This window comes from Paraclostridium sp. AKS73 (genome assembly GCF_025671395.1).
Lineage (GTDB): Bacteria > Bacillota > Clostridia > Peptostreptococcales > Peptostreptococcaceae > Paraclostridium > Paraclostridium benzoelyticum.
Map to the genome: position 1 here is coordinate 1 of NZ_JAIXHU010000015.1, position 57,671 is coordinate 57,671.

General features: G+C 28.2%; 67 protein-coding genes and 4 pseudogenes (1 of these 71 running past the window's edge). 3 read left to right on the forward strand and 68 right to left on the reverse strand.

Features of this window, described 5'->3' with window-relative positions:
* Nucleotides 1-114: 114 nt before the first annotated feature.
* Nucleotides 115-792, forward strand: a complete 678-nt coding sequence (locus LEQ07_RS09780) for a GntR family transcriptional regulator (RefSeq protein WP_046823616.1) — start codon at nucleotides 115-117, stop codon at nucleotides 790-792.
* 16 nt (nucleotides 793-808) lie between these two features.
* On the opposite strand, the gene LEQ07_RS09785 is transcribed toward LEQ07_RS09780, so the two are convergent.
* The 22 genes from LEQ07_RS09785 to LEQ07_RS09885 form a co-directional block, all read right to left on the reverse strand.
* Nucleotides 809-1,267: a triphosphoribosyl-dephospho-CoA synthase gene (locus LEQ07_RS09785; protein WP_263330472.1), complete on the reverse strand. Its 459-nt coding sequence runs from the start codon at nucleotides 1,265-1,267 to the stop codon at nucleotides 809-811.
* Nucleotides 1,260-2,180, reverse strand: coding sequence for a citrate lyase holo-[acyl-carrier protein] synthase (citX, locus tag LEQ07_RS09790; RefSeq protein ID WP_263330474.1), 921 nt, complete (start codon nucleotides 2,178-2,180; stop codon nucleotides 1,260-1,262). The genes LEQ07_RS09785 and citX overlap by 8 nt, the downstream gene beginning before the upstream one ends.
* A gap of 3 nt (nucleotides 2,181-2,183) precedes the next feature.
* Nucleotides 2,184-3,185: a [citrate (pro-3S)-lyase] ligase gene (citC, locus tag LEQ07_RS09795; RefSeq protein WP_263330476.1), complete on the reverse strand. Its 1,002-nt coding sequence runs from the start codon at nucleotides 3,183-3,185 to the stop codon at nucleotides 2,184-2,186.
* Nucleotides 3,186-3,200: 15 nt separating this feature from the next.
* On the reverse strand, nucleotides 3,201-3,341 hold the full coding sequence (locus tag LEQ07_RS09800) for a hypothetical protein (protein ID WP_263330478.1): 141 nt from the start codon (nucleotides 3,339-3,341) through the stop codon (nucleotides 3,201-3,203).
* A gap of 142 nt (nucleotides 3,342-3,483) precedes the next feature.
* A complete protein-coding gene (locus tag LEQ07_RS09805; protein WP_263330480.1) occupies nucleotides 3,484-3,816 on the reverse strand; it encodes a phosphate-starvation-inducible PsiE family protein in 333 nt (110 codons plus the stop codon).
* Between the two features lie 79 nt (nucleotides 3,817-3,895).
* Complete coding sequence (locus tag LEQ07_RS20115; protein ID WP_317852056.1) at nucleotides 3,896-4,216, reverse strand: 2-hydroxycarboxylate transporter family protein; 321 nt, start codon at nucleotides 4,214-4,216, stop codon at nucleotides 3,896-3,898.
* Nucleotides 4,179-5,258 carry a 2-hydroxycarboxylate transporter family protein gene (locus LEQ07_RS09810; protein WP_317852057.1) on the reverse strand — a complete coding sequence of 360 codons (1,080 nt, stop codon included), beginning with the start codon at nucleotides 5,256-5,258 and terminating at the stop codon, nucleotides 4,179-4,181. Before LEQ07_RS09810 ends, LEQ07_RS20115 begins: the two co-directional genes overlap by 38 nt.
* A gap of 27 nt (nucleotides 5,259-5,285) precedes the next feature.
* Complete coding sequence (gene citF / locus LEQ07_RS09815; RefSeq protein ID WP_263330482.1) at nucleotides 5,286-6,881, reverse strand: citrate lyase subunit alpha; 1,596 nt, start codon at nucleotides 6,879-6,881, stop codon at nucleotides 5,286-5,288.
* The gene (locus LEQ07_RS09820) at nucleotides 6,881-7,780 is read right to left on the reverse strand and encodes an aldolase/citrate lyase family protein (RefSeq protein ID WP_263330484.1); all 900 of its coding nucleotides are present in this window, start codon (nucleotides 7,778-7,780) and stop codon (nucleotides 6,881-6,883) included. The genes citF and LEQ07_RS09820 overlap by 1 nt, the downstream gene beginning before the upstream one ends.
* 11 nt (nucleotides 7,781-7,791) lie before the next feature.
* Complete coding sequence (gene citD, locus LEQ07_RS09825; protein WP_046823609.1) at nucleotides 7,792-8,076, reverse strand: citrate lyase acyl carrier protein; 285 nt, start codon at nucleotides 8,074-8,076, stop codon at nucleotides 7,792-7,794.
* Between the two features lie 242 nt (nucleotides 8,077-8,318).
* A complete protein-coding gene (locus LEQ07_RS09830; RefSeq protein WP_263330486.1) occupies nucleotides 8,319-8,996 on the reverse strand; it encodes a GntR family transcriptional regulator in 678 nt (225 codons plus the stop codon).
* A gap of 87 nt (nucleotides 8,997-9,083) precedes the next feature.
* Nucleotides 9,084-9,617: a signal peptidase I gene (gene lepB, locus LEQ07_RS09835; protein ID WP_263330488.1), complete on the reverse strand. Its 534-nt coding sequence runs from the start codon at nucleotides 9,615-9,617 to the stop codon at nucleotides 9,084-9,086.
* Nucleotides 9,618-9,769: 152 nt separating this feature from the next.
* Nucleotides 9,770-10,609 carry a YjjW family glycine radical enzyme activase gene (locus LEQ07_RS09840; protein ID WP_263330490.1) on the reverse strand — a complete coding sequence of 280 codons (840 nt, stop codon included), beginning with the start codon at nucleotides 10,607-10,609 and terminating at the stop codon, nucleotides 9,770-9,772.
* The gene (locus tag LEQ07_RS09845) at nucleotides 10,609-11,937 is read right to left on the reverse strand and encodes a YjjI family glycine radical enzyme (protein ID WP_263330492.1); all 1,329 of its coding nucleotides are present in this window, start codon (nucleotides 11,935-11,937) and stop codon (nucleotides 10,609-10,611) included. Before LEQ07_RS09845 ends, LEQ07_RS09840 begins: the two co-directional genes overlap by 1 nt.
* Nucleotides 11,934-12,086, reverse strand: a complete 153-nt coding sequence (locus tag LEQ07_RS09850) for a hypothetical protein (protein WP_263330493.1) — start codon at nucleotides 12,084-12,086, stop codon at nucleotides 11,934-11,936. Before LEQ07_RS09850 ends, LEQ07_RS09845 begins: the two co-directional genes overlap by 4 nt.
* Nucleotides 12,087-12,248: 162 nt before the next feature.
* Entirely contained in the window at nucleotides 12,249-12,566 is a 318-nt protein-coding gene (locus LEQ07_RS09855) for a hypothetical protein (protein WP_263330572.1), read from the reverse strand.
* Between the two features lie 127 nt (nucleotides 12,567-12,693).
* Nucleotides 12,694-13,302: a DedA family protein gene (locus LEQ07_RS09860; RefSeq protein ID WP_263330494.1), complete on the reverse strand. Its 609-nt coding sequence runs from the start codon at nucleotides 13,300-13,302 to the stop codon at nucleotides 12,694-12,696.
* Between the two features lie 534 nt (nucleotides 13,303-13,836).
* Nucleotides 13,837-14,415, reverse strand: a complete 579-nt coding sequence (locus LEQ07_RS09865; protein WP_263330496.1) for a hypothetical protein — start codon at nucleotides 14,413-14,415, stop codon at nucleotides 13,837-13,839.
* 29 nt (nucleotides 14,416-14,444) lie between these two features.
* Nucleotides 14,445-15,710, reverse strand: a complete 1,266-nt coding sequence (locus LEQ07_RS09870; RefSeq protein ID WP_263330497.1) for a dynamin family protein — start codon at nucleotides 15,708-15,710, stop codon at nucleotides 14,445-14,447.
* 327 nt (nucleotides 15,711-16,037) lie between these two features.
* On the reverse strand, nucleotides 16,038-17,141 hold the full coding sequence (locus tag LEQ07_RS09875) for a dynamin family protein (protein WP_263330499.1): 1,104 nt from the start codon (nucleotides 17,139-17,141) through the stop codon (nucleotides 16,038-16,040).
* 190 nt (nucleotides 17,142-17,331) lie between these two features.
* Entirely contained in the window at nucleotides 17,332-18,216 is an 885-nt protein-coding gene (locus tag LEQ07_RS09880; RefSeq protein ID WP_046823600.1) for a sigma-70 family RNA polymerase sigma factor, read from the reverse strand.
* A 412-nt stretch (nucleotides 18,217-18,628) separates the two neighbouring features.
* On the reverse strand, nucleotides 18,629-19,174 hold the full coding sequence (locus tag LEQ07_RS09885; protein ID WP_263330501.1) for a type I restriction enzyme HsdR N-terminal domain-containing protein: 546 nt from the start codon (nucleotides 19,172-19,174) through the stop codon (nucleotides 18,629-18,631).
* A 349-nt stretch (nucleotides 19,175-19,523) separates the two neighbouring features.
* On the opposite strand from LEQ07_RS09885, the gene LEQ07_RS09890 reads away from it, so the two are divergent.
* On the forward strand, nucleotides 19,524-20,372 hold the full coding sequence (locus tag LEQ07_RS09890) for a CAP domain-containing protein (RefSeq protein ID WP_263330503.1): 849 nt from the start codon (nucleotides 19,524-19,526) through the stop codon (nucleotides 20,370-20,372).
* Nucleotides 20,373-20,444: 72 nt separating this feature from the next.
* On the opposite strand, the gene LEQ07_RS09895 is transcribed toward LEQ07_RS09890, so the two are convergent.
* The 8 genes from LEQ07_RS09895 to LEQ07_RS09930 form a co-directional block, all read right to left on the reverse strand.
* The gene (locus tag LEQ07_RS09895; protein ID WP_263330505.1) at nucleotides 20,445-21,395 is read right to left on the reverse strand and encodes an ABC transporter permease; all 951 of its coding nucleotides are present in this window, start codon (nucleotides 21,393-21,395) and stop codon (nucleotides 20,445-20,447) included.
* Entirely contained in the window at nucleotides 21,382-22,134 is a 753-nt protein-coding gene (locus tag LEQ07_RS09900; RefSeq protein WP_263330506.1) for an ABC transporter permease, read from the reverse strand. The genes LEQ07_RS09895 and LEQ07_RS09900 overlap by 14 nt, the downstream gene beginning before the upstream one ends.
* 369 nt (nucleotides 22,135-22,503) lie before the next feature.
* Nucleotides 22,504-22,659, reverse strand: coding sequence for a hypothetical protein (locus LEQ07_RS09905; protein ID WP_263330508.1), 156 nt, complete (start codon nucleotides 22,657-22,659; stop codon nucleotides 22,504-22,506).
* Between the two features lie 179 nt (nucleotides 22,660-22,838).
* Nucleotides 22,839-23,048, reverse strand: a complete 210-nt coding sequence (locus LEQ07_RS09910; RefSeq protein WP_263330509.1) for a hypothetical protein — start codon at nucleotides 23,046-23,048, stop codon at nucleotides 22,839-22,841.
* Nucleotides 23,049-23,726 carry an ABC transporter ATP-binding protein gene (locus LEQ07_RS09915; RefSeq protein WP_021433553.1) on the reverse strand — a complete coding sequence of 226 codons (678 nt, stop codon included), beginning with the start codon at nucleotides 23,724-23,726 and terminating at the stop codon, nucleotides 23,049-23,051.
* Between the two features lie 244 nt (nucleotides 23,727-23,970).
* Complete coding sequence (locus LEQ07_RS09920) at nucleotides 23,971-24,711, reverse strand: sensor histidine kinase (protein WP_263330512.1); 741 nt, start codon at nucleotides 24,709-24,711, stop codon at nucleotides 23,971-23,973.
* A gap of 101 nt (nucleotides 24,712-24,812) precedes the next feature.
* Nucleotides 24,813-25,088 (reverse strand): hypothetical protein, encoded by a 276-nt coding sequence (locus LEQ07_RS09925; protein WP_263330513.1) that lies wholly within the window; start codon nucleotides 25,086-25,088, stop codon nucleotides 24,813-24,815.
* A complete protein-coding gene (locus tag LEQ07_RS09930) occupies nucleotides 25,075-25,776 on the reverse strand; it encodes a response regulator transcription factor (RefSeq protein ID WP_046823591.1) in 702 nt (233 codons plus the stop codon). Before LEQ07_RS09930 ends, LEQ07_RS09925 begins: the two co-directional genes overlap by 14 nt.
* Nucleotides 25,777-26,157: 381 nt before the next feature.
* On the opposite strand from LEQ07_RS09930, the gene LEQ07_RS09935 reads away from it, so the two are divergent.
* Nucleotides 26,158-27,396: a DUF1002 domain-containing protein gene (locus LEQ07_RS09935; RefSeq protein ID WP_263330515.1), complete on the forward strand. Its 1,239-nt coding sequence runs from the start codon at nucleotides 26,158-26,160 to the stop codon at nucleotides 27,394-27,396.
* Nucleotides 27,397-27,434: 38 nt separating this feature from the next.
* Here LEQ07_RS09935 and fliN read toward each other — a convergent pair whose 3' ends face one another.
* From fliN to LEQ07_RS10120, 38 genes and pseudogenes are all read right to left on the reverse strand, one after another.
* Entirely contained in the window at nucleotides 27,435-27,698 is a 264-nt protein-coding gene (gene fliN / locus LEQ07_RS09940; protein ID WP_052952065.1) for a flagellar motor switch protein FliN, read from the reverse strand.
* A 4-nt stretch (nucleotides 27,699-27,702) separates the two neighbouring features.
* Complete coding sequence (locus LEQ07_RS09945) at nucleotides 27,703-28,590, reverse strand: flagellar motor switch protein FliM (RefSeq protein ID WP_046823589.1); 888 nt, start codon at nucleotides 28,588-28,590, stop codon at nucleotides 27,703-27,705.
* A gap of 119 nt (nucleotides 28,591-28,709) precedes the next feature.
* Entirely contained in the window at nucleotides 28,710-29,063 is a 354-nt protein-coding gene (locus LEQ07_RS09950; RefSeq protein WP_021429429.1) for a response regulator, read from the reverse strand.
* A gap of 27 nt (nucleotides 29,064-29,090) precedes the next feature.
* Nucleotides 29,091-29,636, reverse strand: a complete 546-nt coding sequence (locus LEQ07_RS09955) for a CheR family methyltransferase (RefSeq protein WP_263330517.1) — start codon at nucleotides 29,634-29,636, stop codon at nucleotides 29,091-29,093.
* Nucleotides 29,636-29,908 carry a hypothetical protein gene (locus LEQ07_RS09960; protein ID WP_261813409.1) on the reverse strand — a complete coding sequence of 91 codons (273 nt, stop codon included), beginning with the start codon at nucleotides 29,906-29,908 and terminating at the stop codon, nucleotides 29,636-29,638. The genes LEQ07_RS09955 and LEQ07_RS09960 overlap by 1 nt, the downstream gene beginning before the upstream one ends.
* A complete protein-coding gene (locus tag LEQ07_RS09965; RefSeq protein WP_263330519.1) occupies nucleotides 29,895-30,374 on the reverse strand; it encodes a chemotaxis protein CheW in 480 nt (159 codons plus the stop codon). The genes LEQ07_RS09960 and LEQ07_RS09965 overlap by 14 nt, the downstream gene beginning before the upstream one ends.
* Nucleotides 30,375-30,392: 18 nt before the next feature.
* Complete coding sequence (locus LEQ07_RS09970) at nucleotides 30,393-30,878, reverse strand: chemotaxis protein CheD (protein WP_046823587.1); 486 nt, start codon at nucleotides 30,876-30,878, stop codon at nucleotides 30,393-30,395.
* Nucleotides 30,879-30,889: 11 nt separating this feature from the next.
* On the reverse strand, nucleotides 30,890-31,504 hold the full coding sequence (locus tag LEQ07_RS09975; RefSeq protein WP_046823586.1) for a chemotaxis protein CheC: 615 nt from the start codon (nucleotides 31,502-31,504) through the stop codon (nucleotides 30,890-30,892).
* Between the two features lie 17 nt (nucleotides 31,505-31,521).
* Nucleotides 31,522-32,142, reverse strand: coding sequence for a CheB methylesterase domain-containing protein (locus tag LEQ07_RS20120; RefSeq protein ID WP_332843088.1), 621 nt, complete (start codon nucleotides 32,140-32,142; stop codon nucleotides 31,522-31,524).
* Nucleotides 32,142-32,582, reverse strand: a complete 441-nt coding sequence (locus LEQ07_RS20125; protein ID WP_317852060.1) for a response regulator — start codon at nucleotides 32,580-32,582, stop codon at nucleotides 32,142-32,144. Before LEQ07_RS20125 ends, LEQ07_RS20120 begins: the two co-directional genes overlap by 1 nt.
* Nucleotides 32,583-32,659: 77 nt before the next feature.
* Nucleotides 32,660-33,640, reverse strand: coding sequence for a chemotaxis protein CheA (locus LEQ07_RS09985; protein WP_317852061.1), 981 nt, complete (start codon nucleotides 33,638-33,640; stop codon nucleotides 32,660-32,662).
* A gap of 3 nt (nucleotides 33,641-33,643) precedes the next feature.
* Nucleotides 33,644-33,802 (reverse strand): annotated as a pseudogene (locus LEQ07_RS09990) (hypothetical protein); the annotation flags it as partial.
* A 53-nt stretch (nucleotides 33,803-33,855) separates the two neighbouring features.
* Entirely contained in the window at nucleotides 33,856-34,815 is a 960-nt protein-coding gene (locus tag LEQ07_RS09995; RefSeq protein ID WP_263330523.1) for an Hpt domain-containing protein, read from the reverse strand.
* A 35-nt stretch (nucleotides 34,816-34,850) separates the two neighbouring features.
* Nucleotides 34,851-35,438, reverse strand: coding sequence for a methyl-accepting chemotaxis protein (locus LEQ07_RS10000; RefSeq protein ID WP_263330525.1), 588 nt, complete (start codon nucleotides 35,436-35,438; stop codon nucleotides 34,851-34,853).
* 80 nt (nucleotides 35,439-35,518) lie between these two features.
* On the reverse strand, nucleotides 35,519-35,950 hold the full coding sequence (locus tag LEQ07_RS10005; protein ID WP_263330526.1) for a HAMP domain-containing protein: 432 nt from the start codon (nucleotides 35,948-35,950) through the stop codon (nucleotides 35,519-35,521).
* Between the two features lie 119 nt (nucleotides 35,951-36,069).
* The gene (locus LEQ07_RS10010; RefSeq protein WP_263330528.1) at nucleotides 36,070-36,588 is read right to left on the reverse strand and encodes a hypothetical protein; all 519 of its coding nucleotides are present in this window, start codon (nucleotides 36,586-36,588) and stop codon (nucleotides 36,070-36,072) included.
* Between the two features lie 514 nt (nucleotides 36,589-37,102).
* Entirely contained in the window at nucleotides 37,103-38,569 is a 1,467-nt protein-coding gene (locus LEQ07_RS10015; protein WP_263330529.1) for a HAMP domain-containing methyl-accepting chemotaxis protein, read from the reverse strand.
* A gap of 236 nt (nucleotides 38,570-38,805) precedes the next feature.
* Nucleotides 38,806-40,158: a methyl-accepting chemotaxis protein gene (locus LEQ07_RS10020; protein WP_263330531.1), complete on the reverse strand. Its 1,353-nt coding sequence runs from the start codon at nucleotides 40,156-40,158 to the stop codon at nucleotides 38,806-38,808.
* A gap of 11 nt (nucleotides 40,159-40,169) precedes the next feature.
* Nucleotides 40,170-40,541, reverse strand: coding sequence for a CHASE3 domain-containing protein (locus LEQ07_RS10025; RefSeq protein WP_263330534.1), 372 nt, complete (start codon nucleotides 40,539-40,541; stop codon nucleotides 40,170-40,172).
* 131 nt (nucleotides 40,542-40,672) lie between these two features.
* Nucleotides 40,673-41,140: a hypothetical protein gene (locus LEQ07_RS10030; protein WP_263330536.1), complete on the reverse strand. Its 468-nt coding sequence runs from the start codon at nucleotides 41,138-41,140 to the stop codon at nucleotides 40,673-40,675.
* Nucleotides 41,141-41,288: 148 nt separating this feature from the next.
* Nucleotides 41,289-41,870, reverse strand: coding sequence for a hypothetical protein (locus LEQ07_RS10035; protein WP_263330541.1), 582 nt, complete (start codon nucleotides 41,868-41,870; stop codon nucleotides 41,289-41,291).
* Between the two features lie 74 nt (nucleotides 41,871-41,944).
* Nucleotides 41,945-43,879, reverse strand: a complete 1,935-nt coding sequence (locus LEQ07_RS10040; protein WP_263330542.1) for a [FeFe] hydrogenase, group A — start codon at nucleotides 43,877-43,879, stop codon at nucleotides 41,945-41,947.
* Nucleotides 43,880-44,009: 130 nt separating this feature from the next.
* Nucleotides 44,010-45,071, reverse strand: coding sequence for a flavodoxin-dependent (E)-4-hydroxy-3-methylbut-2-enyl-diphosphate synthase (ispG, locus tag LEQ07_RS10045; protein ID WP_021433569.1), 1,062 nt, complete (start codon nucleotides 45,069-45,071; stop codon nucleotides 44,010-44,012).
* 31 nt (nucleotides 45,072-45,102) lie between these two features.
* Nucleotides 45,103-46,121, reverse strand: a pseudogene (gene rseP / locus LEQ07_RS10050) (RIP metalloprotease RseP).
* Between the two features lie 12 nt (nucleotides 46,122-46,133).
* Nucleotides 46,134-47,285, reverse strand: a complete 1,152-nt coding sequence (locus tag LEQ07_RS10055; RefSeq protein WP_021429534.1) for a 1-deoxy-D-xylulose-5-phosphate reductoisomerase — start codon at nucleotides 47,283-47,285, stop codon at nucleotides 46,134-46,136.
* Between the two features lie 64 nt (nucleotides 47,286-47,349).
* Nucleotides 47,350-48,125, reverse strand: a pseudogene (locus LEQ07_RS10060) (phosphatidate cytidylyltransferase).
* A gap of 12 nt (nucleotides 48,126-48,137) precedes the next feature.
* On the reverse strand, nucleotides 48,138-48,872 hold the full coding sequence (locus tag LEQ07_RS10065; protein WP_021429498.1) for an isoprenyl transferase: 735 nt from the start codon (nucleotides 48,870-48,872) through the stop codon (nucleotides 48,138-48,140).
* A gap of 235 nt (nucleotides 48,873-49,107) precedes the next feature.
* Nucleotides 49,108-49,629: a ribosome recycling factor gene (frr, locus tag LEQ07_RS10070; RefSeq protein WP_263330546.1), complete on the reverse strand. Its 522-nt coding sequence runs from the start codon at nucleotides 49,627-49,629 to the stop codon at nucleotides 49,108-49,110.
* A gap of 59 nt (nucleotides 49,630-49,688) precedes the next feature.
* Nucleotides 49,689-50,393, reverse strand: a complete 705-nt coding sequence (gene pyrH, locus LEQ07_RS10075) for a UMP kinase (protein ID WP_021429515.1) — start codon at nucleotides 50,391-50,393, stop codon at nucleotides 49,689-49,691.
* A gap of 66 nt (nucleotides 50,394-50,459) precedes the next feature.
* The gene (gene tsf, locus LEQ07_RS10080) at nucleotides 50,460-51,365 is read right to left on the reverse strand and encodes a translation elongation factor Ts (protein WP_046823892.1); all 906 of its coding nucleotides are present in this window, start codon (nucleotides 51,363-51,365) and stop codon (nucleotides 50,460-50,462) included.
* Nucleotides 51,366-51,428: 63 nt separating this feature from the next.
* Nucleotides 51,429-52,151 (reverse strand): 30S ribosomal protein S2, encoded by a 723-nt coding sequence (rpsB, locus tag LEQ07_RS10085; RefSeq protein ID WP_021433574.1) that lies wholly within the window; start codon nucleotides 52,149-52,151, stop codon nucleotides 51,429-51,431.
* A 317-nt stretch (nucleotides 52,152-52,468) separates the two neighbouring features.
* Nucleotides 52,469-52,852 carry a hypothetical protein gene (locus LEQ07_RS10090; RefSeq protein WP_263330550.1) on the reverse strand — a complete coding sequence of 128 codons (384 nt, stop codon included), beginning with the start codon at nucleotides 52,850-52,852 and terminating at the stop codon, nucleotides 52,469-52,471.
* 2 nt (nucleotides 52,853-52,854) lie between these two features.
* Entirely contained in the window at nucleotides 52,855-53,655 is an 801-nt protein-coding gene (locus tag LEQ07_RS10095) for a D-alanyl-D-alanine carboxypeptidase family protein (protein WP_263330552.1), read from the reverse strand.
* A gap of 78 nt (nucleotides 53,656-53,733) precedes the next feature.
* Nucleotides 53,734-54,501, reverse strand: coding sequence for a potassium channel family protein (locus tag LEQ07_RS10100; protein WP_263330554.1), 768 nt, complete (start codon nucleotides 54,499-54,501; stop codon nucleotides 53,734-53,736).
* Nucleotides 54,502-54,801: 300 nt separating this feature from the next.
* Nucleotides 54,802-55,791: a protein kinase domain-containing protein gene (locus LEQ07_RS10105; RefSeq protein WP_046823894.1), complete on the reverse strand. Its 990-nt coding sequence runs from the start codon at nucleotides 55,789-55,791 to the stop codon at nucleotides 54,802-54,804.
* 335 nt (nucleotides 55,792-56,126) lie between these two features.
* Nucleotides 56,127-56,774 carry a VanW family protein gene (locus LEQ07_RS10110; protein ID WP_442952419.1) on the reverse strand — a complete coding sequence of 216 codons (648 nt, stop codon included), beginning with the start codon at nucleotides 56,772-56,774 and terminating at the stop codon, nucleotides 56,127-56,129.
* A gap of 72 nt (nucleotides 56,775-56,846) precedes the next feature.
* Nucleotides 56,847-57,405, reverse strand: a pseudogene (locus LEQ07_RS10115) (peptidoglycan binding domain-containing protein); the annotation flags it as partial.
* Nucleotides 57,406-57,514: 109 nt separating this feature from the next.
* A protein-coding gene (locus tag LEQ07_RS10120; RefSeq protein WP_263330558.1) for an endonuclease/exonuclease/phosphatase family protein crosses the window boundary here: on the reverse strand, nucleotides 57,515-57,671 show its 3' end. 479 nt of this gene lie beyond the right edge of the window; the window shows 157 of its 636 coding nt (coding positions 480-636); its start codon lies off the right edge, out of view; its stop codon occupies nucleotides 57,515-57,517.

A 57,671-nucleotide genomic window follows, 5' to 3' on the forward strand; every position in this document is an offset into this window, starting at 1 on the left:
TTTTTTCATGTTTTTTGTCTTTTTTATTTTTTAAGTATTGGTATTTTGTTTTTTTAAGTTAAAATTTAAAATATAAAAAAACATTTTCACATTTTAATTTGAAAGGTAGAAATCATGAATAATTGGATTGATGAAATCGTAAAAAATACAAATTTTTCTCAGAATAAACCTTTACGAGACGTTGTCTACGAAAGTTTAAGGACAACAATAATAACTGGTAAAATACCAGTTGGTGAACGTATAATTGAAAAAGAATATGCTGATAAACTAAAAATTAGTAGAACTCCAATACGTGAAGCTTTAAAGAAACTACAGTCAGAAGAACTTGTTGAATATATTCCAAAGTATGGAGTAGTTGTAAAAACCGTTACTAAAGATGATGCTTTAGAGGTCTATAAAATAAGAGAGGCATTAGAAATTTTAATTATTGATAACACTATAGATAATATTACTGAAAATGAAATATGTCAAATAAAAAATTTACTAGATTTAACAGAATTAAAAAATTCTGAAGGAAAATTAGATGAAGTTCAAAATTTATTTAAAGAGTTTAATGATTCCATATATAAATCTAGTAAAATGAATAGACTCCCTTTAATGATATCTCAGCTAAATGATTACTTACATCATTTTAGAAATATTTCAATACTCGATGAAAATAGAAGAAAAAATGCAATTTTTGAACACAGAAAAATTTTAGAAGCTATTGTAAATAAAGATAGAGATTTAGCTGAAAAATTCATAAAAAAACACTTGAAAGATTCATTATCTATAGTTTTAAAAGAAATATAGGGGCTTATATAAGCCCCTATATTTTATAGAATGTATCGTAAACCTCATCTAAAAAAATTACTATTGATAACAAATCTGCACTACCTCCAGGACTTATATGCCTATCTATGTATTCTAGTTCCAATTCAAGTGCTAATTTTTTTCCCTCGTCAGTAATCATTCCTCCTAAGTTCAATAAATTTTTACAATCTTTGTGTACTTTTTTCAATGTTTCTATATCGTGCCTATATACAATAGTGCTATCTTCAACTTCACTCATTAATATTAATAATGTATGTGAGTAAAGATCATTTCCTTTTAATTCTAATTTTAACTCTTTATATTCAGTTAATATTTTATTAAATATAAAATCCAATCCATCACTGACTTGACCCCTTATCCCTGTAAATTTATATTTTTTGTATAACTTTTCTCCATGACTTAATGTTTCTTTTTTATCCAATTTTTTAAAGTCATCTAATATATCTTTAACCATGCTTTTTATAATTTTTGTATATTTCCAAAAGACTTTTTATCATATATATTTTTGATACCCCAGCTATTACTATTCCCATTAGAAATATCATACCCTTATGAGTATTTATTCCTTTTGTGGCCTTAAACATCTCTTCTTCTGATTTTCGCCCTACTTCTCTTATTTTTCTGAATATATTTTCTTCACTGTCATAGGAATATCCATTCTCAGCCATTTTTTTCAAATATGGTACAATTGCGAATGCACTATCTAAAAAAGTATAATAATCCATATCATTATGTGCACCACTACTTATAGGAGATACTAATCCAAACGATGGATATGTTGATACCTCTGAAATTATAGACTTTAAAGCTAGATTAGATAACTTCGATGAAATAATCTCTCTTTTCTTTAAATAATTTATGTACTCATTGTATTTATTTTCAAAATACAATTTTATTTCATTTATACTATGACTTTGTTTTCTAGCGCAAATATTCGCATCTAATTTACATAAAAAACAGGACCTATTTCCTTTTCCTAAATCCCTGCGGGAGATAGTAAATATTTTACCTTCATTTAACTTATAAACATCTATATCAACACATCTACCTAAAATATGATTTTCTTCAATGTTAATCATTAATTTTTTAGTACTTAAACAATCTAAATCAATTAAAAAATGAGTTATATATCCCTCTAAACTTTTATATTTTTCCTTTGAAACTATAACTTCATTACATATTTCATTTATTTCATCGCTTATTACAGTTTGTATTTTATCTGTTATAAAATTTGATTTTGCTAATCCAGGATAATTAACCCTAACAGTTACTAATGTACATTTATTATATTCTTTAAGTAATTGCTCTTGAAGTTGAACTCTCCCTTCTCTATCTAGCAAAAATCTATCTATTTCGTTTAATTTCATTTCTTATTTTTCCCCTTCTCTACTAAGTAAAAGATCATATGTAACACTAGGTACAATCTCTTTAATTGATTCTATTTTATCTTGTGATAATAATTTCCTTACATTTGATGCACTTATATCTTGTCCAGCATGTTGTTTCCTATCTACGATTTTAATATCAATGTCATATTTGGGTAAAATTTCATTTAATCTTGAATTATATTCTTTCGTTACTATACATGAATTTTCACTACCTACATATCTAGATTTAATATTTAGTTTAGTAGCAAAATATTTTCCAAATATATTGCAATCAATTTTAGTGTACTCTTTTAAACTTTCATCGTTTTCTTTTAAAAAATATGTTGGAAAAGTTGTACTTGAAATTATATACTCAGTACTTTCTACAACTAATACATTCCTTAAATCTTTAACTCCATTTTTGACTAATTCAAACCTTAAGTTAAAGGGAAATAGAGATTTGTCTTCCTCTACTAAAAAAACTATAACATTTTCATTTTCATTAGATGCTTTTTCTATTAAGTACCTATGACCTAGTGTAAATGGATTGCAATTCATTACCAAAGTAGCATATTCTTTAGTTGTATCTATATCATACTTTTTTATTAACTCGGATAAAACATCTTCTATTTTCCTATTTCCAATCTCTAGCAAACTTACTTTATCTGTCTCTATTATCAAACTGTAACCTAGCCTTTTAAATAAATACGTATTTTCTGGCTTTGTAAATACAAAGTTATGATATACACCCTCTTCAAATAGCTTTTCTGTTATTTTTGATACCAAAATATTTGAAATACCCTCTCCTTGGTAATCCTGATCTATTGCAAAACATTTTAAAATTTTCCCCAACTTAGAACATGTTGCAATTACATTTTTTCTATCTTTTAATACTATTGTATAATCAGCATTTTCATATTTTAAATTGAATTTACTTAAGAAATTTTCAACCATTTTAAATTCAGCATTAGAATTTAAATCTATAACCTCTATATCGTAATACATTTAACACCTCTCAACCTAATTAGTAAAAACTTTATTTATTAGAGTGAAACCTATCATAAATAAAAATAATGTAATAGCTATTATAGCCCCGTCTTTCCCACTAGCTATAGTATATTTTACTTTTTTATTAGCTATATCTTCAGCCTCTTTAAACATCCCTTCGCTTCTAATCTCTTTTAAAAGTTCTTTGTTGTTTTTCTTTTTTCTTAGCCATGTTCATCCTCCTTATTTTCTAATTTGTTTTCTTTGTTAATTAAAAACTTTTTTATAGCAAATAATATGGAAATAGATATAACTCCTATAAATAAATCATCAATAGAATTTTTTTAGGAAGAAGTATCATTTTTCTAGCTATGGCGTATAATAGAACTTCTAATATAGCTTCTGCTTTATGTAAAGTAAGCATTATAACTAATTCTATAGCTATGACTAAAAGTAATATATGAGCTAAAATATTATTTAATTGATCATATTGTACAGGATTCTTAAAATCAACAATATAATATCCCCATATAATTCTCAAACTATCTATTGTTCCTAATATTACAACTCCAATTACAACTAAAGCTAGTACAAATTCAAATATATGAGATATTTTCAACACAGTACTCTTGTTATAAAATTTTTTCATTCTATATCCTCTAAAATTATATATTTTTATATGTGGAAAAAGAGCATTGTTTAAAACAACACTCTTTTATTATTGAAATTTAGAAAAATATTCCAAACATTATACTAGCTATTATAAGCATCATTCCTCCACCTAATCTAGATGAAATTTGTGCAAATGAAATTAAATCCATACGCTTTGCTGCCCCTAATACTGCTAAATCTCCTGAACCTCCTCTGTTTGCCATACACAGTCCTGCTGTTATAGCTGTCTCTATTGGATAAAATCCAACTATCCATCCAATAACTCCAGATCCTATTATAGCTCCTATCACTATAAAAGTTGCTATTACAAGGTTAGATATTGTAAATGCAGCTATTATTTCACCTAAATCTGTTAAAGCTATCCCAACTCCAACCATTATTACCAATAAAAATTGTTTTGAGAAAAATCCTTGTAATTTTTTTTGCTCCTTCTTTTAATTCTAAAGGTATAAAGTTTAATACATTGCATCCCGCAACTAAAAGAACCATCCATGCAAATCTATGAATTTCTATCTTAACATCTATTCCAAATAGAGTAAATTGTGGTATTTTAACCAGTTCTCCTAGTATATTTCCCGCAACATAAAATGTAGCCGATAATACTAGTCCTGCTGCAACCTCTCTTGCTGTTACTTTTACTTCTACTTTTTCATCTAGTTTTGATAAGTCTTCTGCATTTCTTATAAGTTCACCTTTCCCATTAAACTTACTTCCAAACTTTGTTTGTCCAAATTTATTTAGCATTGCGGCAGTTATTATGGCTACTATATTAGCTATAGTTAGTATTGATAATGCAAATGATAAAAACTTTCCTGGATCTCCTCCTGTTACACTTGAATATATTTCGCTCATTGGAATTGCACCAGCTCCTGTTCCTCCTCCCATTATAGGAAGAACATAAGAAGTTGCTATTTTACTAGCCGGTATACCAAATATCATTCCCCCAAATACTCCAAATACAAATGCACAAAAAACTCCACCTAATATTGCAGGTATATAACCTGCAAAAGCCTTTAATAAAAGTTTTCTATTAACAGCTAATATAGACCCTGTTATTAATACAGCTATAAACAAATCTAGAAAATCTGCTGTATCCATAAACATTTTTACAGTTTCAACAGTGCTCTTTGGTATAAACCCTATATAAACTAACCATGCTGATCCTAGAAAAGCTAGTATAGACCCTCCTCCAACATATTCTTTCCATATAGGGATTCTATCTCCTATAGTTCCAAATAATATTCCTATAGTGTAAAGTAATGCAAATGCTCCTAAAGAATTATCAGGTAACTTCCCTTTTAACATTGCAAATATTACTATTCCTGTAATAACAGCAAACATTTGCCATGGTATCCCAAACATTTTAAATGACGATTTTCCAGATAATTCTTTTTTATTTTTTACATCTACTGTTGTCATTAGTTAAACCCCTCCAAATTTTATATATTAATATATTCTAAGGCTATTTATATCCATAAGTATTATTAGTTTATTTTTTATCTTCTTAACAACATCAATTATGCTTCCATCTCTATATTCAATTACTGCAATTACTTCATCTGTAAACTCTATTTCCTTAGGTGTACCTAATAATCTAATCGCTATATTTCTCAACTCATTTAATGTTACTACATTTATACCAGCTTCTATAAATTTCTCTTTTAAATCATCACGATTAGGATTAACGGCTACTCCATAGTCTGTAACAACAACATCTACAGTTGATCCTGGTGTAACTACAGTAGTAACTTGGTCTATTACTGTTGATATTCTGCCTCTTGTTAACGGAGCTACTAATATTGATATTTTAGCAGCTGCAGCCGTATCACTGTGCCCTCCTGATGCAGCTCTTATAACTCCATCAGATCCCGAAATAACGTTTACATTAAAATCCGTATCAATTTCTAATGCACTTAATATAACAAAGTCTAAGTTGTTTACACCTGCTGATTTATTAAATGGATTTGCATAAAAATCAGCACTAACTTCTACATGTCTCTTATTTTTTCCTACAGATTCAGCTGCAAACAAATCAAAACTTTGAACATCGTATAATTGTTTTACTAATCCTTCCTCAAGTAACTCTACCATTGGTTTAGTTATCCCTCCTAAGGCATAACTACATTTAATTCCTTGTTTGATTAGTTCCTCTTTTACAAATCTAGTAACAGCAAGTGAAGCTCCTCCTGACCCTGTCTGCATAGAAAAGCCATCTTTAAATAATCCTGATGCCAACATTACATCTAATACTCGTTTTGCCATTAATAATTCTTTAGGATTAGATGTAAATCTAGTTGCTCCAGACATTATCCCTTTTGAATCTCCTATTTCATCTACCACTACAACATAATCAACTACTGTTTGTGGTATACTTTGAGGAAAGTTAGGGTAGTCAACTAGTGTGTCCGTAACTACTATTACTTTATCTGCATACTGTGCATCTACCATAGCATACCCTAAAGATCCACAAATTGATTTTCCCTTAACTCCATTTGCATTTCCCATACAATCAGATGATGAAGCTGCTAAAAATGCAACATCTATTTTTAAATCACCTTCAACTATAGCTCTAGCCCTTCCTCCATGTGATCTTATGACTGCTGGGTTTTCACCTAGTATTCCTTCTGATATTTCATTTGCTAACCTTCCTCTAAGGCCACTACTTTCAATCCTATTAACAACTCCACTTTTTATATGTTCAACTAAACCTCCATGGCAATTTGCAAGCGAGCTAGATGCTATCCTAATATCTTTTATCCCCATTTCAGATAATAAATCTGTTACCATCATAACTAACTTATCACCCGCTCTAAAATGATGATGAAAAGATATTGTCATTCCATTTTTTACTCCAGCTTTTATTATTGCATCCTTTAACGAATCTATAACTTTAGTTCTTTTAACCTTGTCTTTTATATTTTTACTGCTAGAATCTAAAATTGTCCCTTTCGGTTGGTTTTTAAATGCAGAATCATATGATTTTCTGTGCTCATACCCTTTTATACTTTTTAATAAGCTTTCTTCTATTCTTTTATTATTCATTATTTTTCACCTCCTATGTTTATTCCAGATGCCTTAGCTAATGTTAAAACATGTTGAGCTCTTTCTATTATTGGCTTATCAACCATCTTACCATCTACAGTAAAAACTCCTTTACCTTCAGCTACAGCTTGTTCTGTAGCTTTTATAATTTTATATGACTTATCTATAACTTTTTTACTTGGAGTATATACCTTATGTACTAATTCTACTTGTCTTGGGTGAATTAAAGACTTGCCGTCAAATCCTAATTGTTTAATAAATTTAGCTTCATTTATAAATCCTTCGTCATTATTCACATCTGAATAAACCGTATCATGTACACTTACCCCAGCCGCTCTTGCCGCTAATACTACCATTCCTCGTGCTGCGTGTAGCTCATGTCCTTCTATAGATCTATTAGTTTTCATACATGTAACAAAGTCCTCTCCACTTAAAGCTATTCCTATAAGCCTTTTAGATGATGTCGCTATACTATATGCATTTAATACTGCCATAGGAGATTCTAAAGCAGCCATAAGTTTAGTACTTCCTATTTCTTTTCCTATTTCCTTTTCAATTCTTTCAACTTCATTTTCTACAGTTGAAACATCTTCAGCTTTATCTGTCTTTGGAATTCTTATCACATCAACTCCAGCTCTTACAACAGCCTCCAAGTCTTCTCTCCAAAATTCTGTATCTAATGCATTTATCCTTACTACTGTTTCTATATCTAATTCTTCATAGTAATCACCTAATTCTTTTAACATATTATATACTAGTAACCTAGCTGAATCTTTTTCTGTTATTGCTATTGCATCTTCTAAATCTAGCATAATCGAATCTGGTTTATATATATGAACATCTCTTATTAATCCAGGATTATTTCCAGGAACAAATAACATCGAACGTCTTAATTTCATAAAATACCTCCTTATATGTACTTATAATCTTTATTTTTGGCTGATCTATATACAGCTGTTTGTACCCTACTTTTTATAACTGGATCTATTGCTCCTTTGTCATTTGCAAATATTTTAGCATTTTCTATATTTAAACTTTCTAAGGTTTCTTTTATAACACTTTCTATTTGTTCCCCAAATTGTGCCATTACTGTACTTTTAAGATTCAATTCTATCCCATTGCAGCTTGGCTCTATGATTATTTGAATATCACTCGACTCTAATGTCCCAGCACTAGCAGTTACCTTTAATTCCATATGTTTTACTCCCTTTCTCTTTAATTATTTGTTCTTATACTAAATCAGTAAATTGTATACAATTTACTGATTTAGTATACTTTATTTCAGTGTAGCATACAAATCTCACTCATTCAATAAATCGTTTTCATCAACTGTGTTTTTTTAGTGTATTTATATAACTTAATAGGATATCCAAAATTTTTATTAAGTGTAATTTCATTTAACGTAAAAAATAAGCATTGGATAATATTATCCAATGCTTATTTTTTTATTTCACATGCTTTTATAAATGCTTTTTTTGCATTATATACATGAATCCTAGCAACTTTTTCTGCCAATTCCTCATCTCCAATTTCAATAGCTTTTACTATATCTTTATGCTCTTTTATAGCTTCTTCTCTTCTTTCATTTGTCATTAAACTTATTCTTCTCAAACTTTTCAAATAATCGTATATAGTTTCTAATCTTTCTATTAACCTTTTGTTTTTGCTTGCATTTAACAGTATTTGATTATACTCGTTATGAGCCTTTATATACTCACTATTGTTACTATTTTTTATAGATTCTTCCATTATGCTTATTATTTCATTTAACCTTCTAATTTCTAGTCTTGTTATATGTAAACAGGCCAACCTTGAAACTAATCCCTCTAAAACTTCCCTTATATCATATATTTCAATTGCATCTTCTTTAGATATCCCTTTTACTAAAGTTCCCTTTCTAGGTACATTAACTGCTAACCCTTCTATTTCTAATTGTCTTAAAGCCTCTCTTACAGGAGTTCTACTGACCCCCATTCTTTCAGCAATATGATTTTCAATCAGTCTATCTCCTTGATTTAGTTTACCTTCAAATATTGCATTTCTAATTTCATATAAAACAATCTCTCTAATTGGCCTTATATCATCATTCTCAACTTTATCAAATATTATATTCATATATATCTACATCCTTAAATTCAGCTATTTTTTCCCCTAATAGTATTATAGTTGCTAATACAATAATATACAAATATTTTATAGCTTTCACTTTATCTGTCCTAAATTTTGAAATGGAAACAATCTCATACTTACTTCGCCAACTATTTCATTTTTATTCACAACTCCAACATCAGAATCTCTACTATCTTTACTTACTAATCTATTATCACCCATAGCAAAATAACTATCACTTGGTATTTTTATATCTATATCTCCCACTGTGTAAGTATCTTCTAAATACGGCTCGTCTATTAGCTTATCATTTATATATACTTGGCCACTTTTTATTACTAAATGATCATTTGGAAGTGCTATAATTCTTTTTACTAAACTCTTTTTCTCTCCATCATTATTTTTCAAGTCAGTTTTAAATACTACTATGTCTCCTCTATTCGGATTCCCAGTTTTATATGCTAACTTGTTTATTATCAAGTAATCTTTAGTATTCAAAGTTGGATACATTGATTCTCCACTCACAACTGTAGGTACAATAAAATATGTAACTATAAGCCCCATACATATAGCTAAGGTTATAACCTTTGCCCATTCGATAGTTTTTTCTATAACTTTTTCTTTCATGTTATCCCCCCATACATTTATTCATGTAATTAGTTTTCTATTTTTATAAATGTATGTCCTTTGCTAATTCTAGGCTTTCGTACTCTATTTTATTGCATAAAAAAAACCTAGGTAACAATTTGTTACCTAGGTTTACATATATATTCATTATATTAAATAATAGGGTTTATCATTCTCTCTTTTAATACTTCTTTCGCTTTTTCATGGTATTTCATGTATTTTTCTTTCGGATAATCTCTAAAATTAGAAAGTTCTCCTTTTACTCCATATTGCCTAAATGGTATTAATTTAAATTTAGTATATTCATTTAAATTTTTTATATATTTAACCTCATCTATAAATGTATCCCAATCATCATTTATGTTTTCGATTAATACAGTTCTTATTTCATATAGTTTTTCAGTTTTAGCACATTTATTTATATTATTAAAAACTATATTATTTTCTATTCCTGTAACATTTATATGAGTATCCCCTTTAAACGCCTTTAAGTCAAACATAAATCCATCTACATGTTCTATAAGATTGTCAACATCTTTTTCTTTTACATTTCCATTTGTATCAACAAAAACATTTAGATTTGTTTTTTCATGAATAATATCAGCAAATTCTACTATAAAGTCACTATAAATAGTACATTCTCCCCCAGAAAACGTAATACCATCTATAAGGTTTTTATATTTATTGATATAGTTAAATAGTTCAGTTGTATCGTAATAAGTAATTTTAGGTGAAGCAAATTTCTTACACACACCTATACATTCATCACAATTTATGCATTTGTTTTTATCATATTTTATTTTACCTTCAAATGTAAGTGCTCCTGCCTTGCATACATCTATACACTCTTTGCATGAAAAGCAAATATTTTGGGTTTCTGGATTATGACAATATATACACTCCATATTACAACCTTGCAAAAATATACTTATCCTACATCCAGGCCCATCTATAAAACTCATATTTATAATTTTATTAACAGGAGCTTTCATTAAACAGTTCTTACCTTTCTTTCTTCGATTCCATTTTTCATACTTAATGCACCTAAAACAACTGAGTCTTCTCTTAAGTTTTTGCCTTCATTAAATTTATTTATATCCGTCTTTTTAACTAGGTATCCAGTTATTCTTATAAATTCCGAAGAATCACTGTTTATAGATAATACTCTTATTCCATTTTCAAGAGCTCCTTTTACAACTCTAAGCATTCCATCTATATTATTTTTTGCAGTTTCATCAAATAAATATATATCACTACATCCCGTATCAAAATACTTATGAAGTTTTCCTGATAAATTAATATGATCAAATATATCAGGTTCACATCCATACTTGATTCTAATCGCAGGAGTTGTATCTGTGTCCGATTCTAATCCCCCTTGTGCATGGACTCCATGCTTACCTTTTGTTCCTCCACAATACAGAGCATCTTCATTTCTAACTAATTCAGCAAATCGTTTGCATATTTCTTCTGCTACCTCATTCGCTCTCTCATCATGACCCATTTGTTTTCCTGTAAATATTTCAACACATTCAAAAGTTCCATATATAGCTAGCATAGATGTAAATTTATTTAAATCTATTAACTCCTCTTTTGCTAAGAATGAACTTTCAAAGAACTTAACGTCTTCAACTAAATATTTAATTCTAGCATTTGTAAGTTCTGATAGTGATTTTACTGCTTTTGGAAGTTGTACATTCATAAAATCTTCATAATCTTTACTTTCTTCTGCTAATGCTTTTAAATTTAATCTAGTTAGTGTATGTGCTCCACCACCTATTCTAAGTGAGTTATAACAACTAACTACACCATAATCTTCTCCTAAATCATTAGTCATTAATTTATGGTTTACAAAGTATGGCTTTATATTTTCAAGAGCTGATTCTATACCATACTTTATAAGGTCATCTGGAGTTTCTTCACTACACTTTAAAGTAACATTAGGTATAGCTTTTCTAAGTTCTCTTTCTATTTGTATGACTAGTCTTCCAACTTTGCTATCTTTTGGTCCTATATTCATATGAACAAATGCATCCGGTAAGGTTCTATCTATGTTTATAAGTAGCATTTTTATTAAATTATAAGCTTCTTTTTCACTTACAGTATCCATAAATGGCTCTAATACATCGTCTATTTGACCTACATAAACAGGATACCCAGTTATAGATGGTACATATTTATAAAGTATTAACATTGCATTAACAGCCTCATATAAATCTTTTGGTGGCTGTATATCTAAGTACTCACTACCTTGTTTTATAAACTTTACATAGTCAGGTAGTACGTATCTAGGTCTATATGGTCTAGCGCCTTCATTCATATCACATAATATTTTTTATCTAAATAAGACTTTGTTTCTTCGCTTATTTTTAAAGGCGCTAAAGAATCTTCTGCTAATCTTGCCATATTAGCTCTTTTTTCATGATATTGCATATCCATAGAGTGTAATATTTGTTCTATACTGTTCATTATTTAGTCCCCCATTATTTTATATTTATTACATCAATTCTATCACACTAATAAACATTTGTTAATAGGAATAAACATTTATTTATATTTTTTATAATTTAATTTTATTATGCACTTAAATAAAAGTAGCAGCTTAATCATATTGATAAGCTGCTACTTTTATTAAAATCCTATGTATAATCCAATTGTTAAAAATGCTATACACACTACAATTATTGCTCCTATTAATGGAGCTATATATCTTAACCATTTAGACCATGGTATTTTAGCAAATGCTAGTGCGCCCATTAAAACTCCTGATGTAGGTGTAATTAAATTAATAATACCAGTTCCAAATTGATACGCAGTTATTATTAACTGACTAGATACTCCAACTAAATCTGAAAGTGGATATAATACATGTATTGTAAGTAATGCAAGTCCTGATGATGAAGGTATTAAAAATGCCAGTACAGATTCTAACACAAAAGATAAATTTATAAATAGTCTAAACTTTCACCAATTTCACATTCATTATAAATTTTCACTAATAAAAATTAATACTCAACTAAATATCACATGTATGTATTTTATAATCATAATTACTTTAGTTTTAATCAAAAAGACACTACGTGTCTTTATGAGTTTTTTTTATTCTACTTTTTATTATATAAACTATCGTAAATATAACAGCTATTATACATATTAATAAAGAGTACTGTTTCAATATAGTTGTTATAATATGTATTTTATGTCCTAGCAAGTATCCTGCTGAAATTAAAGCCAAATTCCATATTCCAATACCTATAGTTGAGTACATTATAAAAGTTATTATATTCATTTTTATAACCCCAGCTACTATAGAAATAAATGTTCTAGCTACTGGAACTACTCTTGAGATCATTACAGACATTTTATCGTATTTTTTTATCCATGAATATGATGACATTACAGATTTTTCAGTCTTAGGAAACTTCCCTATTATAATTTCAATTAAAGGCTTACCAAATTTATATCCTAAATAATAATTGACTATACACCCAGTTATTCCTCCTAATATGGATATAGTTACTACTTGTGTAAAATTCATATTATATTTAAATGCAAATATCCCTACTAATGGTAAAACTAATTCACTTGGTAGAGGAAGGTTTGCATATTCTAATGCTACTACAATAAAAACACTAATTAATCCATAGTTTATTATAAACTCTTCAACTAATGACCTAAACTCCAACCTCTCCACCTCTTTTACTAAACTTTTCAACTACTGTGTTTTAAACAGTACTGTATTTACTATAATATCATAGCTAGCCTAAATATATCAATATTATATTTTTATCCCCTATTTTATAATCATAATTATAATTTAGTTATTATAGTTTTGAACTTTAGGGATTTATATAATTTTTTCTCGCATATTGTATTTATTAATTCTTTGAAATTTCAGACTATAGGTTGTACAATTTAATTATAGGAGCATATATTTATAAACTTTGTGGGGGGGTTTCTATATGTCTATATTTTTTTAATTTCTTTTATGATTTTTTTAATATATTTTTTATCTATGGTTTGTATAAGGTATAGTTATATATCTAATTTAGCTATAAAAACAAACTTGATTTTAATTCATTTTACATAAGAAATAATATTTTAGCATATGATACAGGGTTTAATAAAATTACAGATAATATAGCATTTTCATTATATAAAATATATAATAGATGTTAGACTGAAAAAGCGTTAATTAAGTTTAATTAACGCTTTTTTGTTAAAGTTTATCTATATATTCCTTCAAATCAGCTTGAAGTTCTTCTATTTCGTATTCATTCATACATGCATCTTTTGAATTTTCAAATATTCCTTGATCTATTCTTATAATTTCTTTGCTAGCTTTTTCGTATATATCTATTAATATATTTTTTATCTCAAATTTTATATTATCTTTGAAGTTTTCTATATCTTCTATTATATCTTTATTCATCTGATCTTGTTTTAACTTATCATATAATACTTTTCCAATTCCTCCAGTTACCGTACCGGCTAAAAGGAGTGGTGGACAATAAGTAATCATAGCTGCCCCTATTGTTACGCTTGGAGCAGATGCAGATAAAGCAGCTGCATATACAGCTAGTGCACTACCAGATGTAGCTCCAAGTAAAGCCCCTGTTCCAATAGTTGCTAGCATTTCGTTCATATCTATTTCTTCTTCATTTAATTTAACCTTAGGTAAGTCTATATTGTAATCTCTATAGTTTATGTCTTTTATAAACTCTTTTATTTTATTATTAGTAATGCTATTAACTTCTTTTATACATTCATTCCACTCTTTAAAAAATAATTCATCCAATTTTACCTTTTCATTATTTATGACATTATTTATATAGCTATCATTATATATTCTCTAGCTATATCCATATTTTTATTTATTAGATGTATTTCATCTTCTAAAAAGCTTTTATCCAACCACTCATTTATCTCAAACTCCATTTTAGCTTGTATATAATCGAACTTTCCATTTAATAAATTTTTATGATTTGATAATTCTTGTGATAGCATTTCTAATGACTTTAAGTATTCATAATGATATACCTTTTCTTTGTGTTTTAAGGCTTCTATAGATGAGTTTACACTTTGAAGTTTTATTTCATCATTACTAGTTCTAATACTTTTTAAAAATTCTATTAATGATACAAAGTTTCTTTTTAATTCATCTGAGTATTCTGATACCAAATCATGTTCTTTTGCTACAGCATTTTTTATTATATTATTTTGATACTCTAAATGAGATGATATTATAAAAAATTTATCTATATATAGGTCATATTCATCTTCTATATACTCTAAAACTTCTTGATGATTGTCATGTAGCAAATCTCCTTTGTTTAACACTCCAACTATAGGTTTCCCATAAGATGCAATTAATTCTACAGCATCTTTTATATCTTCTTGACCTATATGGGTTGAATCAAAAACATATAATATTACATCGGCATTTTGTATATATTTTATAGATTTATTTTCATTTTCTGATGTAATACTTTTTAATCCAGGCGTATCCACTATGCTAATATCCTTTAATACATCTGAATTTATACCTATATTTATGCAGTTTTGCTCTATTTCATAAGTTTCTTCTTCATTATAAAAAATATTTATAATCGATGATGTAGCTTCTAATACATCTACCTCTGATACCTTGCTTCCTACAATAGCGTTAACTAATGTAGATTTTCCTGACTTAACTTCTCCCATAATCGCTAATTTTAATTGGCTATATGGTTTCTCTAACAAAATATCAAAATTATTCATAACTTCTTCTAGGTTATGTTTAATAATCTTTTTAAAAGGTACATTTTTCTCTTCCATTAAATAATTTCTAACTGGAGATTCTATAAAAGTACATCTAGCTTCTTCAATATAATTATTTAAGTTACCCAACATAATCCCCCCATTTTTTAAAATATTATTAATATCATTAACTTTTCTTAAATGTTCTTTTATTATCATATAATCTGTGTATTTTCTTCTAAATGCTTTGGTGGATTTATTAATTATATCTTTTTCTATACTGTTTAATTGACTATCTAAATAATTTAATAAATTTGACCTTAATTTATTCCTTTCATCTATAATTAAATACATATTTGTTTGGTAATTTTTTACTTTTTTTTAATTTACTTAAAAAAAATCTATTTCTTTTATATTGATTTTTCCTTCTTTATTAAATATTCAATATTTAATATTTCTTTGACTTGCTTATATTTACATCAATATGGTTTAAGTCATCTGTTTCATCACAACATAAAATTTTCTTATTTAAACTTAAATACATATTATTAAGTTCTATTTCTAGTAAGTTTTCTAATTTTTTTAATTGAGTGTAAACACCATTAGCTTTTAAGTTTTCAATATTTGTACATGTGTTTATTTTATTTTCAAAATATGATTTTAACTTCTCAATTTCATAATTTATATCTCTTTTATTTGATCAAATTTATATAAGTATTCATATAAATCTCTTTTGTAAATATTAATTACTTTTCCTAAATGTTCACTACTAATCTTTAAATGCATATACTTTGACTTAATTTGCATTTTTTCTGAATTTATTTTAAAATTTCTATTTATACTTTTTATTAATTCGTCTATATTACTTAAATTAATAAGTTTCTTATTATTACTTATATATCCATCAACTGCTTCTTTGGAAGATATAAAAACTATATCTGCAAAATAGTCTTTATATAAATTTACAACTTTTTCTCTAACTTTTGATAAGTCATTGCATTTATTTCTTATCTCATCGACTTTATTTACTACACAAATTATATTATTATAATCATCGCTTAATACATAATTTTCATTCAATTCAACTATCATATCGTTACTTGATTTTGAAACTATGTTCTTTGCATCTAAAATCCATATTACCCCATCTGCTCTTTTATAATAATTAGCCATTCGTTCTTTAGTATTTTTAAGTAAATTTTGATTTAAACCAGGGGTATCAACTATAATAAAATCATTTAAAATTCCACTTTTGTTTATATAATGCTTTACCTCCACAATATCGTATTTATATAAATACTGTTCTTCTAAAGACTTTTTGTAATCCTTTAAATCATAAACACTTAAATCATTATTCTTCTTTATTCTCTCAAATTTGTATTTTATAAATTTTTTTGAGTTCTTAACTTTTTCTTCTTCTTCTTCTAAAATTGATAACCCTTCATCATACTCATAAGATTTAGTTTCATATCCACGTACAATATCCATTTTTTTAGAATCAGATGCTGTTAATATATCTAACCTCCATGTATTTGGAGTGTCTTTTGTTTTTAATTTATTATCTTTTATCAGTGAGTTTATTAGAGTTGATTTTCCATATTTTCCAGGACCCATAACAAATAATAAAAATGGGTCTTTAAGTTCATTTATACTTTTAGAAATTATGTTTATTTCTTTTTCAATTTCAACTATAAGCTTATACGTTTTACTTGACTCTAAAAAAGATTGCATCTTCATATTTTTTAGAGTCTCTTTAATAGTTTCAATATCTGAATAGATTTCCATATAAACTTTTTCTCGATTTGAATAATACATAGCATCAATCCTTGAAATAAGTTTTCATATACTTTAAATTATATTAATATACATACTCTTAATATGACTTACTTTATAAAACTAATTTCCTTAAGCATAAAAAAGCTATGCAAACATTTCGAATAACGTTTGCATAGCTTTTTACATAAATAGATATATTTTAATAAAAATGCTTTAATTGTTTTAATCTACTTGGATGTCTTAGCTTTCTTATAGCCTTAGCTTCTATCTGTCTTATCCTCTCTCTTGTAACACCAAACACCTTTCCTATTTCCTCTAATGTCTTAGGTATATCATCATCTAATCCAAATCTCATTCTAAGAACTCTTTGTTCTTGTTCGCTTAATCCAGTTAATAACTCTTCAATTTTCTCTCTTAAGTTATGTTGTTCTACTTCATGCATAACTACATCCCCAAAGTATGCATCTGAAGGTATAAACTCAACTAAGCTACTATCTTCATCCTCTTTTATAGGTGTATCCAATGAAACTATGTTTTTATCTCGTTTAAGTAGATCTATTATTTTTTCTACTTCTATCTCACATGCTACAGCTAACTCTTCTATTTTAGGTTCTCTTTGTAGCTCTAGTGATAATTCCTGTTTTTTTCTTTTCACAAAGTTAATTCTTTGATGTAGATGAACAGGTATTCTAATAGTATTCTCACAATCATCTATGTATCTAGTTATACTTTGTTTTATCCACCATGTAGCATAAGTACTAAATTTATATCCTTTTTTATAATCATACTTTTCTACAGCTTTTATAAGTCCTATATTTCCTGCTTGAATTAAATCAAGCATATCGATATTTTCTTTTCTATATTTTTTAGCAATACTAACAACTAATCTGTAATTTGCATTGATAAATTCTTCCTTAGCTCCTATAAATGATTCATCTATCTTTTTAGCTAATTCAATTTCCTCCACCGCAGACAACATTTTGTACTCTTCAATTTCTTTTAAGTACATTTTCATAGCATTTGATGAATTTGATGAATCACTGTAAATGTAATTTTCGTAAGTATGTTCTCTTTTAGCCCCCATAATCTACCCCTTCTATCTCTAATAATTTGTTAATCAAATTTAAAAAGTGTCTGTAGTTTCATCCTCATGTTAATAGTATGTAAACTTTTCTAAAAAAATACTTTTTAGTTGTCAACAAATTCCTATATCTATTATTCTACACTTACATATCAAATTCCTTGATTATTTTTATATTTTTTTAAAATAATATTTTATTAACTACAATATTACTATAAAGAACAAAAGACTGCACAATGTGCAGTCTTTTACCCTCGAACGACAAAGTCAAATCCCTATTAATAAATCCAATAATAATCCTTGCCCCTATATTACGGTAAAATATTAATGAGATTATAACAGATTTATAATACCATTAATAAAAGGGTTTAGTCAAGCTAAACCCTCATTTCATCGCAAATTTAAGCATATTTTATTATTTATTGTCGTGGTTGCATCCACAACTTCCGCCACAGCATTCATGGTCTTCACCATGGCTATGTCCACCACAACATTCATGATCTTCATGGTCATGATCTTCTCCACATCCACATTCATGAGATGCTTCATGCTCTTTTACTAATTCTTCCATTTCGAAAAATTCTTTTACCATAACATCATACTCTGGAAGTGACTCTTCTGTATCATATTCTTCACCAGTCCAGTTTGCATACATCATTTCATTTCCATTAGTTAAAACAGCTCTTCCTGCTAAAGTTATATTATCTACATCTTCTAAGAAGTTAACTGCTTCTTGAGCTACTTCTCCTTGTAAAGGTGTTTCCTCATCTAGGCATTTTATTATCATAACAGGAGCGTAAAAATCTTCATTGTCTTTTACATTTACCATTATATCTATTACACCTTCTGCACCTTCTTCAAATTCTGATAACGCTACATCTGTATCTATCATCTCTTGTGGAACAAATAAATCTTCCATTAAGTATTTTATAACTCTATCTTTTACTAATTCTTTTGACATAGTAATTCTCCTTTCATCTTTTGGTAATTTTACCTTTTAATAGTATACCATTTTTTTATAATTTAACTAAATTTTTTGCTATTTATATTTAAATTTAAAGGTTTAATGCTTTTATACCCATCAATATAGTTTTTACACTATTTTTGCATATATACTCTAATTTTTACATTATTGTAATTTATATATAATATTTACATAACTTAACAATGCATAAATGCTGGGCTTTATGATACTATAGTTACATCCAAGATATAGGCGCTAGGGGGTAGCTCGTCTTGCAGGTTACAAAACAGTAACATTTTCAAACAATTCATTTATAAAACTATAACATTAAAGAGGTGACTTAATTATGAATATCAAAGTTAAAACATTATTATCATTAGGTGTAGTATCTATAATAGGAGTTTGTTCTACACTACCTATTAATGCTGCATCAAATGAAACTATATGCAAAAAAGTTTATTGCGACAATAAAGGCTATGAGGAATACTTATCTGTTAATGTAAATGGTAAAGACTGTTCAACACCTATAAAGCCTTTACACTATTTAATACAAGATATTTTAAATAATAAAGGGAAGTGTCCTACTTCACAAGCTAAACCATCTACTCCTAATGTAGATAACAATACTGAATCTAAGCCTGATTCTAAACCAGAAGGTAATACAGATTCTAATTCAAATAAACCATCTACTCCTAATGTAGATAATAATACTGAATCTAAGCCTGATTCTAAACCAGAAGGCAATACAGATTCTAATCAAGAATCTAAACCTGAAGTAAAACCTGATCAACCTTCTAATCCATCTGGTAACTTTGCAAGTTTCCAAAAAGAAGTATTAGATTTAGTTAATAAAGAAAGAACAAGCAGAGGGCTTCAAGCTCTTAAGTTTAACTCAGAATTATCAAATGTAGCTACTTTAAAATCACAAGATATGATTGATAAAAACTACTTTGACCATACATCACCAACTTATGGGTCTCCATTTGACATGATGAAGAAATTCGGTATAAGCTATACTTCAGCTGGAGAAAATATAGCTATGGGACAAGAAACTCCACAAGAGGTTATGAATGCTTGGATGAATTCTGACGGTCATAGAAAAAATATACTTAACCCAGATTTCACTGAACTAGGTGTTGGTATAGCTGCAAAAGGTTCTTCTTTATACTGGACACAAATGTTTATAGGTAAATAATATAAAATAAATATAAAGCCTATATCTAATTATTAAATAATTTAAGATATAGGCTTTAGTTATATATATCCTCTATATACTTTCTTGTCTAATATTTTCTATTATACTTTCTTTATTTAACTTTTTCATAGGTATATACGATGCAATAAATGTAACAGCAAATGTACCTAAAACACATACTAAAACTGCCTTCCATGGAAGTATCATACCAAATTCTACAACATCTCCAATAGTTTTATTCATAATTATATCTATTGCAATTGCTATAGGAACTCCATACACTAATGCTAAAACTCCATATAAAAGACTTTCAAAATATATCATCCTGTTGAATCCACTAGGCGTTGTACCTATAGATTTAATTATTGCAAATTCTCTTTTTCTTAGATTTATATTTGTACTTATTGTATTTACTATATTTATTATACTTACTAAAGATATAATAAATATAAATCCATATACAAATATTTTTACTACAGTAATAGATGTCTCAATTTTTAATGATTCTTCTACTTCATCACGTACATCATATGCATATTTTTTACAGATCTCATTTACTGTTTTTCTTGTATTTTCTTTTTTATCAGAGTATATGTATATATTTGAATCACTTATTTCATAGCCTAACTTTTTACCTACCTCATTATAAGTTATAAAATCTATTCCCATATAATTAGACTGTTTACTTCCTATAGGTAAATCGTTAGTAGTAGCTAAAACTTTTAATTTTATAGGCTGCTTTATCTCTTTATCATTTTTATCAAAATATCTCTTATATGCATATATTGTATCTCCAACTTTATAATTAGTTAATGAAATATCATAAACTTTACTACGTTCTCTATAATAACTTTTATTTCTAAGTATTATCCCATTTTCTTTTATAGCTGTTTCTTTATCAAAGTTCCCATCTTTTAATTTTATTGTGTTTATATCTTTATCTGGTATAAATTGGAAATGATTCTGTCCAATATCAAAGTCATATACAACTTTATTATTTTTACTCTTTTTAGAAAAAATCATCTATAATTTTTTTATATTTTTTATTTATATCATTTTCATTAACATTTATACCTACCCCATAGTCATTAGTAACACTAAGTTTCTTTATTCCATTTATTTTATTTAAATCTTCTATTATATTATTATTTTCTTGGATACCACTTTTCCAAACTCTTATATCATAAGTCATCCTACCTGTATTTACTTCACTAGCTTTTTCAAATAAATCTAAAAATCCACTAAATGATATAAATATAACTACACTAATTATTAAAGAAAATAACGTTATTCTAAATTTCTTTTTGTTTCTTCTTAAATTTTTATATGCAAGAACACCTTCTGTTTTAAATAATAATTTAATTAATTTAGAGTTTTTTACTTTTCCTAATTTTAGATTACTACTATTTCTTATACATTCAAGTGGTGATGTTTTGGCTGATCTAATAGCTGGAAATATTGCTGATACAAATATTGTAAATAGTACAATTACTGCACTTAACACTATTACGTATGGATTGTAAACTAATCTTAAATTCATATTTCCAATTTGTGAATTATTAAATGATGCTTGTATCAATTTTAATACTAAATCAATAACAAAAGTACCTATTATTAACCCCACTGGTATTCCTATCAAACTAACTATAATAGCTTCTATAAATACCAATTTCATGACTTGATTTTTAGTAGCTCCTATGGAATTTAATACTCCAAATTGTTTTCTTCTTTCACTTATTGATATGCTAAATGAGTTATACACTGTAGCTATTGTACATATAACAACTAATGTTATTACAATAAATATTGCTATACTTACTGTTTTATCGATATTTGCATAAGCACTTGCACCTTTTAGAGTTAATAAACGATCATTAAATGATAGATTTTTATAATGAACACCATTATCATTATTCTCATCATCTAAATTGCTGGTATCAACTACTTCCTCTTTTAGTCCTAAGTTCTTTGCTATAGATTCTGATATTTCATAAATTTCTTTTGGATTATTGGCTAATACACCTACTTTTAATCTATCATTTTTAGATTTACTATTTAAATCTAAGTATGTTATTGAACTTACAACATCATTTCCTATATCATTTTTAGTTTTTTCATAATACCAACTATTTTAAAATCTTTGTTTTTTCTTTACCATAGTCTCATATTCCCATAATGCTGGACTTTCTAAGCTTTGTCCACCTGCAGATAGCCTTTTTCCAATATCTAGTGTTATATTGTCTCCTACTTTTTTATTAATTAAAGATATAGCACTTTCACTTATCACTATTTCTTTATTATTTGTAGGAAGTTTCCCCTCCTTTAACTTTACTTGATAGCTTTCAAAAGCAGTCTTGTCATATTCTTTTACTTGAACTAAGTTTTTCTTTTCATTATTTAATTTTGAATATCCTAAGCTATCATATACAAAGCTTTTAGATAAACCTGCACTATTTGTTATAATATCTAAATCATCTTTTTCACATTATGAAACATAGCATGATAATCTCCCTTATCAGCTATTGTTTCTCTAATCTGATAATCTATAAAACTTTCAACCATATTACCTATTCCACATATTAAAGCTGTAGATAATATTATTCCTATTATTGTAACTATTGTTCTTTTCTTATTTTGTTTTAAATATCTTAAAGTTAAGCTGTAATATAAGTTCATTTATATCACCTCATTAGCTATAATCATTCCATCTTCTATGGATATCACTCTATCTGCTTGTAATGCAATATTATTATCATGAGTTATCATTATTAAAGTTTGATTGTATTTTTTTACTGATAACTTTAAAAGTTCAATTACTTCTTTAGAATTTTTGCTATCTAAGTTTCCTGTTGGCTCATCTGCTAGAACTATTGCTGGTCTATTTATAAGGGATCTACCTATAGAAGTTCTTTGCTGTTGTCCTCCACTTAATTCATTTGGAAGGTGATTTTCTCTTTCTTTTAATCCTAAAGTTTTTAATAAATCATTTAAATATGCTGTTTCTATTTTTCTATTATCAAGTTCTGCTGGTAGTAGTATATTTTCCTTTACACTAAGTACTGGTATCAAATTATAAAACTGATATATAATTCCTATATTTCTTCTTCTAAATATGGATAAGTCTTTTTCTTTTAAGTTGTATATATCTACATCATTTATAAATACATTTCCACTAGTTGGTTTATCAACTCCACCTAATAAATGAAGTAAAGTACTTTTCCCACTTCCACTAGGTCCTACTATTGCAACAAATTCCCCTTTATTTATTGATAAATTAATATTTTTTAAAGCATCTACTTTTGCTTCTCCCGTGCCATAACTCTTTGTTAAATTTTCAACTTTTAAAATTTCCATATAACCTTTACTCCTCATTTTGTAAATTTCACCTTATTTAGTTCATAATACTTATATTACTTTTAATTTCTTAACTTAATTTTAAAGATATAAAATTACTTTAAAGTGAATTAAATATTACAAATTAGTCACTTAGATTTTATGGAATATTATATTAAACTGAGTTCCTTTGTTTTTTCACTTTTGACATAAATATCACCATTTTGTCCTTCAATTATAGACTTTGCCATAGCTAGTCCAATACCTACGCTATCTTCTTTTGAACTACTTTTCCTTTATAAAATCTTTTAAATATATGAGGTAAGTCTTTTTTATATATCCCTTCTCCACTATCTTTTATTACAATTTCTGTGTATAAAGAATTTTCTTCATAACTAATATCTAAGCTTCCACTAGAAAAAGTATGTTCTACACAATTTTTAATGATATTAACCAAAGCTTCTATAGACCAATTCATATCTCCTAAAAACATAGCTTCACTATCACCATTTATACTCACATCTATATTTTTAAGTTCTATTGGAATTAAACTTGGCTGAATAGACATTTTTATTAATTTTTTAACATTTACTTTTTCACTTTTAAAATTTATTACTTTAGCTTCTACTTTCGAGAGTTTTAGCATGCTTTTTATCAGCCATTCCATTCTATTTAACTGAGATTTTATCTTTTCTAAAAACTCTATTTTAGATTCTTCTGGGAGGTCATCATACATTAAGTCATTAAGTATTATAAGTGATGTCATAGGTGTTTTTAACTGATGTGAAATATCAGAAATAGTATCATTTAAAAATATCTTTTCCTTACTTAAAAGTTCTACTTTTTCTTTAAGTATGTTAGTCATTTTCAAAAGTTCCGTTTTAAGAAGACCTATCTGACCTTCCTGATTTTTATTTTTCATCTCAAATTTTTTACCTTCTGAACTATTGTATACATATTCAGTCATATCTTTTATATCACTGTATATAGTCTTAAAATAATGCATAACTAAGATTAAAATAGAAATAAATAGCACAAATATAGATAACAAATTTATACTAAATATATCCTTTATACTACCTCTTACAATTGGCTCATTATTTAATCTTATATTTTTATCATAGCTATATTTTTTAGTATTTCTTTACCTAAACTTATATCATCTTTTGATTTTCCTTGAGTTACTATTCCTACAATATTATTTTCTAAATTAGGATGCTTAGATAATATAGATCCTATTATAGCTTGATTATTTTCTACTACCTTATCTTTTATTATATTTACACTTATAAAGCTAATTCCTACGCAAAGCATTACAGTAATCACAAATAATATAGTGTAATTTTTTATAAAACTTTTTATTTCAGCATTAGATAGAAACACTATTTTCACTTCCGTTCCATTTATATCCTAATCCCCTTACTGTAAGTATGTATTTGGGATGACTTGAATCATCTTCTATTTTTTCTCTAAGTCTTTTTATATAAACAGTAATTGTATTGTCATTTACAAAATCACAAGCAACATCCCATAATTTTTCTAGTATTTTAGTTCTACTTAATACAACATTATTATTTTTAATTAATATTAATAATAGCTTGTACTCAACAGAGGTTAACAAAATTTCCTCTTCACCTTTGTAAACTCTAGCTTCTAAAGTATTTATAGTTAAGTCTTTAAATTTAATTACCTTTTTATTTTCATTGCTACTGCCTTTTCTCCTAAGTACTGCATTCATCCTAGATATAAGCTCCCTAACTCTAAAAGGTTTGGTTATGTAATCATCTCCTCCAATATCTAGCCCCATAACTACATTCACTTCTTCATCACAAGCACTTAAAAATATTATAGGAGTATCTTGAGCTTCTCTAATTTCCTTGCAAAAATCGTAACCATTTCCATCTGGTAACATTACATCTAAAAGAACTATATTATACTTTTTATCTTTAATACTATTTCTACTTTTCTCTAAATCATTGCATATATCAATATTAAATCCTTCTTTTTCTAGTGCATACTTTACTGCAAAAGATATTGCACTATCATCTTCTATCATAAGTACATTTATCATTTTCTCACCCAATTTCATATTTATTTTAATCAAATTATAAAGTAATTCGAACTATATATTATTTCTCTCCAAGTTACTTAATCCAATCTAATATTTTTATCTAACTATTATCATATATTATTTTATTTAAAATCAATGTCGAAATTTGCATTATATTCGATTTTTCTATATTAATTAAGATAAGCCCTTTGGAAGGAATTTTTTCTTCTTTTTTGCTTTTAAAATATATATGTTTTTTATTTTGTTAATTAATCATTCGTTAGATGCATATATAATATTTGAGTAAGAACTCTAAAAATGTTATAATTTTGTAATCGTCAAAATTTACAAAATGCTTTATTATATTAGTATCTGTTTAAATTATTTTAAAGGAGATTAATTATGAGTTTAAAAAAGAGAGTTACGTCAATTATTATATGTTGTACTGTTATATTAGGAAGTTTTAGTTTAGTATTCGCAGATTCTTCAAGAGTTGTTACTTTAGGAGCTAACTTAAGCTCTGAGCAAAAGCAAACTATGCTAAAATACTTTGGTGTAAATCAAAATGATGCAGTTGTACTTGAAGTAAATAATCAAGAAGAAAGAAAGTATTTACAAGGTATAGCACCTGAAGCTCAAATAGGAACTAAAACTTATTCTTGTGCTTATGTTGAACCTACTAAGGCAGGAAGTGGAATAAACGTAAAAACAGCAAATATTACGTGGGTTACTTCAGCTATGATAGCTAGTACACTTGCTAGTTTAGGTATAACTGATGCTAACTGTGTAATAGCTGCTAATTTCCCTGTAAGTGGAACAGGAGCCCTTACTGGTGTAATGAAGGCCTATGAGGATGCTACTGGTAAGCCTCTAGATGAAAACAAGAAGGAAATAGCTACAGAAGAACTAGTTGTAACTGGAGACTTAGGCCAAGATATAGGTCAAGATAAAGCTACAGGAATAGTTAATGATGTAAAAACACAAGTTATTAAGAATAATACTAGCGATACAGTTCAAATCGCAGATACAATAAATAATATTACTAATAATTATAATGTAACATTATCACCTGAACAACAAAAACAATTAGAAGATTTAATGCTTAAAATTTCTAAACAAGATTATGACTACGGTAAAATGAAAGATGCCTTAAATAGCGTATCAGATACTGTAAATGAAAATTTAAAAGATTTAGGTGAAAGTGTAAACAATTCAGGTATATTAGATACCGTTAAAGGATGGTTTACTGGAATTGGAGATTGGTTTGCTGGATTAACAGGTTCTAAAGATGAAAATCTAGGTATACTAGAAAATACAAATGATAGTTTGCTTGGTGAAAATGCACACATAGATGCTACTAACAAAGATGCTATAAATTTACCTTCTAGTGAGCAAGTTGAAGGGTTCTTTGGTAAGGTATGGCATTGGTTTACAGGATTATTCAATGGAGATTCTAACAACTCAGAAAATAGTAATAACAATAATACAACTGAAACAAGTTCTCCAAATGAAAATACAGAACAATCTAATTCTAATGAAGTTAATAACAATGAAAACGTAGATTTAAATAATAATTCAAGTGAAAATCTAGTTGAAAACCAAAATAACAACGTAGACAATAATACACAACAAAATAACTAAAATAAAAAAGGCAGATAAATTATTATCTGCCTTTTATATTATCCTATAGTCTTTACCAATTCTTCTTCACCTAATATGCGAGTTATTCTAACTCCGAAATTTTCATCTACAATTACAACTTGCCCATAACCAATTTTTCTACCATTTACATTGATTTCAACTTCTTGTCCTTCAAATGTATCTAGCTCAATTAAAGATCCTTTTGATAACTCAAATATATCTTTTAATGCTATTTTAGTTCTTCCAAGCACCGCACTTACTTTAAGCTCTATATCTAATACTCTTTCAAAATTTTCACTCATATGATTACACTTCCTTTTTTACACTATCTGTTATAATAACACCACGCTTATTTTTAATAAGACCTGGTTTACATTTAAAAGATCTTGCTCCTCCTACATTAAGGTCTATATCTCCATCTATTTTAGTATCTAGAGTTATAACATCTCCAAGCTTTAAATCTAATAACTCTTCTACACTTATTTCAGTTCTACCTAATACTGCAACCATTTCTGCACTTGTTCCACAAATTTTATTGTAAATAGCATTTGTGAACTCAAAATCATATTCAATATTTTTACTTTTGAAAAGTCTTTTTGGTTCTAATTGATCTAATACAGGCTCCATACAACTGTATGGGTTGCAGAAAGACATTCTACCTACTTCTTTATTTCCATCCATCATTCTCATGTGAGATATCAATACTGACTCACTAACTGGATATTTTTTACTAGAACCTACATTTGTATAAACATTAGAAACATCCCTATGATCACAACCTTCAAATATATGCATTTTAGTTAAAAACTTACTACCTATATAAGATATTAACTCTCTGTCTACTTCTGTTAACTCTCTATTGTAATCACTGAAGACCCCATCTCCTCCAAGTATTAAATCTACAAATGTAAGCGCAACACTCTTATCAATTTGATATATAAGACCTTGAATTAGTGGCTGTATTGAATGTTCAATAATTACTGAGTCATTAGAAATCATGTTCATAAACTCTTCGTAGTTTGTTTGTTCTATTTTTTCTAATTTACACACTATATTAGGTCTTTTTAATTCATAAGCTACAAATAAATTTATATTCTTACAAAATTCTTCTTCTATTATAGATAAGAATCTCATATTTCCTGTAGAATATCTTTGCGGCTTTTTAAAGTCATATACAACAATTCCTTGGCTCATAATCTATCTTTATCTCCTCTATAAATTTCATTGCTTTAAAAAGTCATATACAGTTTTTCATACTTTAAGACTATAAATAAATCTTTGGATAATATAAAATAACCTCTTATATTTTAATTTTATAACTTAGATAAAGCTGATACTATGATTTCCTCTTTAAATGGCTTTACTATAAATCCTTTTGCTCCATATATTATAGCTTCTTTCATTCTAGCTTCTTGACCTAATGCTGAAACCATTACTACGGAAGCTGCTGGATCAATTTTTTTAATTTCTCTTAATGCTTGTAAACCATCCATTTCCGGCATAGTTATATCTAATGTTACTATGTCTGGTTGTAATTCTTGGTATTTTTCAATAGCCATTACTCCATTTTCCGCTTCTCCTACTATTTCAAAATCATAATTTTGAAGCATAGTACGTATAGACATACGCATAAATGCTGCATCATCAACTATTAATACTCTTTTCATAATTTCTTCCTCCATTTATGTCAATTATTATCTTTTTATTTTATATTTTCTATATACTGACGGTTTTACTCTTTGAAAATCGGTTTGCAGGTTAGATAAATTTTCTGACATACCTATAATCAAATACCCTCCAGGTTTAAGTGAATCATATAATCTTTTTATTAATCTTTGTTTTGTAGGTGTATCAAAATATATCATTACATTTCTACAAAAAATAACATCGTATTTACATTTTTCCCAACCTAAACTATTATTTAAATTAAAATATTTAAAATCAATTAACTGTTTTACATTATCATCAATCATATAGTTTTTTTCACTTACTTTTTTAAAAAAGCTTTTTTTCCATGCAGCTGGCAATTTTGATATTTTATCTTCTGAATAAATTCCAGCCTTTGCTTGTTTTAATACATTATCAGAAATATCTGATGCAGTTATACTAACTTTAAATTTTGAACTTTTTCCAAGTATAGATGATACTAACATAGCAATACAATAAGGCTCTTCTCCTGTAGATGATGCGGCTGACCAAATTTTAATTCCACCAGCATGAGGTCTTTTTAAGCTAGGCATCAGTATTTCATTTTTAAAAAATCATAATGTTGCTCTTCTCTCATAAAATATGTAAAATTTGTAGTAAGCTTCTCTACAAGTGTTGATGCTTGTTCTCCTGTACTATCTTTCATTAGATTATCTATATAACTTTTAAAATCCGTAAATCCTAGTTTTTTTACCATTAATAATAATCTAGTTTCTATTAATGTTCTTTTGTTTTCTAAGTTTATTCCATAGTTATTATACATATAATTTTTTAATCGTAAAAAATCTTGATTAGTTAGTTCCATCGTTAACATCCTCTATAATTTTCACTAAAGAATCGCAGTCTAATATCATTTGAACATCATCATTAATTTCACTAACACCTTTTATAAAGTTTTGTTTGTAGTCTTCTTTACTTGAGTTCATTTTCATAATTTGATTAGGCAAAATAGTAATAACTTCATTTACTGCGTCAACAATTAGTCCAATTTTTTCCATATTATTCTCTATTATAATTATACACGTTCTTTCATTATAGTCTATAGGTTCTATATCAAATCTCATCCTAGCATCCATAACAGGTATAATATTACTTCTTAAATTTATAATTCCCTTCATATATTCAGGTAGAAAAGGAACCTTTGTTATTGGCAATACCTCAATAATTTCTATAATGTAATTTGATGATAATGCATATTTTTGACCATTTATAATAAACACCATGTATAAATCATCTATTTTACCCTCTATTATTTCATCATTTGCATTCACAAATAATACACCCTCCTTTTAAATAACTTTTTCGCGTTTTCCAACACTCTTAATAGTTAGCTTATTTGTAAGAGTATCAAAGACAATAGTCCTTCCACAAGAACCTAATACATCTTCAGAAACAATAGAAATATTCAACTTAGCTAATGTCTCTTTGCATGATTTTACATTTTTTTCTCCAATAGTAAAAATACTACTACCAGAGTTTTTAAAATTAAACATATGAGCTCCACCAGCTAACTTAGCTCTTATAAGTCTTTTGTTAGCCCCGGATTTTATCATTTGATCATATAATAAATAAATTCCACTATCTGCATACTTCGATTTATTATCCATCTTTTTGTCAACTTTTGAATCTGGAAGCAAAATATGTACTAATCCTGCAATCTTATTTATTTCATCATACAAAACTACGCCACAACATGACCCAAGTCCAACAGTCATTATCTTTTCTGGTGCTCTTACAATGTTAGATTCTGCTATTCCTACTGTTATAATTTTCATTAACTGTTCTCCTAACAAGCAAAACCTAGTGAGGATAGTAATTTTTCACATGACTCAACTTTAGGAATAAAATAATATTTACCTTCTATATTGTTATCGGTTGTAAAGAAGTCAGTCTCTATACATAGTATCGAATCTGAAACTGGCCCATATAGAGATATCGGTAAATTCATAATTGCTCTTACCATATCTACACTAAAATATGGAATAGAAGGATCAATGCTTAAGCTAGTCATATCTGAAATTGCTGTCAAATATGTACCACATAATATATTGCAAATTTCTCCTATTGAACTTAATTCCTTACGTACTAAATCATAGTCTTCTTTGTCAAACTCTAAGTTGTTTCCAGTTACTTTTGATAATAGATTAATTGCAGAATCAAGTTTCATTATAACTAGAATAAATCCTTCCATATCTCCTGATAATTGTAAAACAGTTCCTACAACTAGCTCTTCTGGAGAATCATAACTATTAGTTATATCAGAAAAACTGATTAAATCACTCTTTGGAATTCCTATATCTACAATCTCATTCAGCATCATACCTAATGAAGTAGATGCATTTCCTGATCCTATATTACTAATTTCTCGAAATACATTTAATTTATCACATTCAAAGTTCATATATACCTACTTTCCATCTACTCTTTATCTCTTATCGTAGATTCTGATCTTTTTAATTGATTTAATATTGCATTTGGTATCATATCTAAAGAAGTTTCTTTCAAGACAGCTCCAATATTCTTTGCTGCCATAGGCATTCCATAAACAACACATGAATGCCTATTTTGTCCTAATGTATATCCGCCTGCATTCTTTATATCAAGTAGTCCCTTAGCTCCATCAGATCCCATTCCGGTTAAAATAACACCTATAGTATTTTTCTTAGAAGCTTTTGCTACTGATTGAAACAAGTAATCTACTGAAGGGCAGTGTCCACTGACTTTTTCCCCCTCTTTAATTTCTAATACATATTTATTGTTTCTTTTTTCAACTCCCATTTGTAATGCTCCTGGAGCTATATATGCATGTCCGCTTAAAATTTCTTGCCCATCTTTACCTTCACATACATTTATAATACACTCTTTGTTTAACCTCTCTGCATATCTTTGAGTAAATACAGGTGGCATATGTTGTGTTATTACTATTCCTGGTAAGCCAACTGGTAACTGTTTTAAAAGTTTTCCAACAGCTTCTACTCCTCCCATAGAGGCTCCAATAGCAATTATATCTGTATTAGATTTAGTTCTTATATTTTTTATTACACTTTTTTATTTGCAACAGTATTAGGTTTATTTAAATTATTCCTTGAATAATTGTCTTTAACTAGTTTAGCTACAGATGCCTCTTTTATTTTACTCGCTAACTCGTTTGCAAAATTGTTCATTCCTCTTGAGTCTGGTTTTTCTACAAACCCAACAGCTCCTGCATTTATTGCCTCAAAGCATCTATCATCTGCACCACTTATAACAATAGTTGGTATTGGGCATTGTTCCATCAAAATCTTTAAAAACTCAATACCGCTCATACCTGGCATCTCAATGTCTAATGTCAATACATCTGGTCTTAGTTCAATTATTTTATCTCTAGCTTCATAAGGATCTTTAGCTGTTCCTACGATCTCTAACTCTGAAAATTCTTGAAGATACTTAGCTATAACACGACGAAATATACTAGAGTCATCAATTATTAGAACTTTTATTTTTGTTTACTTCCATATAACGTCTCTCCTTCTGAGTATTTAAGATGTCTTCTATACTTTAGTTTGATACATTTTGATTACTCACTGATAATTGCATTTGCATCAATTATCAAGCTAATAGATCCATCCTCTAATATAGAACATCCAGACATATATGATTGAATTTTTTCAAATTGTGTTAATAGTTCTGGTATAGGTTTTATTACCACTTGTTGTTGTCCAATTATTCCATCGACAATTATACAAACATTACCTATCTCAGATTCAACTAAAATCATAATTCCATTGTCATTTTTTTGAGTATCTATTCCTAATATATTTGATAGTCTTCTAATTTCATAACAATTTCCTCTTATTATGCTATGTTCTTCTCCATTTGGATTTTTAACTATCTCATAGGCACCTTGTCTAAATACTTCTTTTATGTTAAGTGATGGTATTATATATATTTCATCACCTACCCTAACTTTCATTCCATCAACAATTGCTAAAGTTAAAGGAATTCTAATTACTATATTTGTACCTTGTCCTTTTTCACTATCAATAGCTATTGAACCTCTTAACTGTCTTATATTAGTATATACAACATCCATTCCAACCCCTCTACCAGAGTACTCACTTACAGCTTCCTTTGTAGAGAATCCAGGTGCTAATATAAAATTATAAGCTTCTTTATCACTAATTTCATCTATGCTTTTACTTGTAATTCCTTTTTCTATAGCTTTTTTAACGATTGCTTCTTTATTTAAACCTCTACCGTCATCTTTTATTATTATAACTACATCTCCACCAGTGTTTTTAGCCTCTAATAATATAGTTGCTTTTTCTGGCTTTGAAGTTTGTTGGCGTTCTTCTGGAGTTTCTATTCCATGGTCCATACTATTTCTAATCATGTGCATTAATGGATCAGATATATTCTCAAGAATATTTTTATCAACTTCTGTTTGATCTCCCACTAATTTTAATTCTACTGATTTACCAGTCTTTCTACTCATATCTCTTACAACTCTTTGCATTTTTGTAAAAGTTGAAGATATAGGAACCATTCTCATAGACATAACTACATCTTGTAATTCAGTTGTTAATTGATGTAATCTTCTAGCTTGCTTTTCAAAATTATCACGATTGAAATCTTCTAATTGAGATTGTTTTTCTACCATAGATTCAGTTGTTACAATCTCTCCTACTAAGTTCATTAGCATATCAATTTTACTTATATTTACACTTAGGTAGTTATTCTTACTATGTGTGTGATGTTGGTTTTCTTCTTGTTTTAAATCCTTTTTGTAGCTTTATTTTCTTCACTTACTTTTTCATTTTTCTCTTCTTCAATATGTTTAATATTTTCTTCAATAACTACTTCTTCTTTTATTTCATCAGCTTTTACTTCAGAAATAACATCTTTTTCTTCTTCTACTGTTATAGCTATCTCTTCCTCAAGTTTTTCTTCAACTGAAGAACTTATATTAAATATACTTTCTAATTCAGCTGTATCTGTAACCTCTTGTATTTCTAAATTCTCTAAAAACATAGTTTCTTGGATACATTGCTCTATTGACTCTTTTTCTTCTTGTGTACTTAAATATATTCTAAAGCCATCACTTATTATTTCATTATCACATTCAACTTCTAAATTTTCTGGTATTGTTTTTATAAATGAGCACTTACTTTCAATCATAGCAAGTACGCCTAAAGCTCTAATGCCCTCCATACCGCATCCATCTTCAAATGAAACTTTAGCATAAAACTGTTTTTCTCCATCCTTAGGCATTTTTATCTCAATTTGTTCCTCTAACTCGCTACCTTGTTCTAGGTCTTTTTCTTCATTTTCAGATTCTTCTTTTAATAAACCAGCTACTCTCTCAAGTAGTTCATCTATACTAGCTTCTGGAAGTAACCCATCCTGAACATTTAATATTTCTTCCTTTAAAAAATCTATACTTACCAAAACTACATCAACTAGTTCTTCCCACTTATTATTAGAAAGTTCTCTTCCATTTCTTATTTCATCAAAAACGTCTTCTATGCTATGTGTAAGCTTAGTTAAACTGTCATATCCCATCATAGCCGAAGACCCTTTAATAGTATGCATTGCACGGAAAATTTCTTCAATTGCTTCTTTTCCTAATTTTCCTGTATCAGATTGCCCAACAAGTAGAATTTCTTCTAATTGTTCTAATAATTGCATATTCTCATGAACATAAAATTCATTTAAAGAATCCATTCCGCTCATACTCTGTCTCCTTTATTAGTTAAACTTTTAAATTTTTAATCATTCGTAGCAAAATAATTTACTTCGTTTTTATCAAAATCTATATTTTTATTTGAATCTTTTAAAACAAACTTGTCTATAAGTGATTTTAGCATTTGAGCTTGCCCACTTAATTCTTCACTTGCTGCTGCACTTTCTTCTGATGTTGCTGAATTTGTCTGTACAACTTCAGAAATTTGATCTACTCCTAATGTAACCTGAGCAATTGAATTAGCCTCATCTTCAGATGCTTTTGCTATATCATTAACTAGTGCAGTAGTTTTGCTAGTTGTATTTATTATCTTTTGAAGCGACTGAGCTGTATTATCTACAATTTTTGTTCCATTTTCTACTGCTTCTATTGAATTTTCAATTAATGTAGATGTATTCTTTGCTGCTTCTGCTGATTTTGCTGCAAGATTTCTTACTTCATCTGCAACTACTGCAAATCCTTTGCCAGCTTCTCCTGCTCTTGCAGCTTCTACTGCTGCATTTAATGCTAATATATTAGTTTGGAATGCTATATCATCTATTGTTTTTATAATTCTTCCAATTTCATTAGATGTAAATGATATATCTTCCATTGCTTTAACCATTTCTTTCATTTGCTCATTACCATCTTTAACTTGATTAGCTGCATTTAAAGTTAATGAATTAGCTTTTTTTGCATTTTCTGCAGTTCCTTTTATTTTTCAGAAATTTCATTTATAGTAGAAGATAATTCTTCAATTGCACTTGCTTGTTCTGTTGCCCCTTGTGATAACATTTGAGATCCACTAGCAACTTGATCAGATGCAGCTCCTACCTCCTCAGATGCTATGTTTATTTGTTCCATCGTTTCGCTTAAATCATTTGTTATTCTATTTATAGATTTTTCAATGTATTTAAAAACTCCTATATATTCAGCATTAGTATCTGTATTGAAATTTCCCGATGAAACATCCCCTAAAACTCTAACAGTATCTTCTATAATATCTTTTATTTTATTACTCATTTGAGTCATGCTATTTGATAAAACTCCTAATTCATCTTTTGACTCATAATTTAAATCAATATCAAAATCTCCAACAGCCATTTTGTTAGCAGCTACTTCTAATTCCTCAATTGGTTTTTTCAAACTTCTTGTAATGTAAATACATATAATAACTCCTGATGCTATACTAATTACATTTAATGTCGTTGATATAATTTGTGAAGTTTTTACTGACGCAGATACATCTTTATCAAAATCAGCTCCTATTTTTCTGCCTCTTTATAAAGATTTTCTGCCGTTTCTGTACATGCAGTAAACACTTGTGCGTATCCAGTAAGATCTATTTCAGTCATAGGACCTTTAAAATTTGGTTGTTGAGTTGCATTATATATCTTTTCATACTCTTGCTTTAATTGCTTTTCATATTCCTCGATGCTATCAAGATATTGGCTAATTTTTTTATTTTCTATAGCTTTTTCTGGCCCACTTCTTATATCTTGAATTCTCTTTTCAAGGCTATCAAACTCTGCCAAAACTAACTTTCTTGTTTCTACATGCTCATTATCTGCAAATCCACCGTTAATTCTTCTTGAAATTCCAACTAAATCTCTACGTATTCCCATGGCATCAGTATTTAATTCATATGGTCCTTCAAATAACTCATGGCTTACTCTCCCTGCTTCTTTCAAATTATACAATGTATATAAATTTGAAACTGTTGTAAGCAATAATAAAATTACAAAACAGATACCTAGCTTTTTACCTATTTTTAAATCCTTCATGTGTATGCCTCCCCCGTACTTCATTTTGAATAAAGTTAAATAAAATTAGTTCATTTAATAAAACAGTTTATCTTATTTTTTATACGGATAAATCCATGTATACTTAGAATATAATTATATAAATAAAATTTTTTTCACTTTGAAATTAATTTTTCTATTCATAAAAATAGAAGCTTTAAAGCTTCTATTTTTTATAAAAATTTATTAATAATATTTAATTTTTCATATTAATTTGAACCTACTCTTTGTCCTTCATCACTACCAAAACTTATATTATTCTTAAACTTATTTTCGTTCTTTATCTTAAAGTTCTCTATTAAAGATTTCAACATTTGCGCTTGTCCATTTAATTCTTCACTTGCTGCTGCACTTTCCTCTGATGTTGCTGAGTTTGTCTGTACAACCTCAGAAATTTGTTCAACACCTAATGTAACTTGAGATATTGAATTAGCTTCTTCTTCAGACGCTTTTGCTATATCATTTACTAATTTAGCTGTTCTATTTGCTGTATTTATTATTTTTCAAGGGACTCTGCTGTATTGTCTACAATTTTCGTTCCATTTGCTACTGCTTCTATTGAATTTTCAATCAATGTAGATGTATTTTTTGCTGCCTCTGCTGATTTTGCTGCAAGATTTCTTACTTCATCTGCAACTACTGCAAATCCTTTCCCTGCTTCTCCTGCTCTTGCTGCCTCTACTGCTGCATTTAATGCTAATATATTGGTTTGGAAGGCTATATCATCTATTGTTTTTATTATTCTTCCTATTTCAGTTGATGCAAATGTTATATCCTCCATTGCTTTAACCATTTCTTTCATTTGGTTATTACCTTCTTGAACTTGTTTTGCGGCATTTAAAGATAATGAATTAGCCTGCTTAGCATTTTCAGATGTGCCTTTAATCTTTTCAGATATCTCAGAAATAGTTGAAGATAACTCTTCAATTGCACTTGCTTGTTCTGTTGCCCCTTGTGATAACATTTGAGATCCACTTGCAACCTGATCTGATGCAGCTCCAACTTCTTCAGAGGCTATATTTATTTGCTCCATTGTTTCACTTAAATCAGTTGTTATTTTGTTTATAGAGTTCTCAATATATTTAAAAACTCCTATATATTCTGCATTTGTCTCTGCATTAAAGTTTCCTGATGCAACTTCACCTAAAACTCTAACTGTATCTTCTATAATATCCTTTATTTCGTTACTCATTTTAATCATACTTCTTGATAAAGATCCTAATTCATCCTCTGATTCATAATTAACATCAATATCAAAATTTCCACTAGCCATTTTATTAGCAGCTACTTCAAGTTCTTCTATAGGTTTTTTTAAACTTCTTGTTATATACACACATATAACTACACCTATGATTACCGAAATAATATTTAATGTTATAGATATCGATCTTGAAGTTGATGATGTTTCTTTTACACTTTGATTAAATTGAGTTCCTAATGTTTCTGCATTTTCATATAAATTTACAGATTGATCTACACAAGAACTATATATATCCCAATATTTTGTATTTTGTGCCGTTATTTCTTCAGCGTGTTTGTAATCCTTTTTTTCTAAAAGGGCATAAACTTGTTCATATTCATTTTTTAAATTGTTAATTGAACTTCTTAAATTAGCAATTGATGTTTGGCTCTTTTTTATAATTTCACTTTCTTCACCTGAAAAAGACTTTTCAATTAAATCAATTCTTTTATTCACACTATCAAAATCTTCTAAAATTGTCTTTCTATACTCCACTGGTTGTTCTCTCAAAATTGAATTCCCTATATTTCTACCTATAGAAACCAAGTCTCTACGAATTCCCATACTCTCACTTGTAACCATATATGGTCCTTTAAATAAATCATCATTTAGTTCTTCAGCTTTTTTTAAGTTTGATATAGAATAAAGATTTGCAGCTACCGTAACTAATAACACCACAATAAAAGACAAACTTAATTTTTTACCTATTTTTAAATTTTTCATACATAACCCTCCTTGCTTTAACTTTGCTGATATTACAAATCAAAATAATTTGCTCTATCTTTATACGGATAAATATATACATGCTTTAGAGTTTAATTGTCAGAAATTAGCTCTATTAAATATTAAAATCTTTTTATTAAATAACTTTTTAATTTAAACTAATAACTATATCTACAAATACTATTTAATTACAAAAATAAAAAAAGAAGCTTTAAAGCTTCTTTTTTATTTTGTAATTAATAATTATTAAATGCTAATTCATTTTCTTCATCTTCATTAAAATTTATATTATTATTTGATCTGTTTATACCTTTCAAGTTAAAGTTATCTATAAGTGATTTTAACATTTGAGCTTGTCCATTTAACTCTTCACTTGCTGCTGCACTTTCTTCTGATGTTGCTGAGTTTGTTTGTACAACTTGCGAAATTTGATCTACACCTAATGTTACTTGATTTATAGAGTTTGATTCATCCTCTGATGCTTTTGCTATATCATTTACTAAAGCAGTAGTTCTATTAGTTGTACTTATTATTTTCTGAAGTGACTCTGCCGTATTGTCTACAATTTTTGTTCCATTCTCTACTGCATCTATTGAATTTTCAATTAATGTAGCTGTATTCTTTGCTGCTTCTGCTGATTTTGCTGCAAGATTTCTTACTTCATCTGCAACTACTGCAAATCCTTTACCAGCTTCTCCTGCTCTTGCTGCTTCCACTGCTGCATTTAATGCTAATATATTAGTTTGGAATGCTATATCATCTATTGTCTTTATTATTCTTCCTATTTCATTTGATGTAAATGTTATATCTTCCATTGCTTTGATCATTTCTTTCATTTGCTCATTACCTTCTTGAACTTGTTTTGCTGCATTTAAAGTTAACGAATTAGCTTGCTTTGCATTTTCTGAAGTTCCTTTTATCTTTTCAGATATTTCATTTATAGTAGAAGATAATTCTTCGATTGCACTTGCTTGCTCTGTTGCTCCTTGTGATAACATTTGAGACCCACTAGCAACTTGATCGGATGCAGCTCCTACTTCTTCAGCTGCTGTATTTATCTGTTCCATTGTCTCACTTAAATCAATTGTTATTTTATTTATAGAGTTTTCAATATATTTAAAAACCCCTATATAATTTGCATTTGTCTCTGTGTTAAAGTTCCCTGATGCTACATCTCCTAAAACTCTAACTGTGTCAGTTATAATTTCTTTTATTTCTCTACTCATTTTATCCATACTACTTGATAAAGTTCCAAGTTCATCTTTCGATTCATAACTTACAGAAATATCAAAATCTCCACTAGCCATTTTATTAGCAGCTATTTCAAGTTCTTCTATAGGTTTCTTTAAACTTCTTGTTATGTATATACATATTATTATCCCTACCCCTATAGCAAAAACACTACTAGCTATTGATATCGCAGTAGCTTTTGAAGAAATTTCTTTTACTTCTTTATTAAATTCTATTCCTCTAGCCTCTGCCTTTTCATTAAGAGCTGTTGCTGTTTCAACACACTTGTTATAAACTTCCCAGTATGGTGTATTTTTTTCAGTTATTTTTATAGCTCCATCGTAGTCCCCTCTTTCCATAGCAGATTGAACTATTTCAAATTGTTCCCTAAATTTACAATAGATGATTCAATGTCATCTATTAACTTTTTATCTCCATCAAATGAACTTCTAAGCAACTTTATATTTTCCTCAACGCTATCAAAGTCTTCTCGTACTATCTTCCCATAATATTCTGGGCTTTTTTCTATCATTGCATTTCCCATATTCCTACCAATAGAAACTAAATCCCTACGAATTTTCATAGTTTGATTTGTTGATTTATAAGGTCCTTCAAATAACTGATTACTTAGCTTTTCTGATTTTTTCAGGTTATTTATAGCATAAAAATTTGCACATGCTGTAATAATTAATAAAATACCAAAAGATATAATTAATTTTTTACTTATTTTCCAGTTTCTCATAAACGTATCTCCTTACCCCTTAATTTTTAATTTATTTGTAATTATGATACGGATAAATGTTTTAACACTTTAGATTTTATTTATCAAATAAAAATAAAAAAGGCTTATAAAGCCTTTTTTTATTTTTTTCTCTATTTAGTTTTTATTCCAAAGAATTCTTTTGTATCATTCATAAATTTATTGAAATCTGATTTTACATTTTCATCAACTTTTAATGTATCACTTAGTCCTTGTCTAAATTCAACTTCTGATTTAGACATTAAATCACTTGGTATTTCACCTAATTTTTTAATTCTAGTATTTAATTCTTTACTTAATTTTTCTGATTCAGATATTAATTTATCATTCATTTCTTTTACTTTAGGATCTTTAGTATCAACTTTTTTTAGTGATGTTGTAAATTCATCGACTTGTTTCTTGCTTTCTTCATAATTTTTCTTTAAATCTGCTACATATTTTTCATTTCCTGGGTAATCTTTTGTAGCTTCATCTACTCTTATTTGCTCATAACCATTGTAGTTGTCTAATCTAGCCATATTAGTTTGATACATCTTTCCAAACTCTGTTTTGTAATTTTCTAAAGTCATATCTTTATACATGTTGTCTATATTTTCAGTTGTTGATTGTGTTGCTTTTTTTCTTCTGTTTTTCAGCTGTTTTATTTGTACATCCTACAGCACCGAAAGTAAGTACTCCTATTAATCCTAGCATTACAAGTTTTGAATATTTCATGATTTACCTCCAAGTTTATTTGTTTAATTCTATATTTAAATAACTTTTTATACTTTTTATAGAATTTCCAAACTTCTCCGTAATTATTTCAGATATTTGAAAATTTGATTCTATATAATCTATAAAGTTCTCTGAATCTAAAGAATGTTTTTCGCTGGGGATGGATTCCAAAGCATTTATCTTACTATTTATTTCAGTTATTAAACTATTGCTATTTTCTACTAAATCATTATTCATATCAGTGAGTTTTAAATCTTGCATTACCAAATTATTCATATCTTTCTTAAATCCTGATATATGCCTTTCACATATTACTAGTAAATTTTTGTATTCATCAAGATAGTCTGTATTACTTGTTAGTTCTTGATTTTCCAAAAACTTCTCAGCATTATCAAATTCTTCTATATATAGAGGTTCTATATATTTTTTATATGAACTAGTAAATTGCTCATTATATTCAAAAATGCTTAATCCATTTTGATTAGCACTTTCATTATTGTTTAAATTATGATTAGTATTTTTATAAAAACTACATCCACCTAATAAAACATTACCAATTATAATACAAATCATTGATAATATTTTAATATTACGCATAAAAATTCTCCTTCCAACAGACTACATTCATATTATCCCTATAAAATCAATTTTTATTTATCTAAATGAAATATTTATTTTTTTACTTTGACAAAGTACTTTGTATGAAGGAGTTCATGTGCTTTATGACTCAATGGTTTACCTAAGTACTTATCATAAATAGCTTGTACCGCTGGGTTTTCCTTTGATACTCTTAAATCAGATGATTTATCTATGTTATTTAATCCCTCTGCTCTTTTTTCTATACTTTCAATTCTTTTTTTAGCTTTAGGTTGACCTCCGCCACCTACACAGCCACCTGGACATGCCATTATCTCTATTGCATGGAAAAATTCTTCTTTTGCTCTTATTTTATCTAGCATTTTCCCGGCTTCCTTTAACCCATATGCAACTCCTATTCTAAGTTTTATTCCATCTACTTCTAAATCGCATGCTCTAAATGAATCCCATCCTCTTAAGCAAGTAAATTCTACATTTTCTAACTTTTTGCCAGTCATGTTTTCTATTGCTGTTCTAGTTGCAGCTTCAATTACACCACCAGTTCTTCCAAATATTATTCCAGCGCCTGTATATTCACCTAAAACTTGATCTATTTCTTGATCCTCAATTTCTTTTAAATCTATTCCTGAGTCTTCAAATATTTTTATAAGCTCTCTAGTCGTTATAACATAATCTACATCATAGTTTAGCCCTCTTGAAAACTCATGTCTTGATGCCTCATACTTCTTAGCTATACATGGCATTATAGCTACAGATGTTACTTCATCTCTACTAAGTCCTTTTTCTTCTTTAGCCCACAAGTCTTTAGCAACTGTAGCAAACATCTGCATTGGAGATTTTGCACTTGATGGAACATCTAACATATCTCCGTAGTTTTGTTCTATAAATTTAACCCAAGCAGGACAACAAGATGTAAGTATCGGAAGCTTAACATCTTTATCCCCTGCAAAGTGTTTTTCTAATCTTTCTTGTAGTTCCGCTGCCTCTTCCATTATTGTAAGGTCTGCTGCCCAAGTAGTATCAAATACATAGTCTACACCTAACTTTCTAAGTGCCGCAGCAATTTTTTTCTCAACATTTGTTCCTGGTTCAAATCCAAATGCTTCTCCTATAGCTACCCTTATAGCTGGTGCCATTTGAGTAATTACAATTTTGTTAGGAGTAGCTAAATCTCTTAAAAATTTAAGAGTATTATCCCCAGCAGTTATAGCATCAACTGGGCATGATGCTATACATTGGCCACAATGAGTACACCTATTGTAGTCAATATAATGTTGTTCTTTTCTTTCTCCTATTATACAATCAACAGGACAAGCCCTTTTGCATGCCCCGCATCCTATACATTTACCAGTTATAGTAAGCTTAATAAGATTATTACATTGAGCTGTATAGCATTTTTCATCTTCTATATGCTCTTCTATTTCCTCATAAAATTTATCTATTATTTCTTGCATTATATTGTGCTTTTGATTTAAAGTATCTTTTACTTCATTTGCAAGTTCTCTTAATATGAAAACATCTCTCATATTAGATCTTCCTTTACTAATTCTATCTAATATCTTCCACATTTCCATTATTTCATTTTTAACTTTTGCATATTTTTTAAATTTATCATCTTTCATTCTTCCCATTAAGAAATCTATGTAGAATTTAGCATACTGAACTATACAGTCTTCTTGAGAAAGAATTATTATAGTTCTACTACATTCTGAGTTAAATAAACTAAAGTCTAGTTCTTTCTCTAAACTATCTTCTGTTAAAAAACCTCCAAATGGAATTCCCAATTGAGCTGCTTTAAAATCCCTATTTTTTATTATTCCTCCAGCTAAATCTATAATATCCTTAAGTGTTGCACTTTCCGGAACTTCTATAATTCCGGGGTTATTTATTTTACCTGAAATAGCAATCTTTCTACTACTATCAGTAATTTGCTTTAGCTCTTCTTCACTAAACACTGTGAAAACAGATCCCAATGAACTTTGAATTATTGTTGATTTATTATCTCCCATTTTGAACTCTCCTTAAATAGAAATTAAATTTACATTATTAATTAACTTCTCCATTATTGTAACATAATATTCCAATTAATTTTTGTAAAAAAAGTTAAGTTGAAACATAATGTATCAACTTAACTTTTTATTATTTATTAAATTTATCTATCTCATTCAAAAGCTCTTCAACTAAGTTATCGCCCTTTATTTTTCTGATTATTTCACCTTTTTTAAATAATAATCCTTCCCCTTTTCCTCCTGCAATTCCTATATCTGCTTCTTTAGCTTCTCCAGGACCGTTAACTGCACATCCCATTATAGCAACAGTCATATCCTTATCTACTTTATTGATTTTTTCTTCAACTTCATTTACTACACTTATAAGATCTATATTACATCTTCCACATGTTGGGCAAGATATAACCTTTATTTTATCATTTAGTAAATCCAAGCTTCTAAGTATCTCTTTTCCTACTATAACTTCTTCTGTAGGGTCTCCTGTCAGAGATATTCTTATCGTATCTCCTATTCCTTTTAATAAAAGAGCACCTACTCCTATAGAGGATTTTATAGTTCCTTTTTTTACACTTCCTGATTCTGTTATCCCTATATGAAGAGGGTAATCAACTTTTTTAGATATAAGTTCATATGCCTCTATAGTTTTGTAAATATCAGATGATTTAAGCGATATAACAATATTGCAAAAATCTAAATCTTCAAGTATTTTAACATGCCCAAGAGCACTTTCTACAAGAGCTTCAGCTGTAGCAGATCCATACTTTTCTAGAAGTTCTTTTTCTAATGAACCTCCATTTACACCTATTCTTATTTTAAGATTTTTTTCTTTACATTTATTTACAACCATCTTAACTTTCTCTATACTACCTATATTTCCTGGGTTAATTCTAACTCCATCAACCCCTTGGTCAATAGCCTCTAAAGCTAATCTATGGTCAAAATGTATATCTGCAATCACAGGTATATTTACATTTTTCTTAATTTCACCTATATTTTTAGCAGCTTCCATATCTGGCACAGCAACTCTAACTACATCACATCCAACTTCTTCTAATCTTTTAATTTGCTCTATTGTAGCTTTTGCATCTCTTGTATCTGTATTTGTCATAGATTGTATAGATATAGGATTATTCCCACCTATCTTTAAACTTCCTACACTAACTTCTCTACTAAGTCTTCTTTCGTAACTCATAATCTCACCTTCACTTTCTAGTAAAACGTTGCTACATTCCAACTAATCTAACTATGTCTTTATATGTTACAAATAACATAAACACCATTAATGCTCCAAATCCAATTAGATTTACCATACCTTCTTTTTCTGGATCTATCTTTTTCCCACCTCTTAAAAACTCTATAAATAAGAAGAATAATCTTCCTCCATCAAGAGCTGGTATAGGAAGTAGATTTAATACTCCTAAGTTTAAACTTATTACAGCTGCTAAATATAACACATTCATTACACCTACTTTTGTAGCATCTGCAACTATGCTTATTACACCTATTGGTCCTGCAACTGAACCCTCTAATCCACCTGGTAAGTTTCCTGTTATTAATTTGCCTAAAAATCCAATCATTTGACCTAACATAGCTATAGTTGATTTTATAGCCATTCCAAATGATCCCAGAATATCTTTTTTATTTTCTGGATATATACCTATTAAGTAGTTACCCTCTTTAGGCTCTGGAGTAACCTCTATTTGTTTTTCTTTTCCATTTCTATCAATAGTTAATTTTAATTCTTTTCCCTTGGAATCTTGAATGTTTTTACTTAATTCATTCCAATTTTTTATATTATTACCATTGATTTCAGTTACAGTATCTCCAGCTTGAATCCCAGCTTTTTGAGCAACACTTCCGTCTATAACCTCTTTTAATGTTGTGCTTGGCATTCCTTGATACATGTATATACCTGCTAAAATTACAGCTGTCAGAATTATATTAAAAAATGGCCCTGCAAATAATATACTTGCTCTTTGAAGTATACTCTTATTTCCAAATGCTCTTGGGTCATGTGAGTCTCCATCTTCACCTTCCATAGCAACATATCCTCCAAGAGGAAGTAGTCTTATACTATATACTGTTTCACCTTTTTTAAAGCTATATATTTTCGGTCCCATACCAATAGCAAATTCATGAATTCTAACACCTGCTTTTTTGCAAATAAAAAGTGCCCAAGTTCATGAATAAAAACTATCACACCAAAAGCTAAAATAGCTATTAATATAGTTATTATATTCATATTTTCACCATCCTATTTTATACACTGTTTTACAAACTCACGGCTCCAATTGTCTATATGTAATATCTCTTCTAATGTCGGTTTTTCTATACTTTTATGTGCTTCTAACGTTTTTTCAATATACTTAGGAATATCGTAAAACTTAATTTTATCTTCTAAAAATTCATTTACTAAAACTTCATTTGCCGCATTTAATACTGCACAGTATGTACCTCCCATTTTTAAACTATCATAAGCTAGTTTCAAGCATGGGAATGTATTTAAATCTGGCTTTTCAAATGTTAAGCTGCTTAGTTTAGAAAAATCTAATCTTTCAAAATCATTAAGTAGTCTATTTGGATATGTTAGAGCATACTGTATAGGTAATTTCATATCAGGGCATCCCATCTGAGCAATTATAGAACTATCTACAAACTGAACCATAGAATGTATTATACTTTGAGGGTGAACCACTACATCTATTTTATCCGGTTCTACATTAAATAACCATTTAGCTTCTATAACTTCTAATCCCTTATTCATAAGTGTTGATGAGTCTATGCTGATTTTTCTTCCCATACTCCAATTCGGATGTTTTAATGCTTCATTTTTAGTTACATGTTCTAGTTCTTGCTTAGATTTACCTCTAAATGGTCCTCCTGATGCAGTTAAAATTATACTATCTATTTCTTTGTTATTTTCCCCATTTAAGCATTGAAATATAGCACTATGTTCACTATCTACAGGAAGTATATCTACATTTCTTTTCTTCGCCTCTTCCATTACTAATTGACCTGCTGTAACTAAAGTTTCTTTGTTTGCAAGTGCTATAGTCTTGCCTTTTTTTATTGCTTCAAGAGTAGGCACTAAACCTATCATACCTACTATAGCAGTTAAAAGTACATCTATTTCATCTAAAGATGATATTTGTACCAAGCCTTCCATTCCACTTAAAACTTTTATATCTATATCGCTTGGTATCATATTTTTTAATGCTTTAGCACTATCTTCATCATATACAGCAACATACTTTGGTTTAAATTCAGTTATTTGTTCTAATAATAAATTTATGCTACTATTTGCAGATATAGCTACTACTTCAAACTTATCTTTATTTTTTCTCACTACATCTAATGTTTGAGTTCCTATAGAACCTGTTGACCCCAATATTGATATTCTTTTCATTGCCTTTGTATTCCTTTCTGATAATTTAAATATTATACAATTAAAGCTTCAGAAACCCCTGAAGCTAAATAAATAAATATATTGCATAATAAACAAATGGTGCTACTAGTATAACACTATCAAATCTATCTAATATACCACCATGTCCTGGTATTAATTTTCCATAATCTTTTATTCCTACGTATCTTTTTATAGCTGATGCAAATAGATCTCCAAATTGTGCTACAATACTTCCTATACTTCCCACTAAAACCATGTGAGGTATATCTAACTTGAATATATAGCCAAATATTACACAACAAATTGTAGATCCTAAAATTCCGCCAATACTGCCTTCGATTGTCTTTTTAGGACTTATTGTAGGTATTAGTTTGTGTTTTCCAAATAAATACCCACTAAAATATGCAAATGTATCTGTCATAAATGATATAATAAATATCAACCATACATAAATTGCACCTAATTTAAAATCATTAATTGTTAAAACTATATAATCTAAGAATATAGGAACATAAAATATTCCTATAAATGTTATAGAAAATCTATAATATTTTTCTTGCCTGATAAAATATAAATTATTCCTACCAAAAATAGTAAAAATACAATTACATATGTGTATTCATTTTTCAAATTTAAAATATGCTTTAAAGACAAGTATACGGCAAATAAATATCCTAAAATACTTATAGGTTGTATATTTTTACTTTTAAATGCCTTATAAAACTCATCCAATGCAATAATTCCTATAATAGCTTCTGCTATATATAGTGGTAGCCCCCCATATATTACAAATAGTAATAATGGTATTAGCGCTAATGCAGCAATGATTCTTACAACCATAAAATAATCTCCTTACTTAAGTCCACCAAACCTTCTATCTCTACTTTGGTAAACATATATAGCTTTTCTTACTTCATTCCCATCGAAGTCAGGCCAGTATACATCTGTAAAATAAAATTCTGAATATGCAATTTCCCATAATAAGAAGTTACTTATTCTCTGTTCACCACTAGTTCTTATAATTAAGTCTGGGTCCGGTATAGACTTAGTGCTTAAATATTTTGTTATAGTATCTTCAGTTATATCTTCTATATCTATTTTACCACTTTTACAATTTTTTACTATATCTACAACTGCATTTTTTATATCATTTCTACTACCATAATTTAATGCTATATTTAAGTTTAATCCAGTATTATCTTTAGTTATATCAATTGCATTTTTTATAGCATCTAGAGATTTACCAGGTAATACATCTATATCACCAATAGTTGTTATTTTTACATTATTTTTATGTAGTTCTTTAAGCTCTTTGTTTAGATATGTATAAAGTAGGTTCATTAAAGCATCTACCTCTAACTTTGGTCTTTTCCAATTTTCTGTAGAAAATGCATATAAAGTTAAGTGCTTTACCCCTAATGCTGAACACTCTTTAGTTACAGCTCTTATAGCTTCAACTCCAGCTTTATGACCCACTGTTCTTGGAAGGAGTCTTTCTTTTGCCCATCTCCCATTCCCGTCCATTATTATTGCTATATGAGTAGGTACGTTACTTAAGTTTATGTCATATATAGTGTTTTTATTCATAAACTACCTCCCAATAAAATTTTCTGACTCCTATTTTAAGGAGTCAGCAAAGTATGTTTGTATTATTTCTATACTATTTCCTACTTTAGATATTTTAATAACTCTGGGAATAATTAAAGTATCTTGATCTTTGTAACCATTTATAGTAGTTATAGTATATTGTTTATTTTCTTTTTTAAAAAGCTCTCTACTTCTTCAGTATGAAGTCCTAATAAGTTATAATAACTTTCCAATATTATACCGCCATTATATCTTGTTCTTTAGCTTTTAATAACGCATCTACTTCTTTTACAAACTTATCAGTTAATTTTTGAACTTCATCTTGAGATTTCTTTAAATCATCTTCAGTTATATCGCCATCTTTTTCCATTTTTTTAAGTTTATCGTTAGCATCTCTTCTTTCATTTCTTAATCTAACTTTAAACTCTTCTGCTACTTTACCAGCTTGTTTAGCTAATTCTTTTCTTCTTTCTTCTGTTAAAGCTGGAACTGATATTCTTATAACTTGTCCATCATTAGTTGGGTTTAATCCTAAGTCTGAATTTCTTATAGCTTTCTCTATTTCAGCCATAGCAGTCTTATCCCAAGGATTTATCATTAAAGTTCTAGGTTCTGGAACTGATATTGCCCCTACTTGATTTACAGGAGTTGGTGTTCCATAGTAATCAACTCTTATTTTATCTAACATTTGAGCATTAGCTCTTCCTGCTCTTATTGTAGTAAATTCTGATTTAAGAGCTTCTATTGTTTTATTCATTTTTTCTTCTAATTGTTTTTTACTTGTGCGCTCATTATATTTTCCTCCTTAAAAGTTTATTATTTTACAGTAGTTCCTATATTTTCACCCATAACCGCTTTTATTATATTCTCTGTAGAAAGTTCAAATACCTTTATTGGTATCTTATTATCCATACATAAAGATGTAGCAGTTGAGTCCATAACTTTAAGTTCTTTTTGTAAAACTTCTATATAACTAAGTTCTGTAAACTTTTTAGCATCCGCATGTACCTTTGGATCTTTATCATATACTGCATCAACATTTTTTGCTAATAATATAACTTCTGATTCCATTTCTGCAGCACGAAGTGCAGCTGCTGTATCAGTTGAGAAGTAAGGATTTCCTGTTCCCGCTCCGAATATAACAACTCTAGATTTTTCTAAGTGTCTAACTGCCTTTCTTCTTATATAAGGTTCTGCTATTTGTCTCATTTCTATAGCAGTTTGCACTCTTGTTAATACATCTATGTTTTCAAGAGCATCTTGTAGAGCCATAGCATTCATAACTGTAGCTAACATTCCTATGTAGTCAGCAGTAGTTCTGTCCATACCTTCTGATGTTCTTCCTCTCCAGAAGTTACCTCCTCCAACAACTACAGCTACTTCTACACCTATACCTTGAATTTGTTTTATAGCATTAGCTATTTCATTTACAACATCATTGTTTATACCAAATCCCTTTTCTCCAGCTAGTGCTTCTCCACTTAATTTAAGTAATACTCTTTTATACATCGGCTTTGTCATTTGAAATCCTCCTTAGTTAATCCACTTTTTAAAAAAGAGAACACCGAAGTGTTCTCTTTTGGTTAATTACTTAAGTTGCTTAGCAACCTCTTCAGCAAAGTTTTCTTCTTTCTTTTCTATACCTTCACCAACTTCGAATCTTACGACTCTAGCAACCTTTATTTCAGAACCTACTTTTTTAGCAACGTCTGCAACTAATTGCTTTATAGTTAAATCTGGGTTTTTAACGAAAGTTTGCTCTACTAAACAAACTTCTTTTAATTGTTTTTCTAATCTTCCCTTTATCATCTTTTCAACTATATTAGCTGGTTTTCCTTCATTTAATGCTTGTTGAGTTAATATTTCTGTTTCATGAGCTATGTAGTCTTGGTCTACGTCATCTTTAGAAACATACTTAGGATTCATAGCAGCAACTTGCATAGCTATATCTTTTCCCATTGCTAATACGTCAGCATCTCTTGCTTCTGTTTCTAATTCAACTAATACACCTATTTTACCACCACCGTGGATGTATCCTGCAACTTGTCCGTTAGTAGATACTTTTTCGAATCTTCTTATGTCTAACTTTTCTCCTATAGTAGCTATTCTGTTGTTTAATACTTCAGATAAAGCTCCTTCTTTATGAGATTCAGTTAATAGTCCAGCTACATCTTCTTTCTCAGTAGCTAAAGCCATTTCAGCAACATCTTTAACGAAAGTTTTGAAATCTTCGTTTTTAGCAACGAAATCTGTTTCTGAGTTTATCTCAACTATAGCACCAACTGTGTTATCAGCGTTCATTTCTATAGCAACTAATCCTTCAGCAGCTATTCTATCAGATTTCTTAGCAGCTTTAGATAATCCTTTTTCTCTTAATAAATCTATAGCTCTTTCCATATTTCCTTCAGCTTCTTGTAAAGCTTTTTTACAGTCCATCATTCCGGCACCTGTAGTTTCTCTTAACTCTTTAACCATTTGTGCAGTTATAGCCATTGGTATTCCCTCCTATATATTACTAATGGTAAGGGTATGCCCCCTTACCATTAAATTATTTTATTATTCTTGATCTTCAGTTACTTCTTCTTGATCATCAGCTATAGCTTGTCTTCCTTCTATTATAGCAGTTGCCATAGCACCAGTTATTAACTTAACAGCTCTTATAGCGTCATCGTTACCTGGTATAGCAAAGTCTAATTGCTCAGGATCACAGTTTGTATCAACTATACCTATTACTGGTATACCTAATCTGTGAGCTTCTTGTATAGCTATGTTTTCTTTTCTTGGGTCTACTACGAATATAGCAGCTGGTAATTCAGGCATATCTTTTATACCGTTTAAGTATTTCTCTAATTTTTCTTTTTCAGCTCTTAATTTTATAACTTCTTTCTTAGGAAGAACGTTGAATACTCCTTCTTCTTCCATTTTTTCTAACTTTCTTAACTTGTCTATTCTAGTCTTTATAGTTTTGTGGTTTGTTAACATTCCACCTAACCATCTTTCATTAACGTAGAACATTCCACATCTTTCAGCTTCTTCTTTTATAGCTTCTTGAGCTTGCTTCTTAGTTCCTACGAATAATATAGGTCTTCCAGTTTCAGCTACTTCTTTAGTGAATCTGTAAGCTTCCTCAACTTTTTTAACAGTTTTTTGTAAGTCTATTATATATATTCCGTTTCTCTCTGTGAATATATATTGAGCCATCTTAGGATTCCATCTTCTTGTTTGATGTCCGAAATGAACACCAGCTTCTAATAATTGTTTCATTGATATTACTGCCATTTTTACCTCCTGGTTTTACCTCCGACTTGATCAACTCTCTAAAAAACCCTCTAGGCACCTTTTAGAGATCACATAGCCGTGCGTTATTTTATTTTTTACCTCAGTTAGTATATCATAGCCTATTATAAATTACAATATATTTTATGAATTTTATATCCTTATTAATATGTACTATTATTTTATATTTTTCTTCATTTCCCTAATTAATTATTGACAAATTTTAAAATATATATTCAAATTAACTTTTTTAAATCAATTTTTAATTTTTCAGCACACAAAAAAATAAGATAGATGATTAACTCTATCTTATTTTTGTGTTATTTTGAAAGTAACATTTTAATTTTAGTAATTAAAGATGCATTATTCACATCTTTAGCACTAACTATATCAATGCTTCCCAATATTTCTCCATTATCAGTATAATATTTAATTACACCTAATACATCACCTTTTTTAATAGGGTATTCTAGTTCTTTTAAAGTTAACTGGGAATTTAAATTTTCTTTATTTCCTAAGATTGTATATAACTCATCTTTAGTTCTAAGCTCTACTTCTAATTCTTCTAATCCTTTTATATATTTTTTCCCTATCAAATCATTTTTTCTTATTACTCGTTCTGTATGGTAGTTTTCTTTTCCATAGTTTAGCATATCTAACGATGCTGATAGTCTTTTGTTTTTGTGATTAGCTCCTAAAGACACCCCTATAACTCTATATTTCCGTATATCATTTTGTTTTTTACATTCATCGAAAACGATAAGCAGTATCCTGCATTGCCTGTATATCCAGTTTTAATTCCATCAACATCAGGAATTATTCTTAATAAAGGATTTGTGTTATTTTTTTCGAATCCTCTACTTGGATTTGAATAAGTTCCCATATCAGTAACTGATGTAACTTGTTTTTCATAATTGTCAAACATGTACTTTCCAAGGGTTGCTATATCTCTAGCTGTTGATATATTTTGTTTTGGTTGAGCCTTAGGATTTTGTAAGTCATATATAGGTAATCCATGAGGATTTACAAAGTGAGTATTATTCATACCTATATCTTTAGCCTTTTTATTCATAATCTTTACAAACTCTTCTGGGCTTTTCCCTATATGAGTAGCTATGGCAATTGCTGCATCATTTCCCGAAACTATCATTAACCCTTTCATTAGTTCAATTAACTCTACATCTTCATTTTCTTTCAAATGATAACTCGATCCTTTTACAGATGCGATTTTTTTAGTTATTTTAATTTTATCTTTCGCATTTACTTGCTTATTTTCAATAGCTTCTATAGCTATTAAAAATGTCATCATTTTACTTAAACTAGCTAATGGTCTTTTTTCATCTGGGTTTTTAGCATATAAAACTCTATTTGTATCTTGGTCTATTAATATAGATGATAGAGAATACTTATCTACTTCTTTTTCCTTTTCTGTTGCAAATATAGTGTATGGAGTTATAAATGCTAAAATTAAAATAAATGATACTGTTTTCTTTACTCCTAATGTCATTTTTTTCACCTTCTTAAGTTAATAAGTATATATTAATTTTTAACTTATTTACTTAAATATATATCTAGTAATTATTTACTATCTTGACATTTTCCTAAAAATTACAGAAGCCCATGATGCTCCCATAGTTACACCAATAAAAACCTCTATACTTACTAGCACTTTCCCAGCTATATTTATTACCGTCATATCTCCATATCCTACTGTACTAAATGTAATCATACTAAAATACCATAAATCAATATAGGTTTTAATAAAATCATGTATGTTTTTAAATTTATCTATTTTTATTATTTCATTGTTATAATTAATTCCCGTTATCATATATAAAATAGCAAACAAACTTATTATAAAAAAAGATATTATAAAAATATTTAGAGGCTTTTCTCCATATCCAATTATTATCCTTGATAAAAAATCCATAAATTTAGCATTTATATATTGCATATTACTTCTAAATGCACTTCTTTTTATACATCTGCCTCCATAATATCTTTCCATATAATAATAGTGTCCAAGTTTTTCATAATCTCCAGTTACACTACACTGATTTTTTGCTATTCTATAATTAATCTTTGCATTTTCATAATCATTTTTACTATACTCTATATTTTTCAATAAAACTTTCGAACAGTTACTAAAAATAATACCATCTAATCTAGGCATATTTTTTATATTTTCAAAATAAACCTTCTGACCTTTTATCTTTGAATGTATAAAAATTTTTTCACTAGTTAAATTTTTAGCAAAATCTACATTTTCAAATATACAATCTCCATAAAAAACACATTTTTTAAAAGATACATTACTTTTAAATATGACATTTCTAAAAATAATATTTTTCAAATCTACAATTATCAAATACTACATCTTTTTTAAATAAAGCATTAGAAAAATCTATATCTTCATTTTGACTTAACTCATATAGTTTATCGCTATTTATAATAACAACTTCATCAAATATTAAAATTAGTATTAATCTATAGCATTGTTTGTTTTTTTAAATTTATATGTGATCTAATCATCGACTATACGTCCTCCAAATTTTATAGTTATTATTTTTGATATTAACTAAATTTTATTCATAATATAATAACTTCATTAGTTATAAAAAAAACTGTTTCAAAGTTAATCTTTGAAACAGTTTTAATTTATAGTCATTCCAAGCACTAAAAAAGAAGCTATAGCAATTGCTCCTAGTGCTGCAAATTTACTAAATCTATGTATGTGTTTATTATTTTTTATATGTTCATCTTTATATACTGCTAAATCTTGCTCAATATTTTTATTTTCCTCATCTTTTTCACATATGTTTTCAACTTCATATAAATATTCACTTAAGTCTATTATAACTTCTTGAGGTGTTTGATATCTATGCTTTCGACTTAATAATTTTTTCACTATATTTATTATTTTTTCCGGACTTTTTTCAGTATCAATTTGTTTCCAACATATCCCCTTGTCCATTCTTCTTATAATATCCTCTTCATTTTTTGCTTCTCCATAAGGGTGTTCTCCAAATATCAACTCAAATAAAATTACTCCTAAAGCGTGAAAATCACTACTTTTATCTGTATATCCTAGGCAAATCTGATGAGGGCACATATACTTTAAATTTTTAGAAAATTTTTTTATTCCATTATTAAAAATTTTATTATTAGATTTTATAATTCCAATATTACTTAACTTTACATTATAACCTTCGTCTATAATTATATTGCTCGGCTGTAAACATCCATGATATATATCATAACTATGTATTACTTCTAGTGCATTTAATATTTGTCTAAAAATTATAATTATTTCATCAATATTCAATTTATGAAATTTAGTTAGTTGATTTAAAGTACTACCTTCCATATACTCACTTATAACATAGTATAATTCCGTTCCATTTTCAAGTTTATCCATACCTACATCTTTTACTTTAAGTATATTTGGTGAGTTAATTTCATTTATAGATGTTGATTCATCAATTAAATTCGATATAAATTTTTCACTTCTAATTATTCCTTTATCTATGATATTTATAATAACAAGTTGCTTATCGTAAGAATCTCTTCCTTTATATAGACACGAGTTAGAACATCTTCCTATTTCTTCTACAATTTCATATCTTTTTCCTATATATACCAAATAATCTCCCTCCCAATATGCATGCAAACATTTTCTACCCTCAGTTATATTATAACAACTTTGGAAATAATTGTAATTAATAAGTATTACATGACCACATTTATATTTTTTTGTTATTTTATATAGTTTCAGTGTTTTAGTTTATTTTTGTGGTCATACCCAATTATTATTGACTTTAAACTTTTTTAAATTCTCTGAAATTAATATAGAGGTGTTTTAATATTTACAAAAATATCCGTATACAATTTGCTAGATTTATAGAAGTCAAGCAACTATAACCCTTTAAAATTATATACGGATATATATATATATTATTTAGTATATTATTATTAATTTTATTTTTTCTTATATGAACTTGTTGTTATGTACTCTTTTTTCGTTACTTTTCCGTTAGAATCTTTAAACTCTCTATAAGTCTTAACCACATTACTACTTCCTACATTTTCAGTTACTACACTTATATTTTGTTTATCCTTTGAGCTTCCATATATAGTACTTGTTACTGTTCCATTATATGCTGAATTTTTTATATATATAGGATGTTTATATGGATTTTTAAATTTTAAATCTATAGATCCATAGGCAACAGTTGCATCTTTTCCTTTAGGTGCATATGTAGATGGCAATGAGTGATTTCTAACATTTGTTATATCAAGCCCTGAGTAAAGAGCTGAGTTATATATAGTTGTAGATACTTGACATACGCCCCCTCCAGATCCATCTTGCACCTTCCCATTTACAATTACAGGTGCATCTTTATAACCATTAGATCTACTTCTAGGTCCCGTTGATGTATTGTATGAGAATTCTTCTCCTGGCATGAGCACTATATTACTAGTACTATTAGATGCCCTAATTATATTGTAAGCTCTATTAGCTGATGAATTTGTATATCTAGTACTGTGAGTTGCCAATAATGAGTCTACACTTTTTAACATATCTGAAGTTATACTTGGTTTTTCGCTTTTTATGGAAAGCTCCATCCCGTTAAACTTATTTTCAGCTAAAGATTTTTTTATATTTTCCTTCGTAGATTTTTTATCTACTTCTTGTCCTATAACCTCTGAAGTTATAGTGAAACTTCCTGAATCTGATATATATAGCTTTGCATCAGCAACTTTTTTATTTGCCTTTTTGCTTATTTGATCTAATGCCGAATCTAATTTTTTCATTATATGTAGGATTTATAGCTATTACTTCTTTATTTCCTCTTTGAAGTGAAATAACTCTTTCCACATTTTTAAAATACGAATCAGTTTTGTTGAATTGGTATGCATTATCAACAAATTTGTTTACATCGTATTTTAAATCAATTTTATTTGGATCTATTGTAAAACTTTTATCATTGTAATCTACAGCTATACTTTTAGGCTTATATTCATTTGCTACGGCTAATTTAGCCTCATTAGGTGTAAGATCTGAAACATTTACATTTCCAATATACATATTAGTAGCTATCTTGCCATTGTAAATGTATTTTTTATTAAATGATTTTATGCCTATAGCTGCTATTATTATAAGTGTTAAAATAATTGCTGCTAAAATACTTAAATTTTGATGTGTTATTGAGTTTTGCTCTTTCTTTTTTTCTTCTACTGCTATATTTTGTTGCATTTCATTCCCCCCTACTTTGCTTAAGATAATTATATTTAAATGAACTTTATAAAACAACGTTTCTTAAGTATATGTAACTTTATTGTCACAATTGTAGAGGCTTGTATATTTATATAATAAATTCTCCTATTACAGGATAATGATCAGATAAATTAATAAATTCAACTTTATATCTACTCGGTCTTAGATTTTTAGACATAAAGATATAATCTATTCTGGATTTACTAGGTTCAAAAGTTTCTATATTTTCACAATCAAACAATATA

Bases quoted from the DNA above. Each gene is read 5' to 3' on its own strand.
- LEQ07_RS09950 (WP_021429429.1), bottom strand. From the start codon at position 29,063: ATGAAAAGAGTATTAATAGTTGATGATGCAGCATTTATGCGTATGTCT.
- frr (WP_263330546.1), bottom strand. From the start codon at position 49,629: ATGAATAAAACAATAGAAGCTCTTAAATCAGAATTTACTACAATAAGA.
- citD (WP_046823609.1), bottom strand. From the start codon at position 8,076: ATGGAATTAAAGGTAACTGCTAGTGCTGGGACATTAGAGTCGAGTGAT.
- LEQ07_RS10030 (WP_263330536.1), bottom strand. From the start codon at position 41,140: ATGTATAAAGATATGACTTTAGAAAATTACAAAACAGAGTTTGGAAAG.
- LEQ07_RS09960 (WP_261813409.1), bottom strand. From the start codon at position 29,908: ATGGAACTAACTAATCAAGATTTTTTACGATTAAAAAATTATATGTAT.
- citF (WP_263330482.1), bottom strand. From the start codon at position 6,881: ATGAATAATAAAAGAATAGAAGAAAGCTTATTAAAAAGTATAAAAGGG.
- LEQ07_RS09870 (WP_263330497.1), bottom strand. From the start codon at position 15,710: ATGTATTTAATTATAGATGAAAGGAATAAATTAAGGTCAAATTTATTA.
- LEQ07_RS09955 (WP_263330517.1), bottom strand. From the start codon at position 29,636: ATGCCTAGCTTAAAAAGACCTCATGCTGGTGGAATTAAAATTTGGTCA.
- LEQ07_RS09915 (WP_021433553.1), bottom strand. From the start codon at position 23,726: ATGGAAATTTTAAAAGTTGAAAATTTAACAAAGAGTTATGGCACGGGA.
- LEQ07_RS10000 (WP_263330525.1), bottom strand. From the start codon at position 35,438: ATGAAAGAAATGGTTAAAGCAATGGAAGATATATCATTTACATCTAAT.
- LEQ07_RS09840 (WP_263330490.1), bottom strand. From the start codon at position 10,609: ATGAAAGCTCCTGTTAATAAAATTATAAATATGAGTTTTATAGATGGG.
- LEQ07_RS09920 (WP_263330512.1), bottom strand. From the start codon at position 24,711: ATGCATTATTTTAAGACTATATACAGTGATATAAAAGATATGACTGAA.
- LEQ07_RS10015 (WP_263330529.1), bottom strand. From the start codon at position 38,569: ATGAAAAATTTAAAAATAGGTAAAAAATTAAGTTTGTCTTTTATTGTG.
- LEQ07_RS09810 (WP_317852057.1), bottom strand. From the start codon at position 5,258: ATGACAACAGTAGATGTAAAAAATAAAAAAGAATTATCTGGAAAATCG.
- LEQ07_RS09800 (WP_263330478.1), bottom strand. From the start codon at position 3,341: ATGTTTAAAGAGGCTGAAGATATAGCTAATAAAAAAGTAAAATATACT.
- citX (WP_263330474.1), bottom strand. From the start codon at position 2,180: ATGAAATTAAACGAAATAGATAGATTTTTGCTAGATAGAGAAGGGAGA.
- citC (WP_263330476.1), bottom strand. From the start codon at position 3,185: ATGTATTACGATATAGAGGTTATAGATTTAAATTCTAATGCTGAATTT.
- LEQ07_RS09850 (WP_263330493.1), bottom strand. From the start codon at position 12,086: ATGAACAGTATAGAACAAATATTACACTCTATGGATATGCAATATCAT.
- LEQ07_RS10025 (WP_263330534.1), bottom strand. From the start codon at position 40,541: ATGAGAAACTGGAAAATAAGTAAAAAATTAATTATATCTTTTGGTATT.
- LEQ07_RS09820 (WP_263330484.1), bottom strand. From the start codon at position 7,780: ATGAAATTAAGACGTTCGATGTTATTTGTTCCTGGAAATAATCCTGGA.
- LEQ07_RS10110 (WP_442952419.1), bottom strand. From the start codon at position 56,774: ATGGAGCTTTCCATAAAAAGCGAAAAACCAAGTATAACTTCAGATATG.
- LEQ07_RS10065 (WP_021429498.1), bottom strand. From the start codon at position 48,872: ATGAATAAAAACACTATATATGACATAAACTTAAGTAACGTACCTACT.
- LEQ07_RS09885 (WP_263330501.1), bottom strand. From the start codon at position 19,174: ATGTCAAAAGAATTAGTAAAAGATAGAGTTATAAAATACTTAATGGAA.
- lepB (WP_263330488.1), bottom strand. From the start codon at position 9,617: ATGAAAGAAAAAGTTATAGAAAAAACTATCGAATGGGCAAAGGTTATA.
- LEQ07_RS09890 (WP_263330503.1), top strand. From the start codon at position 19,524: ATGAATATCAAAGTTAAAACATTATTATCATTAGGTGTAGTATCTATA.
- fliN (WP_052952065.1), bottom strand. From the start codon at position 27,698: ATGAGTGAAAATTTTGAAAGAGTATTAGATATAGAGCTTAAAGTAAGT.
- ispG (WP_021433569.1), bottom strand. From the start codon at position 45,071: ATGAGTTACGAAAGAAGACTTAGTAGAGAAGTTAGTGTAGGAAGTTTA.
- LEQ07_RS10020 (WP_263330531.1), bottom strand. From the start codon at position 40,158: ATGGAAAGAGGGGACTACGATGGAGCTATAAAAATAACTGAAAAAAAT.
- tsf (WP_046823892.1), bottom strand. From the start codon at position 51,365: ATGGCTATAACTGCACAAATGGTTAAAGAGTTAAGAGAAACTACAGGT.
- LEQ07_RS09785 (WP_263330472.1), bottom strand. From the start codon at position 1,267: ATGGTTAAAGATATATTAGATGACTTTAAAAAATTGGATAAAAAAGAA.
- pyrH (WP_021429515.1), bottom strand. From the start codon at position 50,393: ATGACAAAGCCGATGTATAAAAGAGTATTACTTAAATTAAGTGGAGAA.
- LEQ07_RS10095 (WP_263330552.1), bottom strand. From the start codon at position 53,655: ATGACATTAGGAGTAAAGAAAACAGTATCATTTATTTTAATTTTAGCA.
- LEQ07_RS09945 (WP_046823589.1), bottom strand. From the start codon at position 28,590: ATGAGCCAAGGAATTGTTGTATATGACTTTAAAAAGCCGCAAAGATAT.
- LEQ07_RS09995 (WP_263330523.1), bottom strand. From the start codon at position 34,815: ATGAGCGGAATGGATTCTTTAAATGAATTTTATGTTCATGAGAATATG.
- LEQ07_RS09830 (WP_263330486.1), bottom strand. From the start codon at position 8,996: ATGAATATAATATTTGATAAAGTTGAGAATGATGATATAAGGCCAATT.
- LEQ07_RS09880 (WP_046823600.1), bottom strand. From the start codon at position 18,216: ATGGGGGCTAAAAGAGAACATACTTACGAAAATTACATTTACAGTGAT.
- LEQ07_RS10040 (WP_263330542.1), bottom strand. From the start codon at position 43,879: ATGGGAGATAATAAATCAACAATAATTCAAAGTTCATTGGGATCTGTT.
- LEQ07_RS09805 (WP_263330480.1), bottom strand. From the start codon at position 3,816: ATGAAAAAATTTTATAACAAGAGTACTGTGTTGAAAATATCTCATATA.
- LEQ07_RS09910 (WP_263330509.1), bottom strand. From the start codon at position 23,048: ATGAACTTATATTACAGCTTAACTTTAAGATATTTAAAACAAAATAAG.
- LEQ07_RS09845 (WP_263330492.1), bottom strand. From the start codon at position 11,937: ATGAATGAAGGCGCTAGACCATATAGACCTAGATACGTACTACCTGAC.
- LEQ07_RS09935 (WP_263330515.1), top strand. From the start codon at position 26,158: ATGAGTTTAAAAAAGAGAGTTACGTCAATTATTATATGTTGTACTGTT.
- LEQ07_RS09975 (WP_046823586.1), bottom strand. From the start codon at position 31,504: ATGAACTTTGAATGTGATAAATTAAATGTATTTCGAGAAATTAGTAAT.
- LEQ07_RS10055 (WP_021429534.1), bottom strand. From the start codon at position 47,285: ATGAAAAGAATATCAATATTGGGGTCAACAGGTTCTATAGGAACTCAA.
- rpsB (WP_021433574.1), bottom strand. From the start codon at position 52,151: ATGGCAGTAATATCAATGAAACAATTATTAGAAGCTGGTGTTCATTTC.
- LEQ07_RS20115 (WP_317852056.1), bottom strand. From the start codon at position 4,216: ATGGTTGGAGTTGGGATAGCTTTAACAGATTTAGGTGAAATAATAGCT.
- LEQ07_RS09875 (WP_263330499.1), bottom strand. From the start codon at position 17,141: ATGGAAATCTATTCAGATATTGAAACTATTAAAGAGACTCTAAAAAAT.
- LEQ07_RS09780 (WP_046823616.1), top strand. From the start codon at position 115: ATGAATAATTGGATTGATGAAATCGTAAAAAATACAAATTTTTCTCAG.
- LEQ07_RS09895 (WP_263330505.1), bottom strand. From the start codon at position 21,395: ATGATTTTTTCTAAAAAGAGTAAAAATAATAAAGTTGTATATGACTTT.
- LEQ07_RS09970 (WP_046823587.1), bottom strand. From the start codon at position 30,878: ATGAAAATTATAACAGTAGGAATAGCAGAATCTAACATTGTAAGAGCA.
- LEQ07_RS09985 (WP_317852061.1), bottom strand. From the start codon at position 33,640: ATGTCTATGAGAATGGTTCCTATATCTTCAACTTTTACAAAAATGCAA.
- LEQ07_RS10010 (WP_263330528.1), bottom strand. From the start codon at position 36,588: ATGAAGGATTTAAAAATAGGTAAAAAGCTAGGTATCTGTTTTGTAATT.
- LEQ07_RS10035 (WP_263330541.1), bottom strand. From the start codon at position 41,870: ATGCGTAATATTAAAATATTATCAATGATTTGTATTATAATTGGTAAT.
- LEQ07_RS09930 (WP_046823591.1), bottom strand. From the start codon at position 25,776: ATGATAAATGTACTTATGATAGAAGATGATAGTGCAATATCTTTTGCA.